Below are 56,448 nucleotides of genomic sequence, written 5' to 3'. Positions count from 1 at the left end.
AACGTGCAGTTGGAGCACTGGCTGATCCACGGCTCCAATCACCTCGAACTCGACGCCGTCACGCGGGCGTTGAGCGAGTTCCGGGACAATCTGGCCAAGAAGGTCACCGCGCCCTACCGCGCGGACTCCCTCGGCGTGCCGCGCACCACCGACACCCGGACACCCGCCGAGAAGGCGCTGATCGAGAAGTCCCTCGCGCACTGGGTGGGCTTCGAAGGCGCCCTGCAGGGCTACACGTTCACGGGTGCGGCGTCGATCTCGGCGCTGCCCGGCAAGGGCGACGACGCGCTCATGTATCTGGGGCGGCCGATGAGCCGCTTCACCCAGGCGAACACCATGTACAAGGAGTCGGGGCCGGTCATCGAGACCCCACTGTCGGCCGCGCAGTCGCTGCACGACATGGTGTGCCAGTCCTGGGGCGATGTCATACGCGTCTTTCCCGCACTGCCCGCCGCGCGGCCGGACCTGGTGGTCCACGACTTCCGCACCCAGGGGGCGTTCCTGCTCAGCGCGGTGCGCGAGCAGGGGGGCGACGCGGTGGGTGCGCCTGGTGAGCGAGGCGGGTGCGCCGCCCGGTGAAACCCGGTGCCGACGCCCCGAGATGGGGCCCGCCCGCGAACTGACTAGGCGTTGACACGGGGAGCCGAAGCGACTTAGGTATGCCTTACCTAAGTCGAGGCCCGCTCGGGCGTGCCTCGTCCCTGACACCCAGAGAGGTGCCGTCCACCATGCCCACCCGCACTCACGTCCGCGCCTGCGTCACCGCCCTCGCCGCCGCCGCGCTCACCGCCGCCTTCGCCGGATCCGCGGCGGCGGCCGACGTCACGGCCAAGCGCACCATCACCGACGGCGGCAAGACGTACCAACTCCAGCTGACCGGCCCGGACACCGCGTCGGCTGCGGGCGCCAACGTCACGGTCTCCGGCACCGGTTACAACACCGGGCAGGGCGTGTACGTCGGCCTGTGCGCCGTCAACGGAGCGCCCGGCGCCAACAAGCCGACGCCGTGCCTCGGCGGCCAGGACCAGTCCGGCACGACCGGCGCCTCGCACTGGGTGTCCAACGTCGGCGGCGGCACCGTGCCGAACAGCTCCCGCTTCGGCGCGGGCGGCACGTTCTCCGTGAAAATCCACGTGAAGGCCGACCTGGGCAACGGCCAGGTGTGCGGCGAGACCGTGGAGTGCGCGATCGTGACGCGCGCCGACCACTTCGACTCCGGCGACCGCAAGTACGACGTGCACATCCCGGTCACCTTCCAGTAGGCCGGACGACAACGCGATGAGACGCACCTCGCTGCTGACCGCGTCGGCGCTGACGCTCGCCACCCTCAGCACGGGCTTCGCGCCCGCGGCCCCCGGGGGCACCGACTCCGCGGAGGAGAAGGTGAGTTACCGGCGCACGGGCGACTTCACGACGGCCGGAAAACCGCTCGACGTCACGATCCACCCCGAGTCGAAGAAGCTGTACGTCGGCTCCGACGACGACGCGGGGACGGCGGACGTCAACGAGATGGGGCTGTACGTGCTCGACCGGGTCAGCGGCGCGGTGCGCGGCCGGACCGCCAAGGCGCCCGGCGCGAACGGCGTGCCGCGCGAGTCGGCCGTCCGCAAGATCGCCGCGCCGCTGCCCGGCGACGGCGTGGTCTTCCACTATCCGCTCAAGGGCCTCGGCACGGCCAAGGACGGCGACCAGGAGGCCAAGGGCGTCTGGCTCGCGGGCGCCAAGGTCACCGACGTCGGGCCCGGAGTCACGGACGGGACGACGCTGGTGGCACAGGGCGCCGTCCTGACGGAGGTCGAGACGGCCACGGGGGCGTCCGAACGGACGCTGACGCTGCCGGGCGCCGGACAGTTCGCCGTGGACACCGGACGCGAGGCGGTGTGGTCGGCGGACCTCGCGCAGAACAAGCTGTACCGGATCGACACCACGTCCTTCACCGTCACCAAGACCGTCGAACTCCCCGTCACGGAAGGGACGGAGGGCTTCACCGCCGTCGACCCGGCGACCGGCTCGGTGTGGGTCGGCCGGCAGGACAAGGTGATGGTGTTCGACGCGGACGGCGCGGCGCGCGGCACCGTCGCCGGCAAGGACCTGGCGCGGGACGTGGCCTTCGACGGCTCCCGGGCGTACGTCGCCCGGCAGGACGTCGGCGACCCGGGCGCGCCCGACTACGACGGCCGGGGCTCGCTGACCGTCCTCGACACCGACACCCTGAAGCCGGTCGCCGAGCCGGTCGCCCTTCCCGGCAACGAGGCCCAACTCGGCTACGCCGCCGTGGCGGTGGCCCCGGGCGGCGGAGAGGTGTTCGTGACGAGCCCGGCCCAGGGCCGGATCACCCGGATCGAACGGAACACCCCGCCGAAGGTCACCGCGTCGCCCGCCGACGTGACGGCCGACGACGGCGCCGAGGTCACGCTCACCGCGCGCGCCGAGGGCTCCCCCGAGCCCACCGTGGTCTGGCAGCGGAGCACGGACGGCGGCGGTTCCTGGACCGCGGTCGAGGGCGCCACGAAACCCTCGTACACCTTCACCGCCCGCGCGCGGCAGGACGGGCACCGCTACCGCGCCGAGTTCAGCAACGACGCCGGTACGGCGCACTCGGAGCCCGCCGCACTCAAGGTGCGCGCGAAGCCGGGCGACGAGGGCTCGGCGACCGGTCCCGAAGGCCAGCGGCTCACCGTCACTCCGGTCAAGGAACTCGCCCTCAAAAAACAGAAGTTGACTGTCACCGGCTCGGGCTACGACGAGAAGAAGGGCATCTACGCGGCCCTGTGCGTCGACAACGGGCCGGGCAGGACACCGACGCCCTGCGTGGGCGGCGCGGCCACGGACGGCGGCTCCAAGGCGTCGGCGTGGATCTCGAACAACCCGCCGCCGCACGGCGCGGACCTGGCCGTCCCCTACGGCAAGGACGGCTCGTTCAAGGTCGAGTTGACCGTCGACGCCAAGGACGGCTCCACGGACTGCCGCACCACGCGCTGCGTCCTCGCCACCCGCGCGGACCACACCCGGCCGGGCGACCGCTCGCAGGACGTCCGGGTGCCGGTGACCTTCGCCGACGGCGATGGTGACGGGCCCGGGGACGGCGACGGCGGCGATGGCGGGGCGGACGACGGCGGCTCCGACAGGGACGGCTCGGCAGGCGGCTCCGACTCCGGCGGGGCCGGGGACGCGGGCGACTCCGGCACGACGGGATCCGGCGGCTCCGGCGGTGCCGTCGGCGGCACCGGCAGCGCCGGGTCGGGCGGCAGCCTGGCCTCCACCGGGCAGACCGTCGGCGGCGCGGCGGCACTCGCGGCGGCGCTGACGGCGGCGGGCTGGTACGCGATGCGACGGGCCCGCCGGGGAACCGGCGGCCTGGGCGGGGCGGGGTGAACCCGCCCGTCTCCCCTACGCCGTGAGCAGCCGGGCGTCTTCCACGTGCGCCTCCGCCTGTCCCGTACGCAGATGACGTACCGCGTACGAACGCCAGGGCCGCCACGCGTCGGACACCGGCTCGCCCGGCGGCGCCACGTCCGGGTCGCCGAGGGCCCGCGTCCGGATGGTCGCGGCGGCCACGGCATCCACCCCGGCCACCGCGCGCAGCTGCCGCTCGGCGTCGTCGCGGTCGGCGCCCGCGTCCAGGCGCACCGTGCCGTCGGCGAGGGCCGCCGCGAGCGGGAGCCGTCCGGCGAGGGCCTCCGGCGCGGGGAAGACATGGGTGAGCGTGCCGCACGGCGACGACAGCGGCGTGCCGTGCTCGGCGACGAGCCGCCGCGCCTGCTCCCTGCCGACGACCGCGCGCACCGCGAACTCCTCCGGGTCGGCCGCGCCCGGCGATCGCAGGCCGGGACGGGCCCGGACGAGGGGGGCGAGGCGGGGGTCGGCGGACAGGCGCTCGTCGACGGCGTACGGGTCGGCGTCCAGGTCGAAGAGGCCGCGCAGGCGCTGCACGGCGGTGGTCAGGTCGCGCAGGTCGGTGAGGTGGAGGCGGGCCTCCAGCCAGCCGCAGCGGTGGCTGTCGGAGCCCTTGCGCGCGTCGCGCTCCTCGACGGCGACGATCCCGGAGGCGTACGGCAGCCGCATGGTGCGCCGGTATGTGCGGGCGCCGCGCGGCCCGCTGACGTCCTCCACGCCGGGCAGCGCCTCGTGGGCGAGCAGGTCGAAGACGGCGGCGGCCTGGTAGGGGCCACGGTGGGCGAGGCGCAGCGGGATCCCCGCGGAGGGGGTGCCGCGGCCGCCGCCCCGCTTGGGCGCGGCGGCGCGCAGGGCGGTGGGCGTCAGCTCGTACACGGCACGGATGGTGTCGTTGAACTGCCGGACGCTGGCGAACCCGGCGGCGAACGCGATCTCCGTGACCGGCAGGTCGGTGGTCTGGAGCAGCACGCGGGCGGTGTGCGCGCGCTGGGCGCGGGCGAGCGCGACCGGGCCCGCGCCCAGCTCGGCGGTGAGCTGGCGCTGGACCTGGCGGGCGCTGTAGCCGAGGCGGACGGCGAGGCCGCCGACGCCCTCGCGGTCGACGACGCCGTCCCCGATCATCCGCATGGCCCGGCCGACCACGTCGGCGCGGACGTTCCACTCGGCGGAGCCGGGCACGGCGTCGGGGCGGCAGCGGCGGCAGGCGCGGAAGCCGTTGCTCTGCGCGGCGGCGGCCGTCGGGTAGTAGCGGACGTTCTGGCGCTTGGGCGTGACCGCCGGGCAGCTCGGCCGGCAGTAGATGCCGGTCGTCTCGACGGCGAAGAAGAACTCGCCGTCGAAACGGGCGTCGCGGCTGCGGACGGCCTCGTACCTGGTGTCTTGGTCACTCACGTCATCCAGTGTGAGCCGGGTGGGGCATCGGGGCTAGCGGGAATCGGACGTCATGTTCACCACCCTGGTGCGGGGCGCGGTGCCGTGCCCCGCGAGGGGCGCGGGGAACTGCGCGACCAGCCCCCACCGCCCCACAGGCAGAATCACCGCGCCCCCGCCGCACCTGCTCAGCGCAGGCGCCCCCGCTTGGCCTCCATGGCGGCCTTCCCCTCGGCCCCGCGCCGCTTCCACTCGCGGCGCATGTCGGCCCGCACCCGGGCGTCGGTCTTGGCGACGATGCGCTGGTTCTCCCGGATCAACTTGCGGTAGCTGTCGAGCCGCCGCTCAGGGAGCGTGCCGTCCTCCAGGGCGGCGAGCACCGCGCAGCCGGGCTCCGCGACATGCGCGCAGTCCTGGAAGCGGCACCCCTCGCCGAGCTCCTCGATCTCGGCGAAGACCTGGCCGACGCCGGTCCCGGCGTCGTAGAGGCCGACGCCCCGCAGCCCCGGCGTGTCGATGAGGACACCGCCGCCGGGCAGGACGAGGAGGTTGCGGGTGGTGGTGGTGTGCCGCCCCTTGCCGTCGACGTCACGGATCGCCTGGACGTCCATGATGTCGGCCCCGGCGAGCGCGTTGGCGAGGGTCGACTTGCCCGCGCCGGACTGCCCGAGGAGCACCGACGTACCGCCGGAGAGGACCGCGGCGAGGACGTCGACGCCGTCGCCGTCGGCGGCGCTGACGGGCAGCACCTGCACGCCGGGCGCGGTCGTCTCCACGTCCTCGACGAGGTACGACAGGGCGGTGGCGTCGGGCACGAGGTCGGCCTTGGTGAGGACGACGACGGGCTGGGCGCCGGACTCCCAGCCGAGCGCGAGGAACCGCTCGATGCGGCCGAGGTCGAGCTCGGCGGCCAGGGACACCGCGATCACGGCGTGGTCGACGTTGGCCGCGAGGATCTGCCCCTCGGACCGCTTGGACGAGGTGGACCGCACGAACGAGGTGCGGCGCGGCAGGTAGGCCCGCACATAGCGGGGGTCGCCGCCGGCCGGGTCGACGGCCGCCCAGTCGCCGGTGCAGATGACCCTGAGGGGGTCGTGCGGGGTGACGTACGTCGTGTCGGCGCGGATGACGCCTTCCTCGGTGACGACGAGGTCGCAGCTGCCGCGGTCGACGCGGACGACGCGTCCGGGGAGCAGCCCCTGCGCCGCGTACGGGGCGAAGGCGGCGGCCCAGTCCTCGTCCCAGCCGTACGGCACGAGGGAGGACACCGCGGACTCGGGGAGAGCCGACTCGGAGAAGGCCGACTCGGCGGGAGCCGAAGAGGCCGAGGAAGCAGAAGAAGCAGAAGACGAACGGAAAGCGGAGGAAGACAAGGGGAACCCTTCACAGGGTGGCCCCGGCCCACGCGCCGGACGGGCGCGGCGAAGGACGAGAGAGGTCAGCCGGAGACCACGGAGGTGGTGTGGATGATCGTCTGGATGCGGGCAGCACCGTTCGCAACGACAGCCATGAATCACACCTCCTGGGAACCTGCTCAGCCGACTACGGCGGTCGCGTCTCGCTTCCGCCGAGGAACGCGTTGACTTTAACTCCAGCCTCCGACGGGCCGCCACCTCTTTTTTCGCCCACCCGATCCCCGCCCGCACCACACCTCACACCAACGAGGGCGACGGCACCCCAACCACACCCAACTCCCCCTCCACACAGCCGAGTTGGCGCTCCGATCCAGTCGCGCCCTACCCCTGACAGGCCCCCGTACCGCCGATATGCTGGTTGGCTCTCTCTCGGGCGGAGCACTTACGGGGGACGTATGACGACGCCTGAATCACCCACCACACCCCATCCGGGCATCGAACTGCCGGACCGCACCGCGACGCGGCGGCTGTGCGCCGGGGTCTACCTGGACCCCGAGTTCCGCGACGCCGTCCTGCACCGGGTGTACAACGCCCGCAAGCGCCGGGTCGCGCCGTCGTACGGCTACGACCTCGTGCCCGTCGTGACGCACGCGTGGCGTGCCTGGTGGCTGTCCACCATCGGCGACGCCGTGCTGCTCACGCTGTGCTGCGCGGCGATCCTGCTGTACCCGCTCCCGGCGCTGCTCGCCGCCGTCGCCCTCTTCGACATCGGCCTCGTGGCCGCGCTGGCCACCAACGCCCTGCGCTCCGTCCGGGCCCTGGGACACAGGTACACCAACGCACCGGACCCGGACCCGGACTCCGACACGGACACGGACACGGACGCGCCCCAGTGGCGCAGGACCCTCGGCTACGACCTCGTCATCGCCGCCCTGGTCACCGTGGGCGTGGTCGTGGGCGTCAGGGGGAGCGCGGGCGACGGCGCCTTCCTCACGGCCACCGCCATCGCCCTGGCCCTCTGCGCCGTCCTCGCGGTGCTCGGCACGCTGCGCCAGCTCGCCGTGAACCGGCTGCGCGCCCATGGCACGGATCCGCGCCGTCCGCGCGCCCGCGGCCGACTGGCGGTGATAGAGAGCCAGCAGCGCCACCCCCTGGTGGTGTACTCGGGCGCGATCCCCTTCGTCGGCAGCGGCAGCGGCCTGCGCACCTGGTCGTTCGCGCAGCGCCTGATCGAGGCCAAGCCGTTCGGCATCGACAAGGCCGACAGGGACATCGAGTTCGAGAAGAAGCCGTTCGCCACCCGGGAGCTGGTGGAGGAACTGCGGCGCGCGATCACGGCCCTCGACACCGAGGAGGACCCCGAGACCCGGCTGCCGGGACTGCGGGTGCTCGACTCCCTCTTCGTGGCGGGCCGTTACGCGCGCGGTTACGCGGACGACCTGGAGCCCGACGCCCGTGCCGGGCTCGTCGACCGGGTCCTAGACCGCCCGCAGGAGACGGTCCGGCACTATCTGACGTGCCAGGTGGAGTCCTGGGGCGGCGAAGTGGTGACCACCGTCTTCGTCCATGTGTCGCTGCAAGGGCGCACGATGTACATCGAGTTCAGCAGCCGGGCGCTCGCACCGACCCGCCTCGCCTACCAGGTCGTCGACACCATCGGCGGGACGGGCACCCTGGCGACGCTGCGCGCGGCCGCGCTGCACGGCGGCCGCATCCGGGACATCGCGCTGGCGCCGCTGCGGCTGCTGCGGGCGCCGCTGCCCCTGCTCGGCGCGCTGGGCGCGGGGAGCGATGCCACCGTGGCGCAGCTCAAGCGGGGGCGGGACATCGGCGCCGACTGCAGCGCGCGCGAACTGGCGGCCATCGGCGCCGACGAGAACTACTTCCAGACCTTCGACGTCGTGAAGCACCTGAAGATCATCGAGCAGCGGCTCCTGTCGACCGTCGGCGACTACCTGACCGAGCGCGGTGTGGATACCTCCGAGTTCCGGCGGCGGGCGACGGCCATCCTCAACAACGGGGTCATCAGCACCGGCTCCGGCAACCAGATCGACCTGACCGACGTGGCCATGGGCGACAGCACCAGCGTCAGCAAGTGATCCCGGGAGGAACACCGTGGGGAACAACGGGATCATCAGCACCGGCTCCGGCAACCGGATCAATGTCTCCGATGTCGCCATGGGCGAGGGCACCAGCCTGACGCGCTCCCCCGCGAGCGGCCCCGAGAGCGCCCAGCCCCCGCCCGGCCCCGGCCCGGAGACCTGGGACCTCGGCGTCGTCACCGTCCTGTCCGTGGAGACCCGCGCCCTCATCGCCGCGCTGTCCCGGCGCGGCACGCAGCGCAAGCTGGTCAGCGCGCGCCGCGGACGGTTCCGCGAGTTCCGCTGGATCGACGCGGGCCGCCCCGTGCACGTCGTCGTCACCCAGACACTGCGCCCGGGCCAGCTGTCGGCGGGCAGCGCGGTGACGGCCCTGCGCGACGCGTACGCCCCGCGCTTCCTCGCCCTCGTCGGCATCGCCGGGGCCGTCGACCCGGGCCTGGGCCTGGGGGACGTCGTCGTGGCGGAGGAGGTCGTGCACTACGAACCCCGCAAGGTGACGCCCGAGGGGATACGCCGACGCGGCCGCAGCCACCCGGTGGCCGCCGAGGTGCAGCACGCCGTCAACGACTTCTTCACGGAGCACGACGAGCCCTGGCGGCTGCCCTGGTCCGAGGAGCACCGGACCCTGCGCGGCCTGATCGGCTCGGGCGAGGCCGTGCTCGCCGACACCGACGCGGCCGAGCGCGCCTATCTGCGCCAGTACAACGAGAAGGTCCTCGCCGTGGAGACGGAGGGCGCGGGCCTCGCCGAGACCGTGTACGCGGGCCCCGCCGACGGCCGCGCCCCCGAGCCGTGGCTGCTGGTCCGGGGCATGTCGGACGCGGCGGGCCCCGACAAGGACGACCGCCACCACGCCGTCGCCGCCCGCAACGCGGCGGAGGTCTTCTGCGCCCTGCTCCCCCACCTGCTGTGAGACCGGGGTGAACCCGCCGCGCCCCTGCCCCTGACCCCGCACGCACGCATGCACGCACGCACGCATCGACCCCGAACGGACGGAGGCAGGATGGCGGAGCCGGACGAGGTGACCCTCGGACGCGTACTGCTGACCGAGTACGAACAGCTGAAGGCGGAGCAGACCGGGCGGATCCGGCTGCGCGACAACCTCCTGTACGCGATGCTCGCCGCCACGGCCGCCGTCATCGCCGCCACGATGCGCACGGGCGACCATCTGGCGCTCCTGCTGCTGTTCCCGCCGATCTCGCTGCTGCTGGGCTGGACGTACCTCGTCAACGACGAGAAGATCTCCGCCATCGGCCGCCATGTGCGCGCCACGCTGGCCCCGCGCCTCGCCGAAGTCCTCGACGTGGACGAGGAGATCCTCACCTGGGAGTCGGCCCACCGCGACGACCGCCGCCGGGGCTCGCGCAAGGCCCTGCAGCTCGCCGTGGACCTGCTGGCCTTCACCCTCTCGCCGCTCGCCGCGCTGACCGCCTTCTGGGTGAACGGCCACCTCACCTGGCCGCTGCTCGCCGTCTCGGGGGCGGAGACCGCCGCCGTCGGGGTGCTCGCGTGGCAGATCGTGCTGTACGCCGACCTCGGCCGGGGCTGAGGCCGGTCCCGCGGCACCGTTCGGTCCAAACCCCGCGCCAAGAATCCAACAACCTGCCGACGCAAAGAATTGAGACCGCACCTTCCGCGGGTTGTGATGGACCCATGGAACTTCCCCACCACGAGGACGTGTCCCCCGGCACCGGCGGTCTCGCACCCCGCGCGTGGTACGCGGGCTCGGACGCCGCCGTGCTCTCACTGAACGGGAGCTGGCGGTTCCGGCTCTCCCCCGGCGCGTACGGGCTCGACGAGTCGTTCGCCGCCGCCGGGTTCGACGCCGCGGCCTGGGACGAGGTCGTCGTGCCCGGGCACTGGGTCCTCCAGGGCCACGGCGCGCCCCGCTACACCAACCAGATGTATCCGTTCCCCGTCGACCCGCCGCGGGTGCCGACGGAGAACCCCACGGGTGACCATCTGCGCGGCTTCGACCTGCCCGCGGGGTGGCCCGCGGAGGGGGACGCGGTGCTGCGGTTCGACGGGGTCGATTCGTGCGCGCGGGTGTGGCTGAACGGCACGCCGCTCGGGGACTTCAAGGGCTCGCGGCTCCCGCACGAGTTCACGGTCGGGCAGCTGCTGCGGCCGGAGGGCAACGTCCTCGCCGTGCGCGTGCACCAGTGGTCGTCGGGGTCGTACCTGGAGGACCAGGACCAGTGGTGGCTGCCCGGCATCTTCCGGGACGTGACGCTCCTGCACCGGCCCGAGGGCGCGGCGCGGGACTTCTTCACGCACGCCTCGTACGACCACGAGGCGGGCACGGGCACGCTGCGCGTGGACTCCGACGTGCCGGGCCGGGTGACGGTGCCGGAGCTGGGCGTGGACATCGCGACCGGGCAGAGCGTGACCGTGCCGGTCGAGCCGTGGTCGGCGGAGCGGCCTCGTCTGTACGACGCGCAGCTGGCCACTGCGGGCGAGCGGATCCCGCTGCGGGTGGGCTTCCGGACGGTCGCCCTCACCGACGGGCTGATCACCGTCAACGGGCGGCCGTTGCTGTTCCGGGGCGTGAACCGGCACGAGTTCCACCCGGAGAAGGGCCGCGCCCTCGACCTCGCCACGATGCGCGCGGACGTCCAGCTGATGAAGCAGCACAACATCAACGCCGTCCGCACGTCCCACTACCCGCCGCACCCCGCCTTCCTCGACCTCTGCGACGAGCTGGGCCTGTGGGTGATCGACGAGTGCGACCTGGAGACGCACGGCTTCACGATGCTGGGCTGGCGCGGCAACCCCGTCGACGACGACCGCTGGACCCCGGCCCTCCTCGACCGCGCCGCCCGCACCGTCGAGCGGGACAAGAACCACCCGTCGGTGATCATCTGGTCGCTGGGCAACGAGTGCGGCACCGGCGCGGGCCTGCGCGCGATGGCCGCCTGGATCCGCGACCGCGACCCGGACCGGCTGCTGCACTACGAAGGCGACCCCTCCTGCCAGGACACCGACATGTACTCGCGGATGTACGCCGACCACGCCGAGGTCGAACGCATCGGCCGGGGCGAGGACGAAGGGCCCGAGGCGCGGCGCCGACTGCCGTTCATCCTCTGCGAGTACGGGCACGCCATGGGCAACGGCCCCGGCGGCCTGCGCGAGTACCAGGACCTGTTCGAGCGGTACGAGCGGCTGCAGGGCGGCTTCGTCTGGGAGTGGATCGACCACGGCCTGAAGCACCCGGAGTTCGGGCACGCCTACGGCGGCGACTTCGGCGAGGAGCTGCACGACGGGAACTTCGTCTGCGACGGCCTGTGCTTCCCCGAGCGCGTGCCGTCCCCCGGGCTCCTCGACTACAAGCAGGTCGTCCAGCCGGTGCGGTTCACCTACGACCCGGTGTCCGGCACGGTGTCGGTGACCAACCTGTACGACTTCGCGGACCTGGCGGAGCTGGCGTTCGAGTGGACGTACCTCATGGACGGCCCGGCGCACCCGGTGTCGGGCCCGCTGGACGTGCCGCCCGAGCTGGGCCCCGGCGAGAGCGTCGAGCTGAAGCTGCCCGACCCGCCGCCGGCCGTGGGCGGCGCCGAGATCCGGCTGCACGTGTCGGCCATGGTCTGCGAGGAGACCAACTGGACCTCCCTCGACCATGTGGTGGCCCGCGCCGACTTCGCCGTCACCCCGCGCCCGCCCGTGCCCGTCGCGGACGGCGAACGCCCGCGCCGCCGCGGCTACGACATGGCCCTCGGCCCCGGCCGCTTCGACGCCCGCACGGGCGAGCTGCGCGCCCTGGCCGACCTCACCCTGACCGCCGCCCCGCGCCTGGACGTGTGGCGGGTGCCCACCGACAACGACGACGGCGCGCCCTGGCAGCCCGACACCCGCTACGGCCCGCTGTGGCGCAAGCTGGGCCTGGACCGCATGCAACACCGCCTGGACGACGTCGAGTCGGACGCGGCCGGGCTCACCGTCCGCACCCGGGTCGCCCCGGCCGCCCGCGACCTGGCGCTGCGTACCGTGTACCGCTGGACGTCCGACGGCACGGCCCTGCGGCTCGCGGTGTCGGTGACGCCGGAGGGCGACTGGCAGGTGCCGCTGCCCCGGCTCGGCGTCCGGCTCGGGCTGCCCGCCGCGCTCGGCCACGCGCACTGGTTCGGCGGCGGCCCCGGCGAGGCGTACCCGGACACCAAGTCGGCGTCCGTCGTGAGCCGTTGGTTTCTGCACGTGGACCGGATGCAGACGCCGTACGTCCGGCCGCAGGAGAACGGCGCCCGCGCCGACGTCCGCTGGGCGGAGCTGCGCGACGGCTTCGACGGCGCCGGGGTGCGGATCACCGGCGACCCGGAGTTCTGGTTCACGGCCCGGCGCTGGAGCAGCGCGGAGCTGGACGCGGCGACCCACCGCACGGACCTGAGGCCGGGCCCCACGGTGTGGGTGCACCTCGACCACGGGCAGCGCGGCATCGGCTCGCAGTCGTGCGGCCCCGGGGTGCTGCCGCAGCACGAACTCCACGCGGAACCGGCGGAGTTCACCTTCACCTTCGCCCTGGCCGAACGGGGGCGGTGAGAGAAGCCCGAACGGGGCGGCGCGCCCCGCGGCCACCGGGCCCCGGACCCTTCCTGACCCGGAGAAACCCGTCTGCGGCCGCCTAGACTGGGAAGGACGACGACCCACGCGCCGCCCTGGGGGGAGGGAACATCCCGTGTCACAGCAGCAGTTGGGCCGCAGCCCGGTCCGACCGGATCCCGGGCCGCCGCCCCCGGGCGATTCGCGCCAGGGCCGGTTCGTGGGCTGGCTCGGCGGCTTCGGCTGCGCCGCCGCGGGGTACGCCGTGTTCCAGTCCCTGGTGGGCGTGTTGCCGGAGCTGTCCGGGGACGCCGCGCGGTACGGCGTCGCGGGCGTCAGCGGCGTCGGCACGGCCCTGGCGGCCTGGCTGGCGGCGGCGCTGCTGCGCGCCAGGTCGGGCACGGACGACGACGGCGCGCCGACCGCGCCGCGCACCCCGGCCACCGGCACCGGCGCGGCCGCCCACGCCCCCGGCCCCTTCCCCGCGCTCGCCGCCGCGACGCACCGCACCCTGCACGCCGAACTCGCCGTCCTCGACGACCCCGACCGCGGCCTGCTCAAGGGCTGGCCGCACGCCCTCGACGAGCAGACCCTGCCGGTGCGGCCCACGCCCACCGGCACCGCGTACGGGCTGCACCTCGTCCTCGAACTCGGCGTGCAGGACGGCCGGTTGAACCCCTCGGAGCTGGTGGAGACGCTGTGGCGGCAGCGGCTGCCCGACGGCGGCTGGGCCGCCCGCTCCCAGGGGTCGGTACCGCGGCCCGAGGTGACGGCCCTGGTCCTCGGCGCGCTCGCCCGCGCGGGCGCGGACCCGGCGCGGCTCGCGGACGAGGCGGCGCGCTGCGCGGCCCGCTTCACCGCGGACCTGGAGCCGTCCGGGCTCGCCCGCACGCATGTGGTGACGACGGTGCTCCGGGGCTTGATGCGCGCGGCGCCCGACTCCCCGGCCATCGCCCGGCTGCGGGACGAACTGGTCGACCGGACCATCACCGACCCGGCCCGCGAGCACCGCCGCTGCTGGGGCCCGGCCCTGCGCGGGCCCGCCGCGCACACCACGCGGCCCTCGCCCGCGCACACGGCGCAGGCCGTCGTCGCCCTGGACCGCGCGGCCCGCGTCCTCGGCGAGGACGGCAACACCCGGGCCGCGCGCGAGGACGGCGTCCGCTGGCTCCTGTCCTGCCCGATGCCCGGGCACGAGGCGTGCGCGGACCTGCGCAACACGCAGGAGGAGGTGCGCCGCCCGCACCCGCAGGACTCCTGGCGCCAAGAGGTCCTCTTCGTACGGCACTTCACGGCCGCGTGGATGGTGCGGGCCCTCCTGACGCCCGGGGCGTGGGAGATCGCCGTGACCGAGGACCGGGAGGAGGCGTGGCGGACGCTGCTCGCGGACGCGGTCGCCGGTGTGCTGCGCCAGCAGGACGACGGCATCTGGAACTGGGACGGGCACGATCTCGGCCGTCCGATGTGGATGACCTATCAGGGCCTTTCGGCGCTGCGGGCCCATGCCGTATGGATGTACCAGCCGGACCGCTGAGAGCCTGTCTTCGAACCGGCGCCGCGTCCCGGCGGGCGGGGTCGCGGAACGGACGGAAGGCGGAGTGACCGCATGGGTGGTCGGCACGTGCTGCGGGCCAGGCGGCTGATCGAGGGGGCCCTCGACGGCCTCGGCGGGCAGGCCGGGCGCGACGGCCCCGACGAGGCGGACCTGGTGCGGGCGGCGCGCGCGGTCGTCGCCGAACTGGGCTCCCCGGGGCGGCTCTCGGCGCTCGTGGCGGAGCTGGCGGCGGGCGTCGGCGACCCCTCGGGGTGCGCGCGGCTCTCGTACCGGCACGTCCTCGGCTTCGACAAGCTGCTGCTCGTCCCCGTCGGCACCCGGCACATGCTGCGCGCGCACGTCTGGCACCCCGGATCGCACCGGGCGGGCCGCGAGGACATCCACAACCACCGTTCCGCGCTGGCCTCGTTCGTGGTGCGCGGCACCCTCGGCATGGAGCTGTACGAGACGGCGGGCGACGGCCCGCTGGCGGCCGCGCGCTACCGCGAGTCGCTGTCGGCGGAGGTCAGCGACTGGCTCCTGGAACCCGCGGGCCGGGCCCGGCTGCGGCTGACGCAGACCGCCGAGTACACGACGGGCAGTGGCTACGCCCTGCCGTCGTACGCGCTGCACCGCGCGTGGTGCGCCTCGCCGGGCTCGGCGGTGACGCTGTTCCTGGAGACGGGCTCGGACAGGCGGCGCTACACGGACGTGTTCGCGGGCGGCGGCCGGGACGGGCGGGCGCAGGCGTACGCCAAGGAGCCGTTGGAGGTGGCGGAGTATCTGGCGGAGCTGCGGGCGCTCGCCGAACTGATCGGCGGGAGCGAGGAGTTGGCGCACCCCTAGGCAGCCGGGGGCGCGGTCCTCGGGGCACGGTCGCGGCGCTCAGGGCTCGGTCACGGCCCTCGGGAACCCCGGGTGGTCAGCGGGTGCGCAGGCGGCTCAGCGCCTGGCCCACGATCTCGCGGTTGTAGTCGTCGATCTCGACCGTGTCCAGCTCGCCGGGGGTGAGCCAGCGGTGGTCCTGGTCGGGGTGGGGCAGCGTCACGTCGAAGCTGAGCGGACAGACGAGGAAGTTGTCCTGCCAGTTCTTGACCTCATGCCCTCGGTACTGGCTGACGAAGGAGGACTCGCCGACCTTGCGCACGACCTGGCCGAGCAGTCCGGTCTCCTCCTTCAGCTCGCGCAGCACGCCGTCGCGCGGACTCTCGCCCGGTTCCAGCTTCCCGCAGGGCACCCCCCACACGCGTGGCAGGAACCGCTCCGTCTCACTGCGACGTACGAGCAGCACGCGGCCCCGGTGGGCCACGACGGCTGCCGCCAGATGGTTCTCGCCAGGGATAGCCATGACACCACCGTAGCGAGGAATCGGGGCCCGGGACAGCCACGGACACCGTCCGCGCCCCGCCCGCGCGCCCCCGGCGCGTCCGATTCCTTCAAGACCCGCGCGGAGGCGCTGCCTACGCTTTCCGGCATGAACAGCAACGACACCGCACGGACCACGAACACCCCGGACCCCGCGCCCCGCGTCACGCCCCGCCTCGACATGGTGGGGATCGTCACCTCCGACATGGCGGCGTCCCTCGCCTTCTACCGCAGGCTCGGGCTCGACTTCCCACCCGGCGCCGAGGACCTGCCGCACGCCGAGGCCACCGTCCCCGGCGGCCCGCGCTTCGCCCTCGACACCGAGGCCACCGTCCGCTCCTTCTCCCCCGACTGGGAGCCGGTGGCGGGGGCCGGGCGCATCGGCCTCGCCTTCCACTGCGGTACTCCGGCGGGCGTGGACGCGGTGTACGAGGAGCTGGTGGCCGCCGGGTACCGCTCGGAGCTGAAGCCGTTCGACGCGGTGTGGGGGCAGCGGTACGCGACGGTGCTCGACCCCGACGGCAATGGCGCCGACCTGTTCGCCCCGCTGCCGCACTGACCCCGGCGGCCGCGCCTCCCGTCAGCCGGGGCCGAGCAGCTCGGTGAGCCGCATGCCCGTCAACTCCTTGACGTCCCGGGCCAGATGGGCCTGGTCGGCGAAGCCCGCGGTGGCCGCCGTGTCCGCGTACGGCAGGCCGGAGCGGGCCAGGGCGAGCGCCCGCTGGAGCCGCAGGACGCGCGCGAGGGTCTTGGGGCCGTAGCCGAACGCGGGCAGACAGCGGCGGTGCAGCTGCCGGGCGCCGAGGCCCGCGGCGTCGGCGGTCTCGGCGACCCCGCGGCCCGCGCCGAGCGAGCGTACGACCTCGGTCAGGAGCGGGTCGGGCGGCGGCCGGTCCGCCGCCCGCTCCCCGGCGACGGCCTCCAGCGCGGCCACGGGGTCCTCGGCCGCGTCCACGCACGCGGTGAGCCGGCGCACCTCGGCGGCGCTCCACAGGTCCGCCAACTCCACGCGCCGGTCGCGGAGTTCGTGCGCGGGGGCGCCGAGGACGGCGGGGGCCGTGCCGGGCGCGAAGCGGATGCCGACGTACCGGCCGGGCTCCCGGACCCCGGGCAGATACGCGTGCGTGTCCGGTCCCGCGACGAACAGCCTGCCCTCGGTCCACAGCAGGTCCATGCAGCCGTCGGGCAGGACCGGCGCGGCCGCGGGGGCGGCGTCCGGTGCGGCCGTCTTGGTCCACACGACGGCGCCGGGCAGCACCCCGGAGGGCCGCTCGGCGTACGCGGGCACCGGACCCTCGTCGCTGCCTGTGCCGACCGCCATGTCCCCAGGCTACGACGCGCCCGTGCGGTGTTCCTGCGGGCTGACGCCGTACTCCCGCTTGAAGGCGCTGGACAGGGCGAACGCGCTGCCGTAGCCGACCTTGCGGGCGATCGAGGCGATCGTCAGCTCGCTGTCGCGCAGCAGGTCGGCGGCGAGGGCGAGCCGCCAGCCGGTCAGATACGTCATCGGCGGCTCGCCGACCAGTTCGCTGAAGCGCCGGGCGAGGGCGGCCCGCGAGACGCCCGCCTTGGCGGCGAGCGAGGCGACCGTCCAGGGGTGCGCCGGGTCGTCCTGGAGGAGCCGCAGGACCGGGCCGACGACGGGGTCGCCCATGGCCACGTACCAGGCCGGGGCAGCGGCCTCCGGGCGGGAGAACCAGGCGCGCAGGGCCGCGATGAGCAGCAGGTCCAGGAGGCGGTCGAGGACGACCTCCTGGCCCGGCTCGTCCTTGTCGATCTCCTCCGCGAGGAACGGCGTGAGCGGGCAGTCCCACACCTCTGTCGGCAGGACGAGCAGCGGCGGCAGCGCGTCGAGGAGGCGCCCGGTGATCTCGCCCCGCATCTGGTACGTCCCGATCAGCATCTGGACGTCGCCGTCGGGCTGGCCCCAGCGGCGCAGGCCGAGCATCGCGTAGTGGCCCTCGGGGGCGCCGTTCAGCGGGGCGCAGGACTGGCCGGGGCCGATCTCCCCGAAGGGCGGGGTCGCCCGGTCGCCCGTGACCAGGTAGGGGTCGGGGCCGCGGGCGATGGCCACGTCGCCGGGGCGGATCAGCCGGGGCGGCCGGTCGGGGTGCGGGGTGCCGTCCGCGTTCTCCGGGACGACCCAGGCCTCACCGGCCACCATGATCATGACCGAGACGGGGGCCCGGTCGGCGATCCGGACCGACCAGGGCGGCTCGAAACACGCGCGGAGCATGAAGGCGCCGCGGGCGCGGGGGCCCTCGAGCAGACCTGCGAGTACGTCCATGGGGGCAGCGTAGACGCACGCGTATGCGGGTGAGCCGCTGACGGATGGCTCCCGTGCGGGGACCGGCAGTTGAATGAGGCCATGACGACAAACGAGCAGAACACGCAGCACACGCAGGGCGCTCGGGCGCCGCTCACGATCCTCGTCACCGGGGCGACCGGGCGGGTCGGCAGCCGGGTCGCCGAGGCCGCGCGGGCCGCGGGGCACGAGGTGCGGTCCGCTTCGCGGTCCGGCGCGGTGCGGTTCGACTGGTACGACGCTTCGACCTGGACGGACGCCCTGCGGGGTGCCGACGCCGCGTTCCTCGCCTTCCAGCCCGACGTCGGTGCGCCCGGTGCCGCCGAGGCCGTCGGCGCGTTCGCCCGGCAGGCCGTCGAGCTGGGGGTGCGCCACCTCGTCCTCCTCTCGGCGCGCGGGGAGGACCAGGCCCACGCCACGGAGGACGCCCTCGCGGTGCCCGGGGCGCGGTGGACCGTCGTGCGGGCCAGCTGGTTCGCCCAGAACCTCAGCGAAGGGCCGTTGGCCGACGCCATGCGGGAGAGCGGGGAGCTGGCTTTTCCCGGGGGTGAGGTGCTTGAGCCCTTCATCGACGCGCGGGACATCGCGGATGTCGTCCTCGCCGTGCTCGGCGCGGGTGAGCGGTATGCCGGGCGGGTTCTCGAGGTGAGTGGCGGGCGTCTGCTGTCCTTCCGGGACGCGGTCGCCGAGGTCTCCGCCGCCGTCGGGCGGGAATTCGGGTACGTGCCCGTGCCCGCCCGTGAATACGGTGCCGCCCTGCGTGAATTCGGCGTCCCCGGCGCGGAGGTCGATTTCCTCATCGAGCTCTTCGAAACCAACCTCGACGGTCGCAACGCCCATATCTCCGACGGCGTCCAGGAAATACTCGGCCGCGCCCCGAGGGAATTCTCGGACTTCGTCCGGGAGGGGGCTGCGGCGGAGACCTGGAAGCAGTGACGTCGACCGCGCCCCGGACGGGGCACCCACCTCATCCGGGGGCGTCCGACGGAGCCCAGGGGCTAGGGCTCCTCGGGGTGGTCACCGTTGCGTTTGGGATGGTGCGTGCGGAGGCGGGACGAGACGTCGTCGGGGGGCAGGAAGCGGGACCAGCGCTCGGGGAACTCCGAGGGCATGTCGGGGTCGTCGGGATCCTCGGCGGCCCGCGCGGCCGCCGCCCGCGCGATCAGCTCGGCGGCCTTGGCCTCCCGTACCCGCTCATTGGCCTCACGCGCGGAGGCCGTGGCGACCGACGGCCACACCCGGTCTATGGCGGCGTTGACGGCGGCGCCGACGAGCACGGCGAAGGCGGAGATCCCGATCCACAGGAGCACGGCGACGGGCGCGGCCAACGAGCCGTAGATCGTGGGCCCTTCCACGGTGCTGGTGAGGTAGATGCGCAGCAGGAAGCTGCCGAGCACCCACATGCCGAGGGCGATGAGCGCCCCGGGCATGTCCTCCACCCAGGGCGACCGCACGGGCACGGACACGTGGTAGAGGGTGGTGAGGAAGATGATGGAGAGGAGGGTGACGACGGGCCAGTAGAGGATCTGGACGACCGTCGCCGAGCCCGGCACCAGCTTCACCACCGCGTCCGGCCCGGCCACCATCAGCGGCAGCGCGACGGACCCGATGACGAGGGCGACGAGGAAGAGCCCGAAGGCGAGGAGCCGGGTCTTGACGATGCCGCGGGCACCGTCGAGTCCGTACATGACCGTGATGGTGTCGATGAAGACGTTGACGGCGCGCGAGCCGGACCAGAGGGCGAAGAGGAACCCTATGGAGATGACGTCGGGCCGCCCGACCTTCATGACGTCCTCGAGGATCGGCTGCGCGATCTCGCGGACGCCCTTGTCGGAGAGGATCGTCCGGGATGCTTCCAGGATGTTGTTCTCGACGCTGGTGATGGTGTCCGCGCCGGTCCACCGGTCCACGTACGCGAGCAGCCCGATGAGGCTGAGCAGCAGCGGCGGCACGGACAGCAGCGTGAAGAACGCCGCCTCCGCCGCGAGCCCGAGGACGCGGTACTCGATGCAGGAGTTGACGGTGTCCTTCAGCAGCAGCCAGGCGGTCCTGCGCTTGGAGACGTTGCGGTAGAGAGCGCGGGCCCGTTTCCAGCGACCGTGTGGCCGCCCGGGTGTTTCTTTTGCCTGGTGCACCTCCTTACCGTAGCGGCATGGCAGCCACCACCCACACAGTGACCAACCAGGCTCCGCCCCTGGTGGGATATGACGTCTTCACGTCCGACCGCGCTCTGGTGGAGGGGGTCGAACGGCATCTCGACCCGTCGCTCCTGGAGGCGACCCGCGAGGAGCTGGCCGCGCTCGGCCGCACCGCGGGTTCGGCCCAGGCGCAGGAGTGGGGGGTGCTCGCGAACGAGAATCCGCCCGTTCTGCACACGCATGACCGGTATGGGAACCGGATCGACGAGGTGTCCTTCCATCCGTCCTGGCACCGGCTGCTCGGCAAGGCGGTCGGCGCGGGCCTGACGGCGGCGTGGAACCGCCCGGGCGGGCATGTGCGGCGCGCGGCGGGCTTCCTGGTGTGGACGCAGACGGAGGGCGGGCACGGCTGTCCGGTGTCGATGACGCACGCGGCGGTGCCCGCGCTGCGCGCCGACCCGGCGCTCGCCGCCGAGTGGGAGCCGCGGCTGACGTCCACGGTGTACGACGAGGGGCTGCGGCCGGCCGCGCAGAAGGCGGGCGTGCTCTTCGGGATGGGCATGACGGAGAAGCAGGGCGGCAGTGACGTACGGGCGAATACGACGCGGGCGCGGGCGCTCGCCGAGGACGGCACGTATGAACTCGTCGGGCACAAGTGGTTCTGCTCCGCGCCGATGTCGGACGGTTTCCTCGTCCTCGCGCAGGCGCCGGAAGGGCTCACTTGTTTTCTGGTGCCACGGATCCTCGACGACGGTTCCCGGAACGTATTCGGCATTCAGCGTCTGAAGGACAAACTCGGAAACAAGTCGAACGCCTCCAGCGAGGTCGAATTCGACGGGACCTGGGCGCGCCGGGTCGGGGACGAGGGGCGCGGGGTGCGCACCATCATCGAGATGGTGGCGGCGACCCGGCTCGACTGTGTCATCGGCTCCGCTGCGCTGATGCGGCAGGCGGTGGCGCAGGCCGTGCACCACGCCACGTACCGGGAGGCGTTCGGCGGCAAGCTCGTCGACAAGCCGCTGATGCGCAACGTCTTGGCCGATCTGGCCGTGGAGTCGGAGGCGGCGACGACGCTCGCGCTGCGGCTCGCGGCCGCGTACGACGACGGGAGCGAGCAGGAGCGGGCGTTCCTGCGGCTCGCGGTGCCGGCCGCGAAGTACTGGGTGACGAAGCGGTGCACGCCGCTCGCCGGTGAGGCCCTGGAGTGCCTGGGCGGCAACGGGTACGTCGAGGAGTCGGGGATGCCGCGACTGCTGCGCGAGGCACCGCTGAATTCGATCTGGGAGGGCTCGGGCAACGTCCAGGCCCTCGACGTGCTGCGGGCGTTGCAGCGGGAGCCGCAGGCGCTGGCCGCGTTCCTGGAGGAGGTGGGCGCGGCGCGCGGGGCCGATCACCGCCTGGACGGTGCGATCAAGGGCCTGCTGACCGAGCTGGCGGACCTGAACGGCGTCGAGGCGCGGGCACGGCGCCTGGTGGAGCGGATGGCGCTGGTGCTCCAGGGCTCGCTGCTCGTGCGGCACGCCCCGGCGGAGGTCGCCGATGTGTTCTGCGCGTCCCGGCTCGGCGGGGACTGGGGCGCGGCGTTCGGCACGCTGCCGCACAGCCTGAACCTGGGTGCGGTGGTGGAGCGGGCGGCCGTGCGGCTCTGAGGGGGGTTCGGGCCCGACGGGCGCTGTCACGGGGGTGGTGCTGCGCCGACACGGCACCACCCCCGGTTTTCAGGCCCCGTCGGGACGGGCGCCGCACTGGGCGGCGCACGGCCAAGTTTCAAACACCGCACGACTGTTCGCCAGAGTTGCAGAGGGTTGCAACTCTGGACGGTGTGCGGGTCCGGGATCGTACGACCTGGGTGAAGCATGTCCCTCGGCGCGCCCGGAAGGGCACGATGGATGGCGTGTCCCCCTCTGTCGGCGGGCTCGGGGAGCGGGAGGAACCGGTGATGAACACGCACGCGACGTTCGACCTCGAACGGCTGACGGCCGTGAAGACCGCGCAGGCCGCACAGCTGCTGCGGGAGGTGCGCGACGCCAGGATCGCCGGGCAGCGGCCCCGCGTCGGGCCCCGCCCCGAGATAGGGGCGTCCTGGGACCGGATGCTGGCGAGCGGTGTCGACCCCGAACACGACTTCCGCTCGGGCGTGTTGAGCACGGACGAGGTGGAGCGGCGGCGGCAGGCGTCGCCGCTCAGACATGTGCTTCCGGTGCTGCGCGAGGGGCTGCTCTCGGTCGCGGACGTGGCGCAGCACATCATGGTCGTCGCGGACGCCGAGGGGCGGCTGCTGTGGCGCGAGGGCAACAAGTCGGTGCTGCGGATGGCCGACGGGCACGGCTTCGAGATAGGCGCCGACTGGCGGGAGAGCATCGTCGGCACGAACGGCGTCGGCACGCCGCTGGTGGCCCGGCGCCCCGTGCAGGTCTTCTCCGCCGAGCACTTCGTGCGCACGCACCACCGCTGGACCTGCTCGGGCGCGCCGATCAGCGACCCGAGGGACGGGCGGCTGCTCGGCGTGGTCGACATCAGCGGTCCGCTCGACACCATGCACCCGGCGACGCTCGCCCTGGTCTCCTCGGTCGCCAAGCTCGCCGAGGCACGGCTGCGCGAGGCGCATCTGACGGCCCTGGACCGGCTGCGCTCGGTGGCCGCGCCGGTGCTCGCCCGGATGGCCGGGCGGGCCGTCGCGGTGGACAGCCACGGCTGGACGGCGGCGGTCACGGGCATGCCGCCGGTGGACCGGCTCGCCCTGCCCAAGTCCCTCGCCGACGGCCGCGCCCGGCTGCCCGCGCTCGGCATGTGCACGGTGGCACCGCTGCCCGGCGGCTGGCTGCTGCGCCTGGACGACGAGGAGCGGGACGTGGCCGGGCCGGAGGCCGGGACGCGGGTGGTGGTGGACGTCGCGGCGGCGCACCGCTGGACGGTCACCGTCACCGGCAGCGCGGACTGCTGGACCCATGAACTGTCGCCCCGGCACGCCGAGTTGCTGTATCTGCTTGCCGTGCACCGCTCGGGCCGGACGGCCGCGGGGCTCGCCTCGGACCTGTTCGGCGACCCGGCGCGCACGGTGACGGTCCGCGCGGAGCTGTCCCGCGTGCGGCGCTATCTGGGCGGCCTGCTCGCCCACCGCCCGTACCGCTTCCAGGAGGACACGGACGTCCAGCTGCTGCTCCCCGACGACCCCTCCCGGCTGCTCCCGCACTCCCTCGCCCCCGCGGTGCTGCGGGCGCGGGCGGCGGCGGAGCCTTGACGGGGGCGGGCCCGCTGGGCCGACTTACACGAGTCATGAGGGTCGGCGGCCGCCGCTCCCAGGGCCCGGGGACGGCTCACGCGACCCCCAGGAATCCGCCTTGGCCCGCCCCCACCTCGCATGATTGCCTGACCGGCATGAGTATCACCCTCACCACCTGGTCCCTCGAACAGACCGCCCCGACCGATCTGCTCCCGGCCGCCGCGCCGGACGGCGACATCCGGATCGTGCGGGCCGAGGTGCCGTCACCCGAGTTCAGCCGGTTCCTCTACGCGTCCGTCGGCGCCGACATCACGTGGGTGGACCGGCTCTCCCTCAGCTACGCGCAGTGGCAGGAGCACCTGGCCCGGCCGGGCGTGGAGACCTGGGTGGCCTACGACAGGGGTACCCCCGCAGGGTACGTGGAGCTGGACCCGCAGGACGACGGCGTCGTCGAGATCGTCTACTTCGGCCTCATCCCGGCGTTCCGGGGGCGGCGGATCGGCGGGCACCTCCTGTCGTACGGGACGGCCCGCGCGTGGGACCTCGCGGAGCGGTGGCCCGGGCGGCCGGCCACGAAGCGGGTGTGGCTGCACACGTGCAGCCTCGACGGGGACCATGCGATGGACAACTACCTGCGGCGGGGCTTCAAGCTCTTCCACACGGAGGTCTCGGAGCAGGCCGAGCAGGTCACCCCCGGCCCGTGGCCCGGGGCGGAGGCGCGCGGCTGACGCACGGGACGTCACAGTCACCCTCGGCCGGGGGCGCCCTGATCGGCGCTCCGCGCCTCGTCCTCAAACGCCGGACGGGCTGAAAATCTCCGGCGGCGAAGAGCGCACGGCGGGAAAATCGAGCCCGTCCGGCGATTGAGGACAAGGCGCGGAGCGCCGAAAAAGCGGGGGAACGGGGGCGCGGCCTCCATGGTCTGTCCATGATGCGGGACGCATACGTCCAGGATGCGGACAGAGGTGGACTGCGCCGAAAGGCGCGTGCCACGCTTCCGTCATGTCTCGAGCTGGAACCGCCTTGGTGAGTCGACGTCACGTCGACCTCGGCCGCATGTCCAGCGCCATGTGTCCGGCGAGCTGAGAAACCCAGCACCGCCGCTTTCCCCTGTCTGACCCCATTCCAGCGCACCGCCGCGCCTTCTGCGCGAGTGTGCAGGTCAGAGCCGTTCTCAGCCCGCTGTGAAGGACATACACCCATGGCTGCCAACCCTGAAGACACCGCGACCGCCGCCCCCCGCGCGCCCCGGCGCAAGGCGAGCCGCCACCGTGGCGAGGGCCAGTGGGCTGTCGGTCACTTCACCCCGCTCAACGGAAACGAGCAGTTCAAGAAGGACGACGACGGTCTCAATGTGCGGACACGCATTGAGACGATCTACTCCAAGCGCGGTTTCGACTCCATCGACCCGAACGACCTGCGCGGCCGGATGCGCTGGTGGGGTCTGTACACCCAGCGCAAGCCCGGGATCGACGGCGGCAAGACCGCGATCCTGGAGCCGGAGGAGCTGGACGACGAGTACTTCATGCTGCGGGTGCGCGTCGACGGCGGCCGCCTCACCACCGACCAGCTGCGCGTGATCGGCGAGATCTCGCAGGAGTTCGCACGCGGCACCGCCGACATCACCGACCGGCAGAACATCCAGTACCACTGGATCCGCATCGAGGACATGCCGGAGATCTGGCGCCGCCTGGAGGGCGTGGGTCTGTCCACGACCGAGGCCTGCGGTGACACCCCGCGCGTCATCCTCGGCTCGCCCGTCGCGGGCATCGCCGAGGACGAGATCATCGACGGCACGCCCGCCGTCGACGAGATCCAGCGCCGCATCGTCGGCAACCCGGCCTTCTCGAACCTGCCCCGCAAGTTCAAGTCCGCGATCTCCGGCTCGCCGCTCCTCGACGTGGCGCACGAGATCAACGACATCGCGTTCGTCGGCGTCGTCCACCCCGAGCTGGGCCCCGGCTTCGACCTGTGGGTCGGCGGCGGCCTCTCCACCAACCCCAAGATCGGCCAGCGGCTCGGCGCGTGGGTGCCCCTGGAGGACGTGGCGGACGTCTACGAGGGCGTCATCTCGATCTTCCGCGACTACGGCTACCGCCGGCTGCGCACCCGGGCCCGGCTGAAGTTCCTCGTCGCAGACTGGGGCGTGGCGAAGTTCCGCCAGGTCCTCGAGGACGAGTACCTGCTGCGCAAGCTGGCCGACGGCCCCGCCCCCGCCCAGCCGGTCCAGCGCTGGCGCGACCACGTCGGCGTGCACCGGCAGCAGGACGGCAGGTTCTACGTCGGCTTCGCCCCGCGCGTGGGCCGCGTCGACGGCACCGTACTGACGAAGATCGCCGACCTGGCCGCGGCGCACGGCTCGGGCCGCCTGCGGACCACCGTCGAGCAGAAGATGATCGTGCTCGACGTGGCCGAGGACCAGGTCGACTCGCTGGTCGAGGGCCTGGAGTCGCTGGACCTGACGGTCCGTCCGTCGTCGTTCCGGCGCGGCACGATGGCCTGCACCGGCATCGAGTTCTGCAAGCTCGCGATCGTCGAGACGAAGGCGCGCGGCGCCTCGCTCATCGACGAACTGGAGCGCCGCATCCCGGAGTTCGACGAGCCGATCACCATCAACATCAACGGCTGCCCGAACGCCTGCGCCCGCATCCAGGTCGCCGACATCGGCCTCAAGGGCCAGCTCGTCCTCGACGACGACGGCAACCAGGTCGAGGGCTTCCAGGTGCACCTCGGCGGCGCGCTCGGCCTGGAGGCCGGGTTCGGCCGCAAGGTGCGCGGCCTGAAGGTCACCTCCGCCGAGCTGCCGGACTACGTGGAGCGCGTGCTCAAGCGGTTCCAGGCCGAGCGCGAGGACGGCGAGCGGTTCGCCACCTGGGCGGCCCGGGCCTCCGAGGAGGCGCTGTCGTGAGCGAGCGCGCCGCCCCCTTCTACTGCCCCTACTGCGGCGACGAGGACCTGCGTCCGAGCGAGCAGGGCCACGGCGCGTGGGAATGCGCGGCGTGCAACCGCGCCTTCCAGTTGAAGTTCCTCGGGCTGCTGACCCGTGGACTTCAGCGCAACGACCCTGGAGGGGAACCGATATGACAACAGCTCAGGAGCCCGACACAGCGGCCGCGGCCGAGCTGCGGGCGCTCGCCGAGCAGGCCGGGCGCGACCTGGAGGACGCCTCCGCGCTCGACATCCTCCGCTGGGCCGCGGACACCTTCGGCGCGCGGTTCTGCGTGACCTCGTCGATGGAGGACGCGGTGGTCGCCCATCTGGCCGCGCGCGCCCGGCCCGGCGTGGACGTGGTGTTCCTCGACACCGGCTACCACTTCCCGGAGACCATCGGCACCCGCGACGCCGTCGAGGCCGTCATGGACGTCAACGTCATCACGCTCACACCGGACCTGACCGTGGCCGAGCAGGACGCCGCGTACGGCCCCCGGCTGCACGAGCGCGACCCGGACCTGTGCTGCGCGATGCGCAAGGTCAAGCCCCTCGAAGAGGGCCTGACCGGGTACGTCGCGTGGGCGACCGGCCTGCGCCGCGAGGAGTCCCCGACCCGCGCGAACACGCCGGTCGTCGGCTGGGACGAGAAGCGCCGGAAGGTCAAGGTCTCGCCGATCGCCCGCTGGACGCAGGACGACGTGGACGCGTACGTCACCGAACACGGCGTCCTCACCAATCCGCTGCTCATGGACGGCTACGGCTCCGTGGGCTGCGCGCCCTGCACCCGGCGCCTCCTCGACGGCGAGGACGCCCGCGCGGGACGCTGGGCCGGCCGCGCCAAGACCGAATGCGGGCTGCACGGATGACGGCCCCTCAGACACCTCAGCCGCCGCGAACGTTTCAGGAGACCCACGTGACCGGAGCCACCGTCTGGCTCACGGGCCTGCCCAGCGCGGGCAAGACCACCATCGCCCACGAGCTGGCGCGCACCCTGCGCGCGGGCGGCCACCGGGTGGAGGTCCTCGACGGCGACGAGATCCGCGAGTTCCTCTCCGCGGGCCTCGGCTTCAGCCGCGAGGACCGGCACACCAACGTCCAGCGCATCGGCTTCGTCGCCGAACTCCTCGCCCGCAACGGCGTGTTGGCGCTGGTCCCGGTGATCGCGCCGTTCACGGACAGCCGCGAGGCGGTCCGCAAGCGCCACCAGGCGGGCGGCACCGCCTACTTGGAGGTGCACGTGGCCACGCCGGTGGAGGTCTGCTCCGTACGGGATGTGAAGGGCCTGTACGCCAAGCAGGCCGCGGGCGAGATATCGGGGCTCACCGGTGTCGACGACCCGTACGAGGAGCCCGAGTCGCCCGATCTGCGCATCGAGTCCCAGGACCAGACCGTGCAGGAGTCCGCGGCGGCTGTTCTCGCGCTGCTCAACGAAAGGGGTCTGGCATGACGACCGCCGCCAGCGTCAACGAGGGCACCGGGAACTCCGGTGACGCCGAGGGGAGTCCGGTGGGCGACAGCCCGTACGCGCTGTCGCACCTGGACGCCCTGGAGTCCGAGGCCGTGCACATCTTCCGCGAGGTCGCGGGCGAGTTCGAGCGGCCGGTGATCCTGTTCTCCGGCGGCAAGGACTCCATCGTCATGCTGCATCTGGCGCTGAAGGCCTTCGCCCCGGCGCCGGTCCCCTTCGCGCTCCTGCACGTCGACACCGGGCACAACTTCCCCGAGGTCATCGAGTACCGCGACCGGGTGGTGGCGGAGCACGGGCTGCGCCTGCACGTGGCGTCCGTGCAGGACTACATCGACCGCGGGGTGCTTCGCGAGCGCCCCGACGGCACCCGCAACCCGCTGCAGACGCTGCCGCTCACCGAGAAGATCCAGGCCGAGCGGTTCGACGCGGTCTTCGGCGGCGGGCGGCGCGACGAGGAGAAGGCGCGCGCCAAGGAGCGGGTGTTCTCGCTGCGTGACGAGTTCTCGCAGTGGGACCCGCGCCGCCAGCGCCCCGAGCTGTGGCAGCTGTACAACGGCCGGCACGCCCCCGGCGAGCACGTCCGGGTCTTCCCGCTGTCCAACTGGACCGAGCTGGACGTGTGGCAGTACATCGCCCGCGAGTCCATCGCGCTGCCGGAGATCTACTTCGCGCACGAGCGGGACGTCTTCAAGCGCTCCGGCATGTGGCTGACCGCGGGCGACTGGGGCGGCCCGAAGGACGGCGAGAACGTCGAGCGGCGCCAGGTGCGCTACCGCACGGTCGGCGACATGTCCTGCACCGGCGCCGTCGACTCCGACGCGACCACGCTCGCGGCCGTGATCACCGAGATCGCCGCGTCCCGGCTCACCGAGCGCGGCGCGACCCGCGCCGACGACAAGCTCTCCGAGGCCGCGATGGAAGACCGCAAGCGCGAGGGGTACTTCTAGCCATGACCAGCACCATCGACACCGCCGCCGGAGAACTCGCCGGTCTGTCCGCGACCACGCTGCTGCGGTTCGCCACCGCGGGCTCCGTCGACGACGGCAAGTCCACGCTCGTCGGGCGTCTCCTGCACGACTCCAAGTCGGTCCTCGCCGACCAGCTGGAGGCCGTCGAGCACGCCTCGCGCAGCCGCGGCGCCGAGGGCCCGGACCTGGCGCTGCTCACCGACGGCCTGCGGGCCGAGCGGGAGCAGGGCATCACCATCGACGTGGCGTACCGCTACTTCGCCACGCCCCGGCGCCGCTTCATCCTCGCGGACACCCCGGGCCATGTGCAGTACACCCGCAACATGGTCACCGGCGCCTCGACGGCCGACCTGGCCGTGGTCCTCGTCGACGCCCGCAACGGCGTCATCGAACAGACCCGCCGCCACGCCGCCGTCGCGGCCCTGCTGCGCGTGCCGCACGTGGTGCTCGCCGTGAACAAGATGGACCTGGTCGCGTACGCGGAGCCGGTGTTCGCGAAGATCGCGGAGGACTTCACCGCGTACGCGGGCGAGTTGGGGGTTCCGGAGATCACCGCGATCCCGATCTCCGCGCTCGCCGGGGACAACGTGGTGGAGCCGTCGTCGAACATGGACTGGTACGGCGGCCCGACGGTCCTGGAGCACCTGGAGACCGTGCCCGTCAGCCACGACCTGACGAGCTGCCACGCACGCCTTCCGGTGCAGTACGTGATCCGGCCGCAGACCGCCGAGCACCCGGACTACCGGGGGTACGCGGGCCAGATCGCCGCGGGCACCTTCCGGGTCGGCGAGTCGGTCACCGTGCTGCCGTCGGGCCGGACGTCGAAGGTCGCGGGCATCGACCTGCTCGGCAAGCCCGTGGACGTGGCGTGGACCCCGCAGTCCGTGACCCTGCTCCTGGAGGACGACATCGACGTCTCACGGGGTGATCTGATCGTCCCGAGCAGTGATACGCCGTCGACCACCCAGGACATCGCGGCGACCGTCTGCCATGTCGCGGACACCCCGCTCGTGGTGGGCCAGCGGGTGCTGCTCAAGCACACCACCCGCACGGTCAAGGCGATCGTGAAGCAGATCCCGTCCCGGCTCACGCTGGACGACCTGTCCCAGCATCCGAACCCCGGGCAGCTCGTGGCCAACGACATCGGCCGGGTCCTGGTGCGCACCGCGGAGCCGCTCGCGCTCGACGCGTACGCCGACTCGCGCCGCACCGGTTCCTTCCTGCTCATCGACCCGGCGGACGGCACGACGCTGGCCGCGGGCATGGCGGGCGAGGCCTTCGCCAAGGCAGAGGACGCCCATGGCGCCCCCGCGGACGACGAGGGCTGGGACTTCTGACCATGACCTCCATCGATGTGTACGCGACGTTCGCCAAGGAGGGCGGACGCGTCGGCAGCGGCGCGCTGGGCAGCGGGCAGGGCGGGGTCGCGCGATGTGCGCGCTGACGTACGCGCACTGCCTGCGCGCCCGCACCCCCCGCCGTCCCTTCGCACGCAGACGAAGATCCGCCGACCTGCTCCCGGCCACGCCCTGAGGCTGTGACCGCCGGGCCAACGAGAGGAACCCCTCCCGTGCTCGCCTACCGCTCGTCCCGCACCGCCCGCCGCCGCGGCGCCCTCGGAGCCGCCGCCGCGCTCCCCCTGCTCGCCCTGACCCTCTCCGCCTGCGGCTACGGCTCCGACTCCGACTCCGACGACAGCGGCAAGGCCAAGATCGCCGCCAACGCGAAGAAGATCGAGGGCCTGGACACGGTGAAGATCGGGTACTTCCCGAACCTCACGCACGGCACGGCACTGGTCGGCGACCAGGAAGGCATCCTGCAGAAGGAGCTGGGCGGCACCAAGGCGACGTACGCGCAGTTCAACGCCGGTCCCTCGGAAATCGAGGCGCTGAACTCGAAGTCCATCGACATCGGCTGGATCGGCCCGTCCCCGGCGATCAACGGCTACACCAAGTCCCAGGGCAAGAACCTGCGCATCATCGGCGGTTCGGCGTCCGGCGGCGTGAAGCTCGTGGTGAACCCCGACAAGGTCAAGTCCCTCGACGACGTCAAGGGCAAGAAGATCGCCACGCCGCAGCTGGGCAACACCCAGGACGTGGCCTTCCTCAACTGGGTGAAGGAGAAGGGCTGGAAGGTCGACGCCCAGAGCGGCAAGGGCGACGTCTCCGTGGTCCGCACCGACAACAAGATCACCCCGGACGCCTACAAGTCCGGCTCGATCGACGGCGCGTGGGTGCCGGAGCCGACCGCGTCCAAGCTGGTCGCCGAGGGCGGCAAGGTGCTCCTCGACGAGTCCGACCTGTGGCCGGACAAGAAGTTCGTGATCACCAACATCATCGTGTCGCAGGAGTTCCTGAAGAAGCACCCGAAGGTCGTCGAGGCAGTCCTGCGGGGCTCGGTGAAGACCAACCAGTTCATCAAGGACAACCCGCAGAAGGCGAAGGCCGCGGCCAACGCCAAGCTGAAGCAGCTCTCCGGCAAGGCGCTGCCGCCCGAGGTCATCGACCCGGCGTGGAAGTCGATCCAGTTCACCGACGACCCGCTGGCCGCGACGCTCGACTCCGAGGCCGACCACGCGGTCAAGGCGGGCCTGCTGGAGAAGCCCGACCTGAAGGGCATCTACGACCTGAAGCCGCTCGGCAAGGTCTTGAAGGCGGCGGGCAGGCCCGCGGTCGACGACGCCGGACTCGGCGTCAAGTAGGCACGGAACAGAGCCTGTTCAGGGATCCCAGGAGGTGACGACCATGGCCACCACGCTCACCAAGACCACACCCGCCAAGTCCGCGGAAGGTGCCGTAGACGAGGTCGCGACGCTCGACGTCGCCGCGCGCATCGAGCACGTCTCGAAGTCCTTCGCCACTCCGGCGGGGCAGCAGCTCGTCCTCGACGACATCACGCTCGATGTCGCGCGCGGTGAGTTCGTCACCCTCCTGGGAGCCTCCGGGTGCGGCAAGTCGACCCTGCTGAACCTCGCGGCCGGGCTCGACCGGCCCACCGCGGGCACCATCGCCACCGACGGGCGGCCCGCCCTGATGTTCCAGGAGCACGCGCTGTTCCCGTGGCTCACCGCGGGCAAGAACATCGAGCTGGCCCTCAGACTGCGCGGCGTGCCGAAGGCGGAGCGGCGGCCCAGGGCCGAGGAGCTGCTCGCCCTCGTCCGTCTGAAGGGTGCCCACGGCAAGCGGGTGCATGAGCTGTCCGGCGGCATGCGCCAGCGCGTGGCGCTGGCCCGCGCGCTCGCCCAGGACAGCCAACTCCTCTTGATGGACGAGCCGTTCGCGGCCCTCGACGCCATCACCCGGGACGTCCTGCACGACGAGCTGATGCGCGTCTGGCGCGAGACCGGCGTCTCGGTCCTGTTCGTCACGCACAACGTCCGCGAGGCGGTGCGGCTCGCCCAGCGCGTCGTGCTGCTCTCGTCGCGGCCCGGCCGGGTGGCGCACGAGTGGCAGGTCGACATCGAGCAGCCGCGCCGCATCGAGGACACGGCCGTGGCGGAACTCTCCGTCGAGATCACCGAACAACTGCGTGGGGAGATCCGCCGCCATGGGCAGCACTGACACGACGACGGACGCGACGACGGACGGCCCGGCGAAGGCGGACGGCCCGGCGGACTCGCACGACCTGGCCGGTCTCGAGGCGGGCCTCGACGCCCTGGACACGGTGCAGACGCGGCGCACCCCGCTGCGCGAGACCCTGGTCCAGAAGGTCCTGCCGCCGATCACCGCCGTCGTCCTCGTCCTCGTGGTGTGGCAGGTCCTGGTCTGGGCGAAGGTCACCGACAGCTACAAGCTGCCCGCGCCGGCGGCGGTGTGGGACGAGGTCGAGGCCTCCTGGCGGCAGGGCACCCTGCTCGAATACATCTGGACGAGCGTCGAGCGCGGTCTGTTCGGCTTCCTGATGGCCCTCGCCATCGGCACCCCGCTCGGCCTGATCGTGGCGCGGATCCGCTTCGTGCGGGCGGCCATCGGCCCGATCCTGTCCGGCCTGCAGTCGCTGCCGTCGGTGGCGTGGGTGCCGCCGGCCGTGATCTGGCTGGGGCTCAACGACTCCATGATGTACGCGGTGATCCTGCTCGGCGCCGTGCCCTCCATCGCCAACGGCCTGGTCGCGGGCGTCGACCAGATCCCGCCGCTGGTCCTGCGGGCGGGGCGCACCCTCGGCGCGCGGGGGCTGCGCGGCGCCTGGCACATCGTCATGCCCGCGGCGCTGCCCGGCTATGTGGCGGGCCTGAAGCAGGGGTGGGCGTTCTCCTGGCGCTCCCTGATGGCCGCGGAGATCATCGCGCAGTCCCCCGACCTGGGCATCGGCCTCGGCCAGCTCCTCGAAGCGGGCCGCACCAACAGCAGCATGTCCCAGGTCTTCCTCGCCATCCTGCTCATTCTGATCGTCGGCATCGCCATCGACCTGCTCATCTTCAGTCCCCTTGAGCGGTGGGTGCTGCGCAGTCGCGGCCTGCTGGTGAAGAGCTGATCCCCATGCGCCCTCCGTTCCGTCCCGTCCTGCTGGTCGTCGCGCACGGCAGCCGTGATCCGCGGCATGCCGCGAGCGTGCGGGCGCTCCTGCGCACGGTGCGGGGCCTGCGGCCGGACCTTCGGGTGGAGGTGGGGTTCCTCGACTTCAACACCCCGTCCGTGCCGTCCGTCCTCGACTCCCTCGCCGAGGAGGGGGTACGTGACGTCGTCGCGCTGCCCCTCCTCCTCACCCGCGCCTTCCACGCGAAGGCCGACATCCCGGCGGTGCTGCGGGCGGCCCCGCCGGGCCTGCGGGTGCGCCAGGCCGGGGTGCTCGGCCCCTCGCCGCTGCTCCTCACCGCGCTCGAGACGCGGCTGTACGAGGCGGGGCTCGACCCCGCCGACAAGCCCACGACCGGGGTCGTCCTGGCCTCGGCGGGCTCGACCGACCCGGAGGCGATCGCAGTGATCGCTGACATCGCGCGGGAGTGGCGGCACACCGGTTGGTGCGCCGTGCGGCCTGCGTTCGCCTCCGCGACTCTTCCCCGCACGGAGCAGGCGGTGCGCCTGCTCCGTGCCACGCCCGGGGTGCGCCGGGTCGCCGTAGCGCCGTACGTCCTCGCCCCGGGCTTCCTGCCCGACCGGATCGCCCGGGGCGCGGCCGAGGCGGATGTCCTCGCGGACGTGCTGGGGGACTCCCCCCTGGTCGCCCGCCTCCTCCTGGACCGCTTCGACTCGTGCCACCGCTTCGCGGCGGATCTCTCCCACCCACCCACCCGTGCGAGGAACATCACGGCCCCGCCACCCCCCGCCCTACGAGCCGCAGGCTGACCACGGCCCCAGGAAGCGCCCCGCAAGGGGCGCGGGATACCGCGCGCGCAACCTCCACCACCCGCAGACGAAACACCACGACCGGCCCCGCAAGGGGTGCGGGGAACTGCGCGCCCAGCCCCCACCGCCCCGCAGGTGAAAACAAACCCCCACCAACCGTGACCTGATCTTTCCCAGGCCCCCGGCCAGAAACCGCTTGCGGGGACCCGTACCCCCCAATACCGTCTCGCGGATGACGTCCGAGCCGTTCTCCCTCGAACTGCGGTCCGAGCGCCTCGTGCTCTCCTCCTATGTCGCGTCCGACGAGTCGGACTTCGTGGCCCTGTTCCAGGACGAGACCGTGGGCCGCCGGTCCGGCGACGGGACGCGCAGCGCGGAGGCGGACCGGGCGCTGTTCGCGCGGCTGTTCAGCATCGTGTACGAGGAGGAGCGCTTCCCGGTGTGGGCGGTGCGGCACGACGGCCGGTACACGGGCCACGCGGAGATCAAGCCGTCGCCCGAGCCGTGGCTGGACGGGCACGAGATCGCGTACGGGCTCTCCCGGGACGGCTGGGGGCTCGGCCTCGGCACGGAGGTGGCCCGTCTGCTCACCGACCACGGCCACCGCACCATGGGCCTTGCCGAAGTGCACGCGACCGTCGACGCCCTCAACACGCCGTCCGTGACCGTGCTGAAGCGGCTCGGCTTCACGCAGGGCCGCGAGGTGCGCGAGGACGACGGGAGCACGACGCTCCAGTTCACGTCGCGGGCCTCGGACTGGCCGACGTGACCCCACGACGCGGCCCCGCGTCCCCGCGAGCTACCCCTTCTCCACCAGCGCGACCAGCTCCGCCACCGGCATCGACCCCGCCTCCCTGCGTTCCCGCGCGAACTCGTTGGCGAGGCGCCGCAGCACGTCGTTCACCGGGGTCGGAACGCCGTGCAGACGGCCCAGGAGCGCGATCTCGCCGTTGAGGTAGTCGGCCTCGATGGTGCCGGTGCCGCGGCTGAGGCTCTGCCAGGAGGAGCCGCCGCCGCGGGGCGCGCCGGGGAGCGGTTCGAGGACGACGCGGTCGGCGCGGGTCTCGCGCTGCTCCTGCTCGCCGACCGCCTCGATCCCGGCGGCGGCCAGCACGGCCTCGCCCTCGGCGCGGGCGCGCTTCAGGAGGGCGAGGGCGTCCTCGTCGGTGAGGGGTCCGGTGAGCGCCTCGACGGCGTTGGCGAGGTTGCCGAGGAGCTTGCCGTACTTCCAGCGCATGACGTCGGCGACGACGGGCGCGAGCAGCTTGGCGCTCTCCAGGTCGGCGGCGATGCGGCGCGCGGTGTCGTCGGTGCCCGCCGGGTAGCGGCCGAGGTGCAGGATGCCGGTGCAGGGGGCACCGGCGGCGGAGACGGTGCCGGGCTCGACGTAGGTGGCGGGCAGGAACAGGCACATGCCGTACACGCGGCGGAACCGGCGCAGCGCCATCCGCTCGCTCTCGACGCCGTTCTGCGCGCAGACCAGCGGCAGCGCCTCGGCGGCGGTCGTGCCGCCCGCGACCGGCCGGGGGCCCCAGGCGTCGAGGGCGGCTTCGGCGTCCTGGGTCTTCACGGCGAGGACGAGGACGTCGTCGGTGCGGAGTTCGCCGAGTTCGGCGGGGTGCTGGACGACGGGCGGCCGGTGGGTGCGGGTCCCGTCGGGCGTTCTGAGGGTGAGCCCGCGGTCCCGCAGCGCCTCGTGGTGCGCGCCGCGCGCGACCAGGACGACCTCATGACCCGCCTCGGCGAGGCGCCCGCCGACGCTGCCGCCGATGGCCCCCGCTCCGATGATGATGTAGCGCATGGCGCGAGCCTGACACAGCGAACAGGTGAACGGTCAAGATCTTTCCGTATCTTGACCTTGCCCCAGGGGCAGACTCCAGGCTCCCGCCATGGACAGCGACTACCTGACCCAGAGCCCCTACACGGACCCCGGCCCCCGCCTCGACGCCCTTCTCGGCCCCGCCCCGCTCCCCCGCGACCCGGCCGCCCTCGCCGCCCTCGTGCGGGGCGTCGTCCTGCACCGGGAGGAGGGCGCCAGATTCGGCTACGCGGTGCCCGCGGAGCGGATGCGCGAGGACGCCGAGTCCCGGTACGCGGCCGAACTGCTGCGGATCCTCGGCGAGCGCGGCACCACGCCGCTGACCGAGCCCCGGGAACCGGCGGAGCGGTTCGTGGGCACCTGCCGGGACTTCGCGCTGCTGCTGTGCTCGCTCCTCCGGGCCACCGGCACCCCGGCGCGCCTGCGGTGCGGCTACGGCACGTACTTCCAGGCGGGGTTCCACGACAACCACTGGGTGACCGAGTTCTGGACGGCCGGGCGCGGCTGGGTGCTCGCGGACGCGCAGCTGCTCGTGGAGGCCACGCTGGGCAGCGGTCTGTACGACATCGACTTCGACCCCATGGACGTGCCGAGGGAGCAGTTCGTGGTGGGCGGTGAGGCGTGGCGGGCGTGCCGGGAGGGGCGGGCGGACCCGGACACGTTCGGGGTGAGCACCGTCCCGGAGATCAAGGGGCTCGGCCTGGTGCGGTCGGACGTGGTGGCGGATCTGGCGGCGCTCGGCGGTGTGGAGGCGCTGCCGTGGGACGGCTGGGGCGTGATGGAGAAGGGCGACGAGGAGATCACGGCCGCGGACCTGGCGCTCCTCGACGAGGTCGCCGCCGTGACCTCGGCCGCCGGGTGGGCCGAGGACGCCCGACGGCCGGACGCGGTGCGCCGGCTGCTCGCCGATCCGCGCCTGGCCGTCCCGGCCGAGGTCGTCTCGCACTCCACGTACCTCGGCATGCGCACCGTCAGTCTGTCGGGGGCTCCTCGGGGGTGAACGGGGTGCCCTGATGGAACCAGAGCAGCCAGCCGTCGTCGGTGCGCCGCCACAGGGAACTGCGGTGCACCGCGCGGCCGTTGGTGTCGGTGTCGAAGGTCAGGTGCACCACGCCCTCGGCGAGCTCGACGCCCCGCATGCGGCAGGTCGTGGTGGGGCGGCCGCCGGGCTCGGGCCGCGCGGTGAGCACCTTGACGATCGACTCCCGGTCCCAGCGGGCGCCGGACGCGCCGAACTCGGTGAACTCCGGGTGCAGCAGCGCGCCGAACAGCGCGGGCGAGGCCCGCACTTCGGGGTCGAGGAGGCGCAGCTCGTTCTCGATGGCGGCCTCGACGGCGGGCGAGCGGCCGGGCAGATCGGGCAGTCCCGGCGTGGCGGACGTGTCAGGCATCGGTCAGCTCCACGAGCTTGGTGACGGTGTTCCAGTTGCGGCTGGTGGCGATGAGCCCCTTGGTGAGCGCGGGGCGCGCGAGGGCCTCGCCGAGCTTGGAGCGGCCGAGGCCGTCGGGGGCGTACAGATACAGCACGCGGTCGCCGAGGCGGAACTCCTCCGGCAGGAAGGCCGCTTGGTCGAGGGTGGCGAAGCGGGCGGCGTCGACGGGCGCGGAGAAGTAGGTGGCGTGCAGCTGCTTGCCTTCGAGCGTGTCGGCGGGGAAGGGGCAGGCCTCGGCCACGGCCTTCAGATACGCGGCGTCGCGCACCAGGACGTCCACGTGGAAGCCGAACTCCGCCGCGAGGGCCGCGGTCAGCTCGGCGGCCAGGCTCTCCTCGTCGCCGTGGTCCGCGGTGAAGACGGCGTTGCCGCTCTGCAGATACGTGGCCACGCCGCCGTGGCCGAGCCCTTCGAGGAGCGCGCGCAGGCGTGCCATGGGCACCTTCCTGCCGCCGCCCACATTGATGCCGCGCAGCAGCGCCGCGTAGATCTTCGTCGCCATGCGCACACGATAAGGCGGCCGCCGTGCCCCGTGGGGGTGGGCACGACGACCGCCGGCTTCTTCAGGGCCGTGACTACTCGACGACCTTCAGGAGCTTGTTGGGGGTGCCCTCGCTGGGGTTGGAGATCTTGTCCGGCGTGGCACCGTCGGTCAGGGCCTTGGCGACGGCGTCGGGCGTGGCGTCCTTGTGGGCGCCGAGGTAGACGGCGGCGGCGCCGACGACGTGCGGGGTCGCCATCGAGGTGCCGGAGATCGTCTTGGTGGCGTCGTCGCCGGTGTTCCAGGCGGACGTGATGTCCGAGCCCGGGGCGTAGATGTCCACGACCGAGCCGAAGTTGGAGAAGTCCGACTGCTCGTCGTCCTTGGTCGAGGAGGCGACCGTGATGGCCTCCTTGACGCGGGACGGGGAGCCCTGGCCGGCGTCGCTGGACTCGTTGCCCGCGGCCACGCCGTAGGTGACACCGGCGGCGATGGACTTCTTGACGGCCTCGTCCAGGGCCTCGTCGGCGCCGCCGCCGAGGCTCATGTTGGCGACGGAGGGGCCCTGGTGGTTCTTGGTGACCCAGTCGATGCCCGCGACGACCTGCTCGGTGGTGCCGGAGCCCTGGTCGTCCAGGACGCGGACGGCGACGATCTTCGCCTTCTTGGCGACGCCGTGCGCGTCACCGGCGATGGTGCCCGCGACGTGGGTGCCGTGGCCGTTGCCGTCGTCGGCGTTGTCGTCGTTGTCGATCGCGTCGAAGCCGGAGGTGGCGCGGCCGCCGAAGTCCTTGTGGCTGACGCGGACACCGGTGTCGATGACGTACGCGGTGACGCCCTCGCCCGCGGCGTCGGGGTAGGTGTACTTCTTGTCGCCGGCCGTGTCGGCCTGGTCGATGCGGTCCAGGCCCCACGACGGCGGGTTGTCCTGGGTGGCGTCGATGGAGAACTTCTTGCTCTGCACGACCTTGCCGACGGCCGGGTCGGCGGCGAGGCGCTTGGCCTCGGTCTCGGACAGGCTCTTGGCGGCGAAGCCGTTGACGGCCGAGGAGTAGTTGCGGCTGAGCTTGCCGCCGTACTCCTGGGCGAGGTCGGTCTTGGCTTCCTTGTCGGCCTTCTCGTCGAGCAGCACGATGTAGCTGCCGTCGACGGCGCCCTTGGCGTCGGCGCCGTAGACCTTGCCCTCGGCGGGGGTCGACGCACCTGCGAACGATCCTGCGAAGACGGTCACGCCCACCGCGGTGGCGGCGGTGGCTATCGCAGCGGTGAGCTTCATCGTGCGAGCACGCTTGTGAGTTGCCATGAAGAGGGGTCTCCTCGTGGTGCGTTGTGGGGGGATGTGGGGGGATTCAAAGCTTTTCGTGCCGTGCGCAGCCATGGCTGCGGCGCCCTGGGAACTCCGAAAGAACTGAAGATCTTTGGGCGTTGGGACGAAACCTTGTCTGAATGACGCGCGCAGATCAATACCTTCATACGCCTGTGACTTGTTCAACAAGGTTCTGTAATAACAAAAAGGGTTCGCAGTGGCAGATCGGACAGGATGGAACGTATACATCCGTCTGAGGGGGTCCTGTGACCGTGGTGCGCGGTGCCTCCCGAGTGGGTGTAGGTGCCAAGTCCCCGATAGATGTAGGGGGCTTGGGTGGCCCGCCTCCTCCCTCGGTCGGGCGGCGGTTCACCTGCGGGCACGATGAGGCGGCGCGCGTACCGCCCTAGCGTCGGGAGCACGGTGGTGGCAGGGTGCCGCCGCCGCACGACGGGGGGCGGGCTCCATCATGAGCAGCGCAGGGACACCCGTGCGGGGCTTCGCCGCACGGGCCGGTGGCTGGAGCGCACGGCACCGCTGGGCGGCGGTCGGCATCTGGGTCCTGTTCGTCGTCCTGGCCATGGGCGTCGGTTCGGCCGTGGGCCGGGCGGAGGCGCCGGAGGGCGATCTGAAGGGCGAGACCAGCCAGGCGCAGCGGATCACCGACGACGCGGGCGTGGAGGAGCCGACCGGCGAGACGGTGCTCGTGCAGACCCGCGGCGGCGACGGCCCGAAGTCCACGGACCCGCGCTTCCGCGCCGCCGTCGACGACGTCATCAAGGCGGTACGGGGCACCGGCGAGGCCTCGGCCGTCACCTCCCCCTACACCTCAGGCGCGCTCTCCGAGGACGGCCGCAGCGCGCTCGTCCAGGTGGACCTGCGCGGCGACCCCGACGACTCCGCCGACCGGGTCGAGCCGGTCCTGAAGGCCGTCGAGGGCGTGGCGGACCGGCACCAGGACGCGGGGCTGCGGATCGAGCAGATCGGCGGCGCCAGCATGGAGAAGACGTTCGACGACGCGTTCGGCGACGACTTCAAGCAGGCCGAGTACTCCGCCGTGCCGGTGGCCTTCGGCATTCTGCTGATCGCGTTCGGCGCCCTGGTGGCGGCGCTGCTTCCGGTGCTGCTCGCGATATCCGCGATCGTGGCGACGATGGGCCTGATGGCGCTGGTGAGCCATGTCCAGCCGATGAGCGACGTGGCGAACTCGGTGATGCTGCTCGTCGGGCTCGCCGTGGGCGTCGACTACTGCCTGTTCTATCTGCGGCGCGAACGCGAGGAGCGGGAGAAGGGCCGCGACGCGCAGACGGCGCTGCGGATCGCGGCGGCGACCAGCGGCCGGGCCGTGGTCGTCTCCGGCATCACGGTGTGCGTGGCGATGGCGGGGATGCTCTTCACCGGCATCACCGACTTCGAGGCGATGGGCCTGGCCTCGCTGATGGTCGTCGCCGTGGCGATGGTCGGCTCCGTGACGGTGCTGCCCGCGCTGCTCTCGCTGCTCGGCGAGCGGGTGGAGAAGGGGCGCCTGCCGTTCCTGCGGCGCCGGGCGAAGGCCGGGGCGGACGTGGGCGGGAGCAGGCTGTGGCGGACCGTGGTCGGCGGGGTGCTGCGGCGGCCGCTGCTGTGGACGGTGGTCGCGGCGGGCGCGCTCGCGGCGCTCGCGCTGCCCGCGCTCGGCATGAAGACCCAGGAGCTGACCCTGGACCAGGAGTTCGGTGACTCACTGCCGATCGTGGCGACGTACGAGCGGGTGAACGAGGCGTTCCCCGGAGGCGCGGAGCCCGCCGAGGTGGTCGTGAGGGCGGACGACATCGGCGCCCCCGCCGTCACCAGGGCCATCGCCGACTTCCGCGAGCAGGCCGTCAGTTCCGGCGCGTCGAAGGGGCCCGTGGAGGTGGCCCTGCACAAGAAGGAGAACGTGGCCGTCCTGAGCGTGCCCCTGGTCGGCGGCTCCGACCAGGACGAGGCAGCGAAGAGCCTGACGCTGATCCGCGACGAGGTGCGGCCCGCGACGCTCGGGAAGGTGGACGGCGTCGAGGCGCCCGTGACCGGGCAGGTCGCCTCCTCCAAGGACTTCAACGAGCAGATCAGCTCGTCCGTGCCGCCCGTCTTCGCCTTCGTGGTGGTCTTCGCGTTCCTGCTGATGCTGCTCTCCTTCCGCTCCCTCGTCGTCGCGGCCACCTCGATCGTCCTCAACCTCCTTTCGGTGGGGGCGGCCTACGGCATCCTCGTCATGGTCTTCCAGCACGGCTGGGGCGCGTCGCTCGTCGGCGCGGAGGGGGTGGGCGCGATCGTCGCGTGGCTGCCGCTGTTCCTGTTCGTGATCCTGTTCGGCCTGTCGATGGACTACCACGTGTTCGTGGTCTCGCGGATCCGGGAGGCGCGGCTCCAGGGGCGTACGACACGGGACGCGATCGCGCACGGCGTCGTCACGACCGCGGGCGTGGTCACCAGCGCGGCCGTCATCATGGTGGCGGTGTTCGCGATCTTCGGGACGCTGTCCATGCAGTCGATGAAGCAGATGGGCGTCGGTCTGGCGGCCGCCGTCCTCATCGACGCGACCGTGATCCGCGGGGTGCTCCTGCCCGCCGTGATGGCGCTGCTCGGCGAGCGGAACTGGTATCTGCCGCGCTGGCTGGACCGGCTGCCCGACCTCACGCACGACGAGTCCGACCCCGCCGGGACCGCCCCGGCCGCGGAGCCCCGGGCGCCGCGCACGCCCACCGCGGCAGGAAGTACTGGGTGACGGGCCCCATCGCGAGCGCGTAGAGGACGGTCCCCACCCCCACGCTCCCGCCGAGCAGCCAGCCCACGGCGAGCACGGCGATCTCGATCAGGGTGCGCACGAACCGGATGGAGCGTCCGGTGAGCGCGGCCAGTCCGGTCATCAGGCCGTCCCTGGGCCCGGGGCCGAAGCGGGCGCCCACGTAGACGGCGACGGAGAGCCCGTTGGCGAGGATTCCCGCGACGAGGAGGCCGATCCGGGGCCACAGGTCCAGATCCGCCGGTACGAGCCAGAGGCCGAGGTCCGACGCGTACGCCACGACGACCACGTTGGCGCCCGTGCCGAACCTCGGCCGCTGTCTGAGCGGGATCCACAGCAGCAGCACGAGCACGCCGACCACGGCGCTGACGGTGCCGAAGCTCAGCGGGGTGTGACGCTCGACGCCCTGGTTGAGGACGCTCCAGGGGCTGACCCCGAGCCCGGCCCTGACCATGACGCCGATGCTGAGTCCGTAGAGGGCGAGGCCGAGGAGGAGTTGGGGCAGGCGGCGCAGGGGGCGGTCGGTGAGGGGCAGGTAGGTGAGCGGGGGCGGGGCGGGGGTGCGGGGGCCCGGCCGCCGGTCGGTTCCGGGGGCGCTCCGGTCGCCGGAGCGGGGGTCGGGTCGGTCGGTGTCGCCGTCGGCGGGGTGCCGCATGCCGGGGTGCCTCCACAGATGGTCGGACGAATCATCGGCCCACAAGGCCAATGACGGCGAGTCTGTAGAGTGATTGGCCCTGATTACATGGCCAATCCCGGGAGAATGGTATGGCGGAGCGCGAGCGGGACCGGACCCTGGGCAGCCGCCAACTCGCCGCCCTGCTCCCGGACCCGGCGGCCGCGCGGCCCGCGTACCGGCATCTGGCGCGGGCGATCGGCGCACTGATCCTCGACGGCCGGATCGCGCTGCACGTCCGGCTCCCCGCCGAACGGGAGCTGGCCACCGCCCTCAACACCAGCAGGGCGACGATCACGGCCGTATACGACCTGCTGCGCGAGGGCGGCTACGCGCACAGCAGACAGGGGTCGGGTACGTGGACGGCGCTGCCGGAGGGCCGGGCACCGCACGGCGTCACCCGGCACCTGCGCCCCCACGACAGCGCGATCGACCTGGCGAGGGCCGCGCCCGCGCTGCCCGAACAGGTCCTCGTCGACGCCCTCGCCGAGGTCACGCCCCGCCTCGCCGAGCACACCCACACCCCCGGCTACCACCCCTACGGCCTGCCCGAGCTGCGGGCCGCCGTCGCCGAGCGGTTCACCCGGCGGGGCCTCGCCACCGTGCCGGACCAGATCCTGGTGACCTCCGGCGCGCAGCACGCGCTCACGCTCGTCCTGGGGCTGCTGTGCCGGCCCGGGGACCGGGTCCTGGTCGAGAACCCGTCGTACCCGAACGCCTTGGAGGCGATGCGCCGGGCCCGGCTGCGCACGGTGTCGGTGCCGGTGACCGACACCGGCTGGGACGTCGAGATCATGGAGTCGACGCTGCGCCAGGCGGTGCCCCGACTCGCCTATCTGATCCCGGACTTCCACAATCCGACGGGCCACCTGCTGCCCGTGGCGGACCGGGCGCGGCTGCTGCGGGCCGCGCACCGCGCCGGGACCTGGCTCGTCGTCGACGAGGCCCTGGCCGATCTGGCGCTCGACGTGCCCGCGCCCGCGCCGCTCGCCTCCCACGCCGACCTTGACGCGGGCGGCGAGGTCATCACGGTGGGCTCGATGAGCAAGACGCACTGGGGCGGCCTGCGCATCGGCTGGCTGCGGGCGCCGTCGCGGCTCGTCACCGAACTCGCCGGGCAGCGCGTCGCCACCGACATGGGCGGCTCGGTCCTGGACCAGCTCCTGGCCCTCGCTCTGCTCGACCGCGCCGGGGAGCTCCTTCCGCGCCGCCTGGAGCAACTCCGCGAGCAGCGCGCCGCCCTGGCCGCCGCCCTCACCGAGCACATCCCCCAGTGGACGTGGCGGCTGCCGCCCGGCGGTCTGTCCCTCTGGGTCGACCTGGGCGCACCGGTCGCCTCGGCGCTCGCGGAGCGGGTGCTCGACTACGGCGTCCGGATCGAGGGGGGCGGCTGCTTCGCCCCCGACCCGGGCCTGTTCGAGCAGCGCCTGCGCATCCCGTACACCACGCCCCCGGACACCCTCCGCGAGGCCGTCCACCGCATGGCGGCGACCCTCGCCGACGGCCTGCCGCCGTCCCCGGCGGGCCGTCGGCCGCACTGGATCGCCTAGCCGGGGCCTTACGCGGCCGTCGTGACCTTGCGCTGCTCGAAGGAGTCCAGCGTCCGCGTGAAGTCGCGGGTGGAGAGCAGCAGCTTGTAGATGATGGCGAGTTCGAAGACCAGGAGCAGCGCGCCGGACACGATCGTCGCGGGGATCACCACGTCGAACAGCGGGCCGATGATGAAGACGCCCATCTGGAACTCGATGCCGCTCACCAGGTGCGTACGGATGCGGTGGCGCAGCAGGAAGGAGCGCGCCCGCAGGTACGCGGGGAACTTGCCCCTGAACTCCTGGTGCAGGTCGATGACCTGGGCCTTGCGGCGGCTTCCGCCGCCGGCGGGGGCGGGGGCGACGGAGCCGGTGTGGGCGTCGGCGTCGGCATACGAATCGACGCGGGAGTCGGCGTCGCCCTCGAAGGCGGCCGCCTCCGCCTGCGCGTACTCGGTCCCCTCCGCCTTGGCCCGCTCCAGGTCCTGCTCCACGTCCGCCTCGGGGTTGTCCCGCAGCAGGTCCTCCATGAAGGCGAGCTCGGCGGCGTTCTCGGCCCGGCGGGCGGCCCGTACGCGCGCCTTGATCTGCTTGCGCATGGTGTGCCGGATCTTGAATATCTCCAGCGAGTTGATGTACCGGAGCGTGTCGAGGAAGACCACGGCGACCGCGAGCCAGATGTAGGTCTCGTCGTGCGTGCGCGCGTACTGACCGCCCATCAGGGCGACCCCGCACACCATCACCCGGATCCGGTCGAAGACGAAGTCGAGCCAGGCGCCGAAGACCGAACCGGTGCCGGTCAGGCGGGCGACCTTCCCGTCCATGCAGTCCAGGACGAAGCTGAAGTGGTAGATCACCGCGCCGAGCACCAGCCAGCGCCAGTCACCGAACGCGAAGCAGACCGACGAGACGAGCCCGAGCACGAACGCGCCCCAGGTGATCTGGTTGGGCGTGATCCTCGTGTACCGCGCCGTCAGCCGCACCAGCGGCGTGGCGAGCGGATCCACGAGCATCACCGTCCACCACGCGTCGCGCTTCTTCTGGGTGATGCGGCGCACCTCGGCGAGCGGCGGCACGTCGGGGCGCACGGACTGTCGTGACATGGGTCAACTTCCTGGCGTTCGAATGAAGTTCACCTCACGCTAGGTAGCCATTCATGGAAGGAACAAGCGCTTACGGACGCAACCTTTGGTGGGGGTTATGGGTCACACAGACAGACCCGGTCCATGGCCCAGCCAGGACGGACGCACGTTATGCGAGCGTTATCGAATGACCCGGCCGTTACCGAAAGGCGTTGCGGAGCGTTACGTCACACCCGGTCGACAGTCGCCATGCTCATGCCGAAGTGCCACCAACTCGCCTTGAAGCACCACCAAACGGTCATCGCTCCCCGCCTCCGGCCTTCACAGCGCCGCCACGTGCGGCCCGCAGAATCTCCTCCTCGATCAGATCGGCCGCCATCTTCGTGCCGCCCTCCCCCGCCATGCCCGCGCGCACCTCGCCGAGCCTGCGGGCGACCTCGGGGTCGGCCGCCACCTCCAGGACCGCCGCGCGCAGCGACTCGGCGTCGACCTCCTCCATGGGCAGATGCCGGGCGACCCCGAGACCCTGGAGCATGTCCGCGTTGCCGAACTGGTCGACGGCCTGCGGCACGGCGACCATCGGCGTCCCCGTGGCGAGGCCCTCCTGGCTGCCGCCCGCCCCCGCGTGCGTGATGAAGGCGTCGGCCTGCTTGAGGATCGCCAGCTGCGGCACCCAGCGGTGCACTTCGACGTTGGCGGGCACGTCGCCGAGGTCGGCGATGTCGACGTGCCTGCCGATCTGGAGCACCATGTGCCAGCCGGGCAGGTCACCGAAGGCCTCCACGCACGCGCGGTAGAACCCGGGCTGCTTGGTGAACGCCGAGCCGAGCGACACGAGCAGCACCTTCTCCGCGTCCGCCGGGCGCCGCCACTCCCCCTGCGCGGCGCGGTCGCCCTGGCAGGCGCCGACGAAGGTGTGCACGCTCTCGTCGACCCGGTCGGCGTTCGGCTGCAGCGCCTTGGGGATCAGGACGAGCGAGCGCGGCGGGCGGCCGACGAACGGGTCGTGGTGCTGGGTGATCCCGTTCTCCGCGAGCCAGGCCTGGAAGCGCGCGAAGTACGCCCGGCCGCGCTCGGTCTCCCGCAGCGGCGCATAGAGCGGCTCGCCGACCTCTTCCTCGTACCCCTCCCAGGCCACCAGGTTCGGCGAGAGTGAGATCTCGGGGACGCCCCAGCGGCGGGCGAGCACGCGTGCGGGGTAGGAGGTGATGTCGTGCAGGACGATGTCCGGCTCGTCGCCCTCGTAGGCCGTGAGGAGCTGCGGCAGTGCGTTGACGGCGTCGTCCAGGAACGGCTCGATGTTGTCGATCAGGGTCTCGCCCCAGGCCTCCGGGTCGGCGTCGGGGCCCGGGAGCGTGGTGGTGTAGAGCACGGGCTCGGCCCCGGTCTCGGCGACCTTCTCCTCGAAGGCGTGCGGGATCGCGTACGTGACGCGGTGGCCGCGGGCGACGAGTTCCCGGATCACTTCGAGGCTCGGGTTCACGTGCCCGTGGGCGGCGATGGAGAACATGGCGATATGGGCACGCTGCGGTGTGGTCATACCCCGACCATAAACGAGACGATACGTCTCGTGCAACCCGGCGGTACGCGTAGGGGGCGGGGCCACCCGTGCGCGTGGCCCCGCCCCCTACTGACGTACCGCAGCCGTCAGCGCTGGTAGCGCTTCAGGACCAGGTTGCCGTCCTTCACGAGGCGTTCGCGCAGCTCGTCCAGGCCGATCGCACCGCTGTAGTACTCCTGGAGCGCGGGGGTCGCGATCTTGTCCTTCCACTCCGGGTAGCCGCGCACGGACTGGGCGGGGGCGGGCCGCAGGTGTCCCGCGAGGGCCGTGCCGGTCGCCCAGTCGTCCTTCTTGGTGCGCAGCGCCGGGTCCTTCAGGGCTTCCTTGCCGGTGGGCAGCATCCAGTCGCCGCGCGCGAGCCGCACCATGTTCGCGGGCCGCAGGAAGAAGTCGATGAACGCGGCGGCCTCCTTCTTGTGCGGGCTGTCCTCGGCGACCGAGAGAGTCTGCGGGCTGACGCCCTGCGCGAGCCCGTCCGCCCCCGCGGGCGCGGGCAGGACCTGCCAGTCGAAGTCCTTGGGCGCCTGCTGGGAGATCTGCTGACGGTAGGAGAAGCCGAGCGGCACCATCGCGTACTTGCCGCCGAAGAAGCCGGGCAGCGTGTCCGAGCCGCCCATGCCGAGGGTGCTGCCCGACGCGCTGCCGTCGACATTGACCTGGTCGTGGACGGTGCGCGGCATGACCTCGTCGGCCTCCTCGAAGCGGATCTCGGCCTTGCCGTCGGCGCGCCGATGGAACAGCTTCCCGCCGGTCGACAGGGACAGGTTGAGCGTCGCCGACACGGGGTCCTTCAACGGCCAGGCAACGCCGAACTTGCCGTCGCCGTCGCCGAGTTCCTTCGTCACCGACCGGAACTCCGACCAGCTCCACGGCTTCTCGGGGGTCGGGATCCGCACCCCGGACTCCTTGAGCCACTTCGCGTTGGCGATCAGGACGCGCGGCTCCTGGAGGAACGGCACTCCGTAGACCTTGCCGCCGAAGGTCGCCGTGTCCCAACTGGCCTGCGGGATGTCCGACTTCAGGCGCTCCGGCAGGAGGTCGCCGAGGTCCGCGAGATAGCCGCCGTACGCGAAGTCCGCGAGGTCGTCGGACGCGTCATGGATGATGTCCGGCGCCTCACCACCCTCGAAGGAAGTGAGCAGCTGGTCGTGGATGCTGGTCCAACTTCCCTGTACGTACTCGACCTTGACGTCGGGGTGGGTGGCGTTCCACTCCTTCACCAGCTCCTTGTTGGCTTCGACGGACTCCTGCTGCCAGGCGAGGGACTGGAAGCGCAGCGTGATCCGTCCTTCCGACTCGCCGTCGCCGCCGTCGGAGCACCCGGCGAGCAGCAGGACGAGCGCGGCGGCCGCGGCGCCGAGCGCGCGTGCGCGTACCGCCATCAGCTCTTCACCGCCCCGGCCAGCATGCCGCCGGTGATCCGCTTCTGGATGATCGCGAAGACCACGAGCGAGGGGAGCGTCGCGAGGAACGCGGCGGCGGCGAGCGGGCCGAGGTCGGCCGCGCCCTCCGCGCCGAGGAAGTGCGTGAGGACGACCGGCAACGTCTGTTTCTCCGGGGTCTTGAGCAGGACGAGCGCGAAGAAGAACTCGTTCCACGCGGTGATGAAGGCGAACAGGGCCGTCGCCACGATGCCCGGCGCGAGCAGCGGCGCGGTCACGGAGACCAGCGTCCGCAGCTTGCTCGCGCCGTCGACGGCGGCGGCCTCCTCCAGCTCGGTCGGCACCGCGCGGACGTACCCGACGAGCATCCACAGGGCGAACGGCAGCGCCCACACCACGTACACCATGATCAGCCCGAGCAGCGAGTTGATCAGGTGCAGGTTCTTCAGGACCAGGAACAGCGGGATGATCACCAGGACGAACGGGAACGCCTGGCTGACCACGACCCAGCCGGTCGCGGCCCGCGCGAGCAGCGTGCGGTGCCGCGCCATGACGTACGCCATCGGGGTCGCGATGACGACGGCGATGGCCGACGCGCTCAGGGCCGCGATCAGTGAGTTCCCCGCCGCTTGGAGCAGGGGCTGTTCGTCGAAGGCCTGGCGGTAGTTGGCGAGGGTGGGGTCCTTCGGGATCCAGGTGGGGTGCAGGCTGCCCAGTTCGCGCGCCGGTTTGAAGGACGTGGAGATCAGCCACAGGAACGGGAAGGCGAGGAAGACCAGATACGCGAGGAGCGCGAGGTACTGCCCCGCCCGCGCGGGCCTGCTGGTACGTCGGGTCACCGCTGGTCGCCCCCTCTCAGCCGGCCCACGAGATACACGGCGAGCAGCACCGAGATGAGCGCGACCATCACACAGCCCATCGCCGCCGCGTAGCCGAACTGGCCGTAGCGGAAGGCCTCTTCGTACGCGAACAGCATCGGAAGCCGGGTGCGCCCGCCGGGTCCGCCGTTGGTCAGCACATAGACCAGCGCGAAGGAGTTGAAGTTCCAGATGAAGTTCAGGGCCGTGATGGCAAGGGCGATCGGCTTCAGGGCGGGCCAGGTGACGGTGCGGAAGCGGCGCCAGGCGCCCGCGCCGTCCATCTCGGCGGCCTCGTGGAGTTCGCGCGGCACGTTCTGCAGCCCGGCGAGCAGCGCGACCGTCGTCTGCGGCATGCCCGCCCAGACGCCGACGACGATGACGGCGGGCAGCGCGGTGCCGATGCCCGTCAACCAGTCGCGGCCGTCCCCGAAGCCGAGATCGCGCAGGGTCTCGTTCAGGATTCCCGCATCAGGGTTGTAGACCAGGCGCCACATGATGCCGACGACGACCTCCGGCATCGCCCACGGGATGATCGCGAGCGAGCGTGCCAGCCAGCGGAAGCGCAGGTTCTGGCTGAGCAGCAGCGCGAGGCCGAGGGCCAGCAGGAACTGCGGCACGGTCACGCCGACGGCCCACAGCAGGCCGATCCGGAACGAGTCCCAGAACAGGGTGTCGTGCAGCAGGTCCTGGAAGTTGAGCAGTCCGATCCACTCGGTGGGCTCGGTGCGGCCCGACTGGGAGTCGGTGAAGGCCAGCGAGATGCCGTAGAGCAGCGGGCCGACACTGAGCACGAGGATCGGGAGCAGCGCGGGCAGGACCAGGAACCAGGCTCCGCGGTCCATCACCTCCGCGCGTGCCGCGCCTGCGCCCCTGCCCCCGTCGTCCCCGGTGCGTCTGCGGCGGCCCCACCACCAACGGCCCCCGCCGGAGCCGCTGCTGCCGGACCGCTCGCTCGCGGTCGCCAATGTCACGGAATCGGCTCCTTTGGGCGGCTGATTGGGTTTTGGCCGCCCAGGCGGCCCCCGTCATCGTGCTGATGTGACCTTGATACGTCAAGCGACCGCGCACGCCGGAAGTCCGGTCTGGCCTGTGCGAATGCGAGACTTGCGCGGCGGCTGGACACTTCCGGCCGCGGGCGAGGCACCGGGTGCGGGAGGCAATGGATGGACGAGGCACGGGCACGGGACGTACTGAACTCGGCGGGGCTCGCGGGTGGCCCCGGGGTCCACGCCGAATTGCTCGCCCTCGGCGAGAACGCGGTGTTCGCCGTGGGCGACCTCGTCGTGAAGGTCGGCCGGGAAGCGCCGGAACTCCTCGACCGGGCGCGGCGGGAGCTGGCTGTCGCCGAGTGGCTGCGGGCGTCCGGGGTGCCGGCCGTGCGGGCCGCCGAGCCCAAGCCGTGGTTCGTCTCCGGGCATCCGCTGACGCTGTGGCACCGTCTGCCCGCGGCCGTGCGGCCCGCCGGGCCCGCCGACCTCGCCGAACTCCTCCGCCTCGTCCACGCCCTGCCCGCGCCCTCCTTCCGGCTGCCCCGGCGGGAGCTGCTCGGCGGGGTCGAGCGGTGGCTGCGGCTCGCCGGGGACGCGATCGACGCGGAGGACGCGGAGTATCTGCGGGCGCGGCGGGACGGGTTCGCGGCGGCCGTGGTCGCGCTCGTGCCGCACCTCACGCCCGGGCCCCTGCACGGGGACGCGCTGCCGCGCAACGTCCTCGTCGGTCCCGAGGGGCCCGTCCTCGTGGACCTGGAGACCTTCTCCTCCGACCTGCGCGAGCACGACCTCGTCGTCATGGCCCTCTCCCGGGACCGGTACGGGCTCGGGGCCGAGGCCTATGACGAGTTCGTCCGGGGCTATGGGTGGGATGTGCGGGAGTGGGAGGGGTGTTCTGTGTTGCGTGGGGCTCGGGAGACGGCGAGTTGCGCGTGGGTCGCGCAGCACGCGCCCGCCAATCCGCGGGCGTTGGCCGAATTCCGCCGCCGCGTGGCGTCCCTCCGGGACGGGGATCCGACTGTGCGTTGGCATCCGTTCTAAGGGGTGCGCGGGGGTGGCCCTGCCGGGGGCTCTCCCCAACCCCGCCCCTTCCCGAAACCGGGGGCCGCGCCCCCGGGCCCCCGCTTGTCGCCGCTCCGCGGCTCGTCCTCAAGCGCCGGACGGGCTGGAAGGGGGTGGGTGTCCCGTGCGGGTGGGACGGGCCTCCGCCGGATCGGCGCTTCGCGCCTCGTCCTCAAGCGCCGGACGGGCTGAGAACTTCGCCGGGGTGGGCTGGAAGGTGCTGCGGGGCGAGGCAGAGGCAGCCCCATGGGCTGGGAATGTGCCGGTCGAGCTTCGAGGTACCTGGCAGGACTCCCGGGTGCCCAGTGGGGCAAGGTGTTTCGGGCCGGAGGGTGCCGGGCTTTTGGTTCGCTCGGGAGGAAGTCAGGGCGGTGGGTGGGAGACAGCCCGTCCGGCGCTTGAGGACGAGGCGCGGAGCGCCGATTCGGGGGTGCCCCGGCCCACCCGCCGGGGACGGTCAGCCCGCCCGCAGGGCGACGTCCTCCCGCAACGGCCAAGTCCCGTCCACCACAGCGGCAGCATCCCCCTTGCGGCGCAAGAAGGCCTGGAAGTCGGCCGCCCACTCGGCGTACCACCGCACCTGCTGACGGTGGAGCTCGGCCGCGCCGAGGTCGGCGACCTTGGTGTGGCGGGCGGCTATCGCGTGGGCGAGGCGAGCGGCGGCGAGCGCGTCGGCGGAGGCGTCGTGGGCGGAGTCAAGGACGATGCCGTACTCGGTGCAGACCGCCGCGAGGTTGCGCTTGCCGCGGCGGTAGCGGTCGACGGACCGGTCGATGGTGTACGGGTCGACGACGGGGCCGGGCTCCGCACCGCCGAGCCGGTCCCGCAGGGACGGCAGCCCGTGCCGCCGCAGCTCGGCGGCGAGCAGGCTCAGGTCGAACGCGGCGTTGTAGGCCACGACGGGCACGCCCGTCTGCCAGTACGACACCAGGACCGCGGCTATCGCGTCGGCGACCTCGGCGCCGGGCCTGCCCTCGGCGGCGGCCTTCTCGTCGGTGATCCCGTGCACGGCCACCGCGTCCCGCGGGATCGGCACGCCGGGGTCCGCGAGCCACTCGCGGCGGCCCAGCTCCTGCCCGGCCCTGACCTCGATCACCGCCCCCGTGACGATGCGCGCCTCCAGCGGATCGGTGCCCGTCGTCTCCAGGTCGAAGCCGATCAGCAGCTCCTGGTGCCAGCCCATGGCCGCCCCCTTCGTCGTGGTGCTTTCCCCCAGTGGTCCCCACGATCCCATGCGCCACTGACAATCAGATGGCCGGATTCCGCTTGTCGCCGCCGCGCCCCGCCCGGCCCTCCTCCGCCGCCCCGCCCGGGCCCCTCACGACACCGGGCGCGAGTCCGCCCACGCCGTCTCGAACTCCTCCCGGTATGTCGCGAAAAGACCGTGCTCGCCGTGGTCGCCCGGCTTCACCACCCTGCCGCCGCCGCGCAGCACGAACACGGGCACCTCCATGCCGCGGGTGCGGCGCAGATAGGACTGGACGACGGCGATGCCGTCGGCCCCGTCGCCGTCGACGAGGTAGGCCGTGAACCGGGGGGTCTCGTCGAAGACCTGGATCTCGAAGGCGCCGGGGTCCCGCAGCCGGGACCGCACCCGCCGCATGTGCAGGATGTTCGTCTCGACGGAGCGGCTGAGCTCACCCCGCTTGAGCCCGAGTTCCCGCTCGCGCCGCTTGACCGCGCTGCTCGCGGGGTTCAGGAACAGCAGCCGCACCCGGCAGCCGGACTCGGCGAGCCGGACAAGACGGCGCCCGGAGAAGTTCTGGACCAGCAGGTTCAGGCCTATCCCGATGGCGTCGACGCGCCGGGCCTCGCCGAACAGGTCCTCGGCCGGGAACTGGCGCAGCAGCCGCACCCGGTCGGTGTGCACCCCGACCACGTCCGCGTACCGGTCGCCGACCAGCTCCTCGACGGCGTCGACGGGCAGGCGCCGCGCGGAGGGCGTGTCGGAGCCCGCGCCGAGGATCTCCAGGAGCCGGGCCGAGGCGCGTTCGGCCTGGGCCAGGACGGTCGGTGACAGGGCGCGGTTGCGGGAGACGACGTTGCGGGAGACCTCCAGCTCGTCCAGGGCGAGTTCGACCTCGCGCCGGTCGTCCAGGTAGGGCTCGAAGCACGGCCAGTGCTGGACCATCAGCTCCCGCAGCTGCGGCAGAGTCAGGAAGCTGAGGACGTTGTCGTCCGCCGGGTCGAGGAGATAGCCCTTGCGGCGGCTCACCTCGCGCACGGCGACCGCCCGCTGCACCCACTCCTGCCCCGCGGGGCCCGCCGCGGCGACGACCCAGTCGTCGGCGTGGACGGGTTCGTAGACAGGGCGCAGAACAGCGGCCACGACCGCGCGCAGCCGCTGTTCCACGAGGTTCAGCCAGATGTAGGCCCGCCCGGCCCGCTGTGCGCGCGTACGCACCTCGCGCCAGGCGTCGGCGCCCCAGTCCAGCTCGGGGCCGATCTGCGATGCCATGTCCACCGGACGTGCCAAGGACACGGCCGACGGCGGGACATTGGCGGAGCCCTCCTCGTGACCCTCGTCACCAGGGGGCAGTTCCCGCCCACCCGAGCTCACCCACGCACCGCCTTCCGCTCCCCCCGGACTCTCCCCCAGTCAACGATCAAGGAAGGGTACTCCGGGAGCGGCGGGCGGTGCAGCCGGATGGAGCGGGCACTTTCGTCAATTGCCGATCGGGATCTGTCCGTTGTGGCCCGCGAGGTCCTGCGGCGTGAGCGGGTTCATGGCCGTGACGTCGCGCGGGGCCAGTGCGAAGCCCTGCCAGTGGACCGGCATGGGCTGCTGGTCCTCGTCCCGGGCGATGTGGTGGAAGCCGATGTTGACCCAGGTGATGGGGTGCTTGAGGGTCTCACCGTTCGACCACTGGTCGACGCTCTTGGGGTACCCGTTCGGGCAGCCTATGTTGGCGCTCGCGTACTGCTCGCACTTCTTGTACTCGGTGAAGTACACGTCGTGCTTGGTGTAGGGCCGTCCGATGTGCTTGTTGCTGGCCCCGGGGACGATCTCGTACGAGCGCGGGTGCTTGTCCTTGTTCTTGCCCGTGGCGCTGACCACGCGCCACCAGCGCATGTCCTTGCGGTCGCCGGTGAGTTCCTTGGTGACGGGCGTGCGGGTCGTCTTCGTGGTCGGGCTGCCGCCGCCGGTCGACGGGGTGACCTTGGAGTCGTACTGCTCGACCTTGGACTTCGGGGAGCCGTCGAGGCCGAAGTTCAGCCGCCAGAAGACGTTGTGCGAGTGGCTCTCGGCCTTGGCCTGGTCGCCCTTGCCGATGGGCCAGCCGCGGCCGTCGCCGCCGTCGAAGTCGTACGGCGAGAGGCTGCCGGTCGCGCCCACGTTGGTGGTGATGGTGCCGTCCGAGGAGAAGCGCCACTCGGTGATGTACTCGTACCAGGAGGCCTTGTTGACGGTGTAGACGAGCAGGTCCTTGCCCTGGGCGGTGTAGACCTTGCCGTTGCCGCCGGTGGACTGGTCGTGGGTCAGGCGGTACGCGTGCCCACGCGCGCGCGTGGTGGTGCACAGGCCCTTGACGTCGCCCCGGTCGGGCACCTTGACGGTCTTGATGGTGCCGCCGGGACACTCACCGGGCTTCAGGGCCTGCAGGGCCTGGCCGAAGTCGGTGTCCGTGACGTCCTGGAACTCGGCGTCGCCGTCGTCGTAGGGCACATGGATCTGGGCGAGGCGGGCGCTGGTGAGGACGGGGATGGGCTTGGGCTCGCCCTTGGGCTGGTAGCTGACCTTGTCGAGGATCAGCCCGGAGTAGGTGTTGTAGTGCCAGCACATCCGCCAGGTCGTACCGCCGTCGACGGTCTGCTCGATCTTGTAGGCGGCGCTGCAGTCGGCCGCGGGTGCGGCGGGGGCCTTGGGAGCGGCGGCCGCCGGTCCCGCGGGGCCCGCGGCGGCGAGGCCGGCCCCGATCAGCGCGGAGACCGCGAGGGCCGTGCCGGCCCTCCTGCGGGCGCGCGAAAGTCTGTTGCCGTGAGAGGCGTCCATACGGAAATGACTCCTTCAGGAGGAGAAGTGTGTGGGTGCCGTGCCCCGCCGGCCGGCGGGTGCGGTCTGCGGCCTGCCGGGCGGGTCAGCCCAGGCGGCCCACGTCGCGCGAGCTGAGGTCCACGACGAACGCGCGGGTGTCGATCCACGGGCCGCGCTTGACCTTCGCGACGACCTGGAAGCACCGGTGCTTGCCGCACTCGGAGAGCTCCGCCGGGATCCGCAGATTCGTCTGCTTGCTGAAGATGAAGCCGCTCAGGTCGAGGTCGCCGGGGCCGGTGAGGTCCTTGCCGGTGGCCTTCTTGTAGTCCTGCTTCAGGCCCTTGCCGAGCGGGTCGGCGATCAGCAGCTGGGTGGCCTCGTTCAGCTCGTCCCTGGTGGGCGGCGGCTGCACGTTCTGCGCGGAGTTCGTGGACTCCACCTTGCCGGTCTCCAGATTGACCGTCTTGGTGATGGCCGCGTCCTTCTTGTAGTCGTAGTACACGATCTGCGCGCGGCGCGCGGCGTCGGCGCCCTCGGCCGGGTCGTTCTCGGCGAGGTTCGTGGAGAGCCGCTGCGGCCCGCGGTCGCCCTCCACGTCCCGTGCGCTGGAGCGCAGCCCGTTGCTGTCCAGGGCCGCCTTCTCCGCGCGCTCGGTCTCGGCGTCGGTCAGTGGGTCGCTGCCTATGCCCTTGTCGCCCTCGGCGGGTGCGTCCTCGACGACTCCGTCGGGCGCGATCGCGTCCTGGCGCGCCGAACCCGCCGCCGTGCTGCGGTCCCCCCTGTCTCCCGCTCCGGCCCCCTCCGGCAGCGTGACGACGACCATCGCGGCGGTCGCGACGACGGCGAGCGCGCCGCCCGCCACGACCTTCCCCAGATGTCGTCTGACTAGTTCGCCCATATCCTCCCCCTTTTTCTCCCGTACAGCCCCATTTTTAGGGCATGTCGAGTATGTGGTCAGTCGGTTAGACGGGTTCAACTCCCGTGCGGTTGCCCCACTTTCGAGCAGAGTCTGGGCGAACTCCGGTCATGAGGCGGGGGCGATCGTGGAAGAGTCATAGGCATGCAGGTCTGGCCAGGGCAGGCGTACCCGCTCGGCGCCACGTACGACGGCGCCGGCACCAACTTCGCGGTCTTCTCCGAGGCCGCCGACCGATTGGAGCTGTGTCTGCTGCACGACGACGGCTCGGAGACCGCCGTCGAGCTGCGCGAGTCCGACGCCTTCGTGCGCCACGCCTATCTGCCCGGGGTCATGCCGGGTCAGCGGTACGGCTTTCGGGCGCACGGCCCCTTCGACCCCGCGCGCGGGCTGCGGCTGAACTCGGCGAAGCTGCTCCTCGACCCGTACGCGCACGCGGTGAGCGGCTCCGTCGGCTGGGGCGAGGAGGTGTACGGCTACCACTTCGGGTCCCCCGACGAGCGCAACGACCTGGACTCGGCGCCACACATGATGACGTCCGTCGTGGTCAACCCGTACTTCGACTGGGGCGACGACCGCCCGCCACGCACTCCGTACAACGAGACCGTCATCTACGAAGCCCACGTCAAGGGCCTCAC

50 protein-coding genes and 1 pseudogene (1 of these 51 only partly in view) are annotated in these 56,448 nt (G+C 72.5%); 31 read left to right on the top strand and 20 right to left on the bottom strand.

What is annotated here, in order from left to right:
- The 3 genes from ACZ6AA_RS38035 to ACZ6AA_RS38025 form a co-directional block, all read left to right on the top strand.
- Positions 1-579, top strand: the 3' portion of a protein-coding gene (locus tag ACZ6AA_RS38035; protein WP_471463022.1) for a hypothetical protein. 105 nt of this gene lie to the left of the window's left edge; only the last 579 of its 684 coding nucleotides appear in the window; its start codon lies off the left edge, out of view; it ends in the stop codon at positions 577-579.
- A 149-nt stretch (positions 580-728) separates the two neighbouring features.
- A complete protein-coding gene (locus ACZ6AA_RS38030; protein WP_468461493.1) occupies positions 729-1,262 on the top strand; it encodes a hypothetical protein in 534 nt (177 codons plus the stop codon).
- Positions 1,263-1,278: 16 nt separating this feature from the next.
- The gene (locus ACZ6AA_RS38025; protein ID WP_471463020.1) at positions 1,279-3,375 is read left to right on the top strand and encodes an immunoglobulin domain-containing protein; all 2,097 of its coding nucleotides are present in this window, start codon (positions 1,279-1,281) and stop codon (positions 3,373-3,375) included.
- A gap of 15 nt (positions 3,376-3,390) precedes the next feature.
- Here ACZ6AA_RS38025 and ACZ6AA_RS38020 read toward each other — a convergent pair whose 3' ends face one another.
- Positions 3,391-4,788 carry a bifunctional transcriptional activator/DNA repair enzyme AdaA gene (locus ACZ6AA_RS38020; RefSeq protein ID WP_468461489.1) on the bottom strand — a complete coding sequence of 466 codons (1,398 nt, stop codon included), beginning with the start codon at positions 4,786-4,788 and terminating at the stop codon, positions 3,391-3,393.
- 167 nt (positions 4,789-4,955) lie between these two features.
- Entirely contained in the window at positions 4,956-6,035 is a 1,080-nt protein-coding gene (gene rsgA, locus ACZ6AA_RS38015) for a ribosome small subunit-dependent GTPase A (protein WP_468461595.1), read from the bottom strand.
- Between the two features lie 542 nt (positions 6,036-6,577).
- Here rsgA and ACZ6AA_RS38010 point away from each other — a divergent pair.
- The 6 genes from ACZ6AA_RS38010 to ACZ6AA_RS37985 all read left to right on the top strand — a co-directional run bounded on the left by ACZ6AA_RS38010 (position 6,578) and on the right by ACZ6AA_RS37985 (position 15,140).
- Positions 6,578-8,221 (top strand): hypothetical protein, encoded by a 1,644-nt coding sequence (locus tag ACZ6AA_RS38010; RefSeq protein WP_468483672.1) that lies wholly within the window; start codon positions 6,578-6,580, stop codon positions 8,219-8,221.
- A gap of 16 nt (positions 8,222-8,237) precedes the next feature.
- Positions 8,238-9,137, top strand: a complete 900-nt coding sequence (locus ACZ6AA_RS38005; RefSeq protein ID WP_471463018.1) for a 5'-methylthioadenosine/S-adenosylhomocysteine nucleosidase family protein — start codon at positions 8,238-8,240, stop codon at positions 9,135-9,137.
- A gap of 90 nt (positions 9,138-9,227) precedes the next feature.
- Entirely contained in the window at positions 9,228-9,773 is a 546-nt protein-coding gene (locus tag ACZ6AA_RS38000; RefSeq protein ID WP_468461483.1) for a hypothetical protein, read from the top strand.
- Between the two features lie 104 nt (positions 9,774-9,877).
- The gene (locus ACZ6AA_RS37995; RefSeq protein WP_471463016.1) at positions 9,878-12,760 is read left to right on the top strand and encodes a glycoside hydrolase family 2 TIM barrel-domain containing protein; all 2,883 of its coding nucleotides are present in this window, start codon (positions 9,878-9,880) and stop codon (positions 12,758-12,760) included.
- A 136-nt stretch (positions 12,761-12,896) separates the two neighbouring features.
- Positions 12,897-14,294 carry a prenyltransferase/squalene oxidase repeat-containing protein gene (locus tag ACZ6AA_RS37990; protein WP_471463014.1) on the top strand — a complete coding sequence of 466 codons (1,398 nt, stop codon included), beginning with the start codon at positions 12,897-12,899 and terminating at the stop codon, positions 14,292-14,294.
- A 72-nt stretch (positions 14,295-14,366) separates the two neighbouring features.
- Positions 14,367-15,140 (top strand): hypothetical protein, encoded by a 774-nt coding sequence (locus ACZ6AA_RS37985; RefSeq protein ID WP_468455808.1) that lies wholly within the window; start codon positions 14,367-14,369, stop codon positions 15,138-15,140.
- Between the two features lie 76 nt (positions 15,141-15,216).
- Here ACZ6AA_RS37985 and ACZ6AA_RS37980 read toward each other — a convergent pair whose 3' ends face one another.
- Complete coding sequence (locus ACZ6AA_RS37980) at positions 15,217-15,642, bottom strand: NUDIX hydrolase (RefSeq protein ID WP_468455810.1); 426 nt, start codon at positions 15,640-15,642, stop codon at positions 15,217-15,219.
- Between the two features lie 126 nt (positions 15,643-15,768).
- Between ACZ6AA_RS37980 and ACZ6AA_RS37975 the strand changes: the two genes are divergently transcribed.
- The gene (locus tag ACZ6AA_RS37975) at positions 15,769-16,218 is read left to right on the top strand and encodes a VOC family protein (RefSeq protein WP_471463012.1); all 450 of its coding nucleotides are present in this window, start codon (positions 15,769-15,771) and stop codon (positions 16,216-16,218) included.
- Between the two features lie 21 nt (positions 16,219-16,239).
- On the opposite strand, the gene ACZ6AA_RS37970 is transcribed toward ACZ6AA_RS37975, so the two are convergent.
- Together ACZ6AA_RS37970 and ACZ6AA_RS37965 are read right to left on the bottom strand one after the other, a co-directional pair.
- Positions 16,240-16,980, bottom strand: coding sequence for a helix-turn-helix domain-containing protein (locus ACZ6AA_RS37970; RefSeq protein ID WP_471463010.1), 741 nt, complete (start codon positions 16,978-16,980; stop codon positions 16,240-16,242).
- Positions 16,981-16,989: 9 nt separating this feature from the next.
- Positions 16,990-17,946: an AraC family transcriptional regulator gene (locus tag ACZ6AA_RS37965; RefSeq protein ID WP_468455816.1), complete on the bottom strand. Its 957-nt coding sequence runs from the start codon at positions 17,944-17,946 to the stop codon at positions 16,990-16,992.
- Between the two features lie 81 nt (positions 17,947-18,027).
- Between ACZ6AA_RS37965 and ACZ6AA_RS37960 the strand changes: the two genes are divergently transcribed.
- On the top strand, positions 18,028-18,900 hold the full coding sequence (locus ACZ6AA_RS37960) for an NmrA family NAD(P)-binding protein (RefSeq protein ID WP_471463008.1): 873 nt from the start codon (positions 18,028-18,030) through the stop codon (positions 18,898-18,900).
- Between the two features lie 62 nt (positions 18,901-18,962).
- On the opposite strand, the gene ACZ6AA_RS37955 is transcribed toward ACZ6AA_RS37960, so the two are convergent.
- Positions 18,963-20,099, bottom strand: coding sequence for a YihY/virulence factor BrkB family protein (locus tag ACZ6AA_RS37955; protein ID WP_468455820.1), 1,137 nt, complete (start codon positions 20,097-20,099; stop codon positions 18,963-18,965).
- 17 nt (positions 20,100-20,116) lie between these two features.
- Between ACZ6AA_RS37955 and ACZ6AA_RS37950 the strand changes: the two genes are divergently transcribed.
- The 15 genes from ACZ6AA_RS37950 (at position 20,117) to ACZ6AA_RS37880 (ending at position 34,746) form a co-directional block, all read left to right on the top strand.
- On the top strand, positions 20,117-21,751 hold the full coding sequence (locus tag ACZ6AA_RS37950; protein WP_468455822.1) for an acyl-CoA dehydrogenase family protein: 1,635 nt from the start codon (positions 20,117-20,119) through the stop codon (positions 21,749-21,751).
- A gap of 290 nt (positions 21,752-22,041) precedes the next feature.
- Positions 22,042-23,343 carry a GAF domain-containing protein gene (locus ACZ6AA_RS37945; RefSeq protein WP_468456355.1) on the top strand — a complete coding sequence of 434 codons (1,302 nt, stop codon included), beginning with the start codon at positions 22,042-22,044 and terminating at the stop codon, positions 23,341-23,343.
- A gap of 137 nt (positions 23,344-23,480) precedes the next feature.
- Positions 23,481-24,053, top strand: coding sequence for a GNAT family N-acetyltransferase (locus ACZ6AA_RS37940; RefSeq protein WP_468455824.1), 573 nt, complete (start codon positions 23,481-23,483; stop codon positions 24,051-24,053).
- A 274-nt stretch (positions 24,054-24,327) separates the two neighbouring features.
- Entirely contained in the window at positions 24,328-24,411 is an 84-nt protein-coding gene (locus ACZ6AA_RS37935) for a putative leader peptide (protein ID WP_318657890.1), read from the top strand.
- A gap of 115 nt (positions 24,412-24,526) precedes the next feature.
- Positions 24,527-26,233, top strand: a complete 1,707-nt coding sequence (locus ACZ6AA_RS37930; protein ID WP_468481087.1) for a nitrite/sulfite reductase — start codon at positions 24,527-24,529, stop codon at positions 26,231-26,233.
- Entirely contained in the window at positions 26,230-26,409 is a 180-nt protein-coding gene (locus ACZ6AA_RS37925; RefSeq protein ID WP_385709073.1) for a hypothetical protein, read from the top strand. The genes ACZ6AA_RS37930 and ACZ6AA_RS37925 overlap by 4 nt, the downstream gene beginning before the upstream one ends.
- A complete protein-coding gene (locus ACZ6AA_RS37920) occupies positions 26,406-27,122 on the top strand; it encodes a phosphoadenylyl-sulfate reductase (protein WP_471463005.1) in 717 nt (238 codons plus the stop codon). The genes ACZ6AA_RS37925 and ACZ6AA_RS37920 overlap by 4 nt, the downstream gene beginning before the upstream one ends.
- A complete protein-coding gene (cysC, locus tag ACZ6AA_RS37915; RefSeq protein WP_468455829.1) occupies positions 27,104-27,703 on the top strand; it encodes an adenylyl-sulfate kinase in 600 nt (199 codons plus the stop codon). The genes ACZ6AA_RS37920 and cysC overlap by 19 nt, the downstream gene beginning before the upstream one ends.
- The gene (gene cysD, locus ACZ6AA_RS37910; protein ID WP_468455831.1) at positions 27,700-28,671 is read left to right on the top strand and encodes a sulfate adenylyltransferase subunit CysD; all 972 of its coding nucleotides are present in this window, start codon (positions 27,700-27,702) and stop codon (positions 28,669-28,671) included. The genes cysC and cysD overlap by 4 nt, the downstream gene beginning before the upstream one ends.
- A gap of 2 nt (positions 28,672-28,673) precedes the next feature.
- Complete coding sequence (locus tag ACZ6AA_RS37905; protein ID WP_471463003.1) at positions 28,674-30,029, top strand: sulfate adenylyltransferase subunit 1; 1,356 nt, start codon at positions 28,674-28,676, stop codon at positions 30,027-30,029.
- 233 nt (positions 30,030-30,262) lie between these two features.
- Positions 30,263-31,393: an ABC transporter substrate-binding protein gene (locus tag ACZ6AA_RS37900; RefSeq protein ID WP_468455835.1), complete on the top strand. Its 1,131-nt coding sequence runs from the start codon at positions 30,263-30,265 to the stop codon at positions 31,391-31,393.
- 43 nt (positions 31,394-31,436) lie between these two features.
- Positions 31,437-32,252, top strand: coding sequence for an ABC transporter ATP-binding protein (locus ACZ6AA_RS37895; protein WP_468455836.1), 816 nt, complete (start codon positions 31,437-31,439; stop codon positions 32,250-32,252).
- Positions 32,239-33,165 carry an ABC transporter permease gene (locus tag ACZ6AA_RS37890; RefSeq protein ID WP_471463001.1) on the top strand — a complete coding sequence of 309 codons (927 nt, stop codon included), beginning with the start codon at positions 32,239-32,241 and terminating at the stop codon, positions 33,163-33,165. The genes ACZ6AA_RS37895 and ACZ6AA_RS37890 overlap by 14 nt, the downstream gene beginning before the upstream one ends.
- A 5-nt stretch (positions 33,166-33,170) precedes the next feature.
- Complete coding sequence (locus ACZ6AA_RS37885) at positions 33,171-33,977, top strand: sirohydrochlorin chelatase (protein ID WP_471462999.1); 807 nt, start codon at positions 33,171-33,173, stop codon at positions 33,975-33,977.
- Between the two features lie 232 nt (positions 33,978-34,209).
- Positions 34,210-34,746, top strand: coding sequence for a GNAT family N-acetyltransferase (locus ACZ6AA_RS37880; RefSeq protein ID WP_468455842.1), 537 nt, complete (start codon positions 34,210-34,212; stop codon positions 34,744-34,746).
- 30 nt (positions 34,747-34,776) lie between these two features.
- On the opposite strand, the gene ACZ6AA_RS37875 is transcribed toward ACZ6AA_RS37880, so the two are convergent.
- Positions 34,777-35,778 (bottom strand): ketopantoate reductase family protein, encoded by a 1,002-nt coding sequence (locus ACZ6AA_RS37875; protein WP_468481093.1) that lies wholly within the window; start codon positions 35,776-35,778, stop codon positions 34,777-34,779.
- An 88-nt stretch (positions 35,779-35,866) separates the two neighbouring features.
- On the opposite strand from ACZ6AA_RS37875, the gene ACZ6AA_RS37870 reads away from it, so the two are divergent.
- Positions 35,867-36,796, top strand: a complete 930-nt coding sequence (locus tag ACZ6AA_RS37870) for a transglutaminase-like domain-containing protein (RefSeq protein WP_471462997.1) — start codon at positions 35,867-35,869, stop codon at positions 36,794-36,796.
- On the opposite strand, the gene ACZ6AA_RS37865 is transcribed toward ACZ6AA_RS37870, so the two are convergent.
- The 3 genes from ACZ6AA_RS37865 to ACZ6AA_RS37855 form a co-directional block, all read right to left on the bottom strand.
- Entirely contained in the window at positions 36,768-37,187 is a 420-nt protein-coding gene (locus ACZ6AA_RS37865) for a nuclear transport factor 2 family protein (RefSeq protein WP_468455848.1), read from the bottom strand. The two genes, ACZ6AA_RS37870 and ACZ6AA_RS37865, sit on opposite strands and share 29 nt — an antisense overlap.
- On the bottom strand, positions 37,180-37,731 hold the full coding sequence (locus ACZ6AA_RS37860; protein ID WP_471462995.1) for a DUF1697 domain-containing protein: 552 nt from the start codon (positions 37,729-37,731) through the stop codon (positions 37,180-37,182). The genes ACZ6AA_RS37865 and ACZ6AA_RS37860 overlap by 8 nt, the downstream gene beginning before the upstream one ends.
- A gap of 73 nt (positions 37,732-37,804) precedes the next feature.
- Positions 37,805-39,013, bottom strand: coding sequence for a S8 family peptidase (locus tag ACZ6AA_RS37855; protein ID WP_468481096.1), 1,209 nt, complete (start codon positions 39,011-39,013; stop codon positions 37,805-37,807).
- 472 nt (positions 39,014-39,485) lie between these two features.
- Between ACZ6AA_RS37855 and ACZ6AA_RS37850 the strand changes: the two genes are divergently transcribed.
- Positions 39,486-41,762 (top strand): MMPL family transporter, encoded by a 2,277-nt coding sequence (locus ACZ6AA_RS37850; protein WP_471462993.1) that lies wholly within the window; start codon positions 39,486-39,488, stop codon positions 41,760-41,762.
- On the opposite strand, the gene yczE is transcribed toward ACZ6AA_RS37850, so the two are convergent.
- Positions 41,671-42,435 carry a membrane protein YczE gene (gene yczE / locus ACZ6AA_RS37845; protein WP_471462991.1) on the bottom strand — a complete coding sequence of 255 codons (765 nt, stop codon included), beginning with the start codon at positions 42,433-42,435 and terminating at the stop codon, positions 41,671-41,673. The two genes, ACZ6AA_RS37850 and yczE, sit on opposite strands and share 92 nt — an antisense overlap.
- A 110-nt stretch (positions 42,436-42,545) precedes the next feature.
- Between yczE and yczR the strand changes: the two genes are divergently transcribed.
- Entirely contained in the window at positions 42,546-44,003 is a 1,458-nt protein-coding gene (yczR, locus tag ACZ6AA_RS37840; RefSeq protein WP_471462989.1) for a MocR-like transcription factor YczR, read from the top strand.
- An 8-nt stretch (positions 44,004-44,011) separates the two neighbouring features.
- On the opposite strand, the gene ACZ6AA_RS37835 is transcribed toward yczR, so the two are convergent.
- From ACZ6AA_RS37835 to ACZ6AA_RS37815, 5 genes are all read right to left on the bottom strand, one after another.
- A complete protein-coding gene (locus ACZ6AA_RS37835) occupies positions 44,012-45,085 on the bottom strand; it encodes a CDP-alcohol phosphatidyltransferase family protein (protein WP_468455860.1) in 1,074 nt (357 codons plus the stop codon).
- Positions 45,086-45,362: 277 nt separating this feature from the next.
- Positions 45,363-46,604 (bottom strand): macrolide-inactivating glycosyltransferase, encoded by a 1,242-nt coding sequence (gene mgt, locus ACZ6AA_RS37830; protein WP_471462987.1) that lies wholly within the window; start codon positions 46,602-46,604, stop codon positions 45,363-45,365.
- A gap of 107 nt (positions 46,605-46,711) precedes the next feature.
- The gene (locus ACZ6AA_RS37825) at positions 46,712-48,007 is read right to left on the bottom strand and encodes an ABC transporter substrate-binding protein (protein WP_468455864.1); all 1,296 of its coding nucleotides are present in this window, start codon (positions 48,005-48,007) and stop codon (positions 46,712-46,714) included.
- Positions 48,007-48,846, bottom strand: coding sequence for a carbohydrate ABC transporter permease (locus ACZ6AA_RS37820; protein WP_468481101.1), 840 nt, complete (start codon positions 48,844-48,846; stop codon positions 48,007-48,009). The genes ACZ6AA_RS37825 and ACZ6AA_RS37820 overlap by 1 nt, the downstream gene beginning before the upstream one ends.
- On the bottom strand, positions 48,843-49,838 hold the full coding sequence (locus ACZ6AA_RS37815; protein ID WP_468455868.1) for a carbohydrate ABC transporter permease: 996 nt from the start codon (positions 49,836-49,838) through the stop codon (positions 48,843-48,845). Before ACZ6AA_RS37815 ends, ACZ6AA_RS37820 begins: the two co-directional genes overlap by 4 nt.
- Before the next feature lie 192 nt (positions 49,839-50,030).
- Between ACZ6AA_RS37815 and ACZ6AA_RS37810 the strand changes: the two genes are divergently transcribed.
- Positions 50,031-50,897: a phosphotransferase enzyme family protein gene (locus ACZ6AA_RS37810; protein ID WP_468455870.1), complete on the top strand. Its 867-nt coding sequence runs from the start codon at positions 50,031-50,033 to the stop codon at positions 50,895-50,897.
- Between the two features lie 478 nt (positions 50,898-51,375).
- Here the strand turns inward: ACZ6AA_RS37810 and ACZ6AA_RS37805 are convergent, their stop codons facing one another.
- From ACZ6AA_RS37805 to ACZ6AA_RS37790, 4 genes are all read right to left on the bottom strand, one after another.
- Positions 51,376-52,101 carry an exonuclease domain-containing protein gene (locus ACZ6AA_RS37805; protein WP_468455872.1) on the bottom strand — a complete coding sequence of 242 codons (726 nt, stop codon included), beginning with the start codon at positions 52,099-52,101 and terminating at the stop codon, positions 51,376-51,378.
- A 135-nt stretch (positions 52,102-52,236) separates the two neighbouring features.
- Positions 52,237-53,478, bottom strand: a complete 1,242-nt coding sequence (locus ACZ6AA_RS37800) for an SAV2148 family HEPN domain-containing protein (protein WP_190115492.1) — start codon at positions 53,476-53,478, stop codon at positions 52,237-52,239.
- Positions 53,479-53,583: 105 nt separating this feature from the next.
- Complete coding sequence (locus tag ACZ6AA_RS37795) at positions 53,584-54,912, bottom strand: copper amine oxidase (RefSeq protein WP_468455874.1); 1,329 nt, start codon at positions 54,910-54,912, stop codon at positions 53,584-53,586.
- Between the two features lie 85 nt (positions 54,913-54,997).
- Positions 54,998-55,792, bottom strand: a complete 795-nt coding sequence (locus ACZ6AA_RS37790) for a Tat pathway signal sequence domain protein (RefSeq protein WP_468455876.1) — start codon at positions 55,790-55,792, stop codon at positions 54,998-55,000.
- A 162-nt stretch (positions 55,793-55,954) separates the two neighbouring features.
- Here ACZ6AA_RS37790 and ACZ6AA_RS37785 point away from each other — a divergent pair.
- Positions 55,955-56,448 (top strand): annotated as a pseudogene (locus ACZ6AA_RS37785) (glycogen debranching enzyme); the annotation flags it as partial.

It is taken from the genome of Streptomyces sp. NPDC040610 (genome assembly GCF_055594065.1).
This window is presented reverse-complemented; position numbering and strand designations above follow the sequence as displayed.

Excerpts from the sequence above, each read along its gene's own strand:
- yczE (WP_471462991.1), bottom strand. The coding sequence starts at position 42,435 with ATGCGGCACCCCGCCGACGGCGACACCGACCGACCCGACCCCCGCTCC.
- yczR (WP_471462989.1), top strand. The coding sequence starts at position 42,546 with ATGGCGGAGCGCGAGCGGGACCGGACCCTGGGCAGCCGCCAACTCGCC.
- ACZ6AA_RS37935 (WP_318657890.1), top strand. The coding sequence starts at position 24,328 with ATGTCTCGAGCTGGAACCGCCTTGGTGAGTCGACGTCACGTCGACCTC.
- ACZ6AA_RS37945 (WP_468456355.1), top strand. The coding sequence starts at position 22,042 with ATGAACACGCACGCGACGTTCGACCTCGAACGGCTGACGGCCGTGAAG.
- ACZ6AA_RS38000 (WP_468461483.1), top strand. The coding sequence starts at position 9,228 with ATGGCGGAGCCGGACGAGGTGACCCTCGGACGCGTACTGCTGACCGAG.
- ACZ6AA_RS37920 (WP_471463005.1), top strand. The coding sequence starts at position 26,406 with ATGACAACAGCTCAGGAGCCCGACACAGCGGCCGCGGCCGAGCTGCGG.
- cysC (WP_468455829.1), top strand. The coding sequence starts at position 27,104 with ATGCGGGCTGCACGGATGACGGCCCCTCAGACACCTCAGCCGCCGCGA.
- ACZ6AA_RS38025 (WP_471463020.1), top strand. The coding sequence starts at position 1,279 with ATGAGACGCACCTCGCTGCTGACCGCGTCGGCGCTGACGCTCGCCACC.
- ACZ6AA_RS37880 (WP_468455842.1), top strand. The coding sequence starts at position 34,210 with ATGACGTCCGAGCCGTTCTCCCTCGAACTGCGGTCCGAGCGCCTCGTG.
- ACZ6AA_RS37995 (WP_471463016.1), top strand. The coding sequence starts at position 9,878 with ATGGAACTTCCCCACCACGAGGACGTGTCCCCCGGCACCGGCGGTCTC.
- ACZ6AA_RS37985 (WP_468455808.1), top strand. The coding sequence starts at position 14,367 with ATGGGTGGTCGGCACGTGCTGCGGGCCAGGCGGCTGATCGAGGGGGCC.
- ACZ6AA_RS37875 (WP_468481093.1), bottom strand. The coding sequence starts at position 35,778 with ATGCGCTACATCATCATCGGAGCGGGGGCCATCGGCGGCAGCGTCGGC.
- ACZ6AA_RS37825 (WP_468455864.1), bottom strand. The coding sequence starts at position 48,007 with ATGGCGGTACGCGCACGCGCGCTCGGCGCCGCGGCCGCCGCGCTCGTC.
- ACZ6AA_RS37835 (WP_468455860.1), bottom strand. The coding sequence starts at position 45,085 with ATGTCACGACAGTCCGTGCGCCCCGACGTGCCGCCGCTCGCCGAGGTG.
- ACZ6AA_RS37960 (WP_471463008.1), top strand. The coding sequence starts at position 18,028 with ATGACGACAAACGAGCAGAACACGCAGCACACGCAGGGCGCTCGGGCG.
- ACZ6AA_RS37860 (WP_471462995.1), bottom strand. The coding sequence starts at position 37,731 with ATGGCGACGAAGATCTACGCGGCGCTGCTGCGCGGCATCAATGTGGGC.
- cysD (WP_468455831.1), top strand. The coding sequence starts at position 27,700 with ATGACGACCGCCGCCAGCGTCAACGAGGGCACCGGGAACTCCGGTGAC.
- ACZ6AA_RS37870 (WP_471462997.1), top strand. The coding sequence starts at position 35,867 with ATGGACAGCGACTACCTGACCCAGAGCCCCTACACGGACCCCGGCCCC.
- mgt (WP_471462987.1), bottom strand. The coding sequence starts at position 46,604 with ATGACCACACCGCAGCGTGCCCATATCGCCATGTTCTCCATCGCCGCC.
- ACZ6AA_RS38010 (WP_468483672.1), top strand. The coding sequence starts at position 6,578 with ATGACGACGCCTGAATCACCCACCACACCCCATCCGGGCATCGAACTG.
- ACZ6AA_RS37965 (WP_468455816.1), bottom strand. The coding sequence starts at position 17,946 with ATGGACGTACTCGCAGGTCTGCTCGAGGGCCCCCGCGCCCGCGGCGCC.
- ACZ6AA_RS37850 (WP_471462993.1), top strand. The coding sequence starts at position 39,486 with ATGAGCAGCGCAGGGACACCCGTGCGGGGCTTCGCCGCACGGGCCGGT.
- ACZ6AA_RS37930 (WP_468481087.1), top strand. The coding sequence starts at position 24,527 with ATGGCTGCCAACCCTGAAGACACCGCGACCGCCGCCCCCCGCGCGCCC.
- ACZ6AA_RS37865 (WP_468455848.1), bottom strand. The coding sequence starts at position 37,187 with ATGCCTGACACGTCCGCCACGCCGGGACTGCCCGATCTGCCCGGCCGC.
- ACZ6AA_RS37790 (WP_468455876.1), bottom strand. The coding sequence starts at position 55,792 with ATGGGCGAACTAGTCAGACGACATCTGGGGAAGGTCGTGGCGGGCGGC.
- ACZ6AA_RS37895 (WP_468455836.1), top strand. The coding sequence starts at position 31,437 with ATGGCCACCACGCTCACCAAGACCACACCCGCCAAGTCCGCGGAAGGT.
- ACZ6AA_RS37855 (WP_468481096.1), bottom strand. The coding sequence starts at position 39,013 with ATGGCAACTCACAAGCGTGCTCGCACGATGAAGCTCACCGCTGCGATA.
- ACZ6AA_RS37980 (WP_468455810.1), bottom strand. The coding sequence starts at position 15,642 with ATGGCTATCCCTGGCGAGAACCATCTGGCGGCAGCCGTCGTGGCCCAC.
- ACZ6AA_RS38030 (WP_468461493.1), top strand. The coding sequence starts at position 729 with ATGCCCACCCGCACTCACGTCCGCGCCTGCGTCACCGCCCTCGCCGCC.
- ACZ6AA_RS37975 (WP_471463012.1), top strand. The coding sequence starts at position 15,769 with ATGAACAGCAACGACACCGCACGGACCACGAACACCCCGGACCCCGCG.
- ACZ6AA_RS37885 (WP_471462999.1), top strand. The coding sequence starts at position 33,171 with ATGCGCCCTCCGTTCCGTCCCGTCCTGCTGGTCGTCGCGCACGGCAGC.
- ACZ6AA_RS37970 (WP_471463010.1), bottom strand. The coding sequence starts at position 16,980 with ATGGCGGTCGGCACAGGCAGCGACGAGGGTCCGGTGCCCGCGTACGCC.
- ACZ6AA_RS37940 (WP_468455824.1), top strand. The coding sequence starts at position 23,481 with ATGAGTATCACCCTCACCACCTGGTCCCTCGAACAGACCGCCCCGACC.
- ACZ6AA_RS37890 (WP_471463001.1), top strand. The coding sequence starts at position 32,239 with ATGGGCAGCACTGACACGACGACGGACGCGACGACGGACGGCCCGGCG.
- ACZ6AA_RS37805 (WP_468455872.1), bottom strand. The coding sequence starts at position 52,101 with ATGGGCTGGCACCAGGAGCTGCTGATCGGCTTCGACCTGGAGACGACG.
- ACZ6AA_RS37905 (WP_471463003.1), top strand. The coding sequence starts at position 28,674 with ATGACCAGCACCATCGACACCGCCGCCGGAGAACTCGCCGGTCTGTCC.
- ACZ6AA_RS37950 (WP_468455822.1), top strand. The coding sequence starts at position 20,117 with ATGGCAGCCACCACCCACACAGTGACCAACCAGGCTCCGCCCCTGGTG.
- ACZ6AA_RS37810 (WP_468455870.1), top strand. The coding sequence starts at position 50,031 with ATGGACGAGGCACGGGCACGGGACGTACTGAACTCGGCGGGGCTCGCG.
- ACZ6AA_RS37795 (WP_468455874.1), bottom strand. The coding sequence starts at position 54,912 with ATGGACGCCTCTCACGGCAACAGACTTTCGCGCGCCCGCAGGAGGGCC.